At 70.6% G+C, this 57,149-nt stretch carries 51 protein-coding genes (1 of these 51 only partly in view); 28 read left to right on the top strand and 23 right to left on the bottom strand.

All coding sequences use genetic code 11. The features are described from left to right. The 8 genes from DNL27_RS01800 to DNL27_RS12325 all read left to right on the top strand — a co-directional run. A protein-coding gene (locus tag DNL27_RS01800) for a cobalamin-independent methionine synthase II family protein (protein ID WP_112234531.1) crosses the window boundary here: on the top strand, positions 1-210 show its 3' portion. The gene continues 1,002 nt to the left of window position 1, outside the view; the window shows 210 of its 1,212 coding nt (coding positions 1,003-1,212); its start codon lies off the left edge, out of view; its stop codon occupies positions 208-210. Positions 211-468: 258 nt separating this feature from the next. Next, positions 469-1,893 carry an MFS transporter gene (locus tag DNL27_RS01795; protein ID WP_112234530.1) on the top strand — a complete coding sequence of 475 codons (1,425 nt, stop codon included), beginning with the start codon at positions 469-471 and terminating at the stop codon, positions 1,891-1,893. A gap of 181 nt (positions 1,894-2,074) precedes the next feature. Continuing rightward, the gene (locus DNL27_RS01790) at positions 2,075-3,298 is read left to right on the top strand and encodes a thiolase family protein (protein WP_058955156.1); all 1,224 of its coding nucleotides are present in this window, start codon (positions 2,075-2,077) and stop codon (positions 3,296-3,298) included. Positions 3,299-3,305: 7 nt separating this feature from the next. Further along, on the top strand, positions 3,306-4,238 hold the full coding sequence (locus tag DNL27_RS01785; protein WP_239494412.1) for an enoyl-CoA hydratase/isomerase family protein: 933 nt from the start codon (positions 3,306-3,308) through the stop codon (positions 4,236-4,238). Beyond that, on the top strand, positions 4,235-5,101 hold the full coding sequence (locus DNL27_RS01780) for a 3-hydroxyacyl-CoA dehydrogenase family protein (protein ID WP_012397302.1): 867 nt from the start codon (positions 4,235-4,237) through the stop codon (positions 5,099-5,101). Before DNL27_RS01785 ends, DNL27_RS01780 begins: the two co-directional genes overlap by 4 nt. A gap of 433 nt (positions 5,102-5,534) precedes the next feature. Then, positions 5,535-6,335, top strand: coding sequence for a hypothetical protein (locus DNL27_RS01775; protein WP_112234529.1), 801 nt, complete (start codon positions 5,535-5,537; stop codon positions 6,333-6,335). Positions 6,336-6,560: 225 nt separating this feature from the next. Further along, positions 6,561-7,061 carry a hypothetical protein gene (locus tag DNL27_RS12330; RefSeq protein ID WP_162627087.1) on the top strand — a complete coding sequence of 167 codons (501 nt, stop codon included), beginning with the start codon at positions 6,561-6,563 and terminating at the stop codon, positions 7,059-7,061. Next, positions 7,058-7,360, top strand: coding sequence for a hypothetical protein (locus tag DNL27_RS12325; RefSeq protein ID WP_162627086.1), 303 nt, complete (start codon positions 7,058-7,060; stop codon positions 7,358-7,360). The genes DNL27_RS12330 and DNL27_RS12325 overlap by 4 nt, the downstream gene beginning before the upstream one ends. A gap of 235 nt (positions 7,361-7,595) precedes the next feature. On the opposite strand, the gene rraA is transcribed toward DNL27_RS12325, so the two are convergent. After that, positions 7,596-8,063, bottom strand: coding sequence for a ribonuclease E activity regulator RraA (gene rraA / locus DNL27_RS01760; RefSeq protein ID WP_012397298.1), 468 nt, complete (start codon positions 8,061-8,063; stop codon positions 7,596-7,598). A 148-nt stretch (positions 8,064-8,211) separates the two neighbouring features. Next, positions 8,212-9,996, bottom strand: coding sequence for a helix-turn-helix domain-containing protein (locus DNL27_RS01755; protein ID WP_239494411.1), 1,785 nt, complete (start codon positions 9,994-9,996; stop codon positions 8,212-8,214). Positions 9,997-10,159: 163 nt separating this feature from the next. Between DNL27_RS01755 and aceA the strand changes: the two genes are divergently transcribed. Further along, positions 10,160-11,446 (top strand): isocitrate lyase, encoded by a 1,287-nt coding sequence (gene aceA / locus DNL27_RS01750; RefSeq protein WP_012397296.1) that lies wholly within the window; start codon positions 10,160-10,162, stop codon positions 11,444-11,446. 190 nt (positions 11,447-11,636) lie between these two features. On the opposite strand, the gene DNL27_RS01745 is transcribed toward aceA, so the two are convergent. Further along, positions 11,637-12,122, bottom strand: coding sequence for a hotdog fold thioesterase (locus DNL27_RS01745; protein ID WP_204360317.1), 486 nt, complete (start codon positions 12,120-12,122; stop codon positions 11,637-11,639). Between the two features lie 261 nt (positions 12,123-12,383). On the opposite strand from DNL27_RS01745, the gene paaZ reads away from it, so the two are divergent. After that, positions 12,384-14,498: a phenylacetic acid degradation bifunctional protein PaaZ gene (paaZ, locus tag DNL27_RS01740; RefSeq protein ID WP_112234526.1), complete on the top strand. Its 2,115-nt coding sequence runs from the start codon at positions 12,384-12,386 to the stop codon at positions 14,496-14,498. A gap of 139 nt (positions 14,499-14,637) precedes the next feature. Here paaZ and DNL27_RS01735 read toward each other — a convergent pair whose 3' ends face one another. The 4 genes from DNL27_RS01735 to DNL27_RS01720 all read right to left on the bottom strand — a co-directional run bounded on the left by DNL27_RS01735 (position 14,638) and on the right by DNL27_RS01720 (position 17,573). Continuing rightward, positions 14,638-15,051 (bottom strand): GNAT family N-acetyltransferase, encoded by a 414-nt coding sequence (locus DNL27_RS01735; RefSeq protein ID WP_012397293.1) that lies wholly within the window; start codon positions 15,049-15,051, stop codon positions 14,638-14,640. A gap of 49 nt (positions 15,052-15,100) precedes the next feature. After that, positions 15,101-15,724 carry a TetR/AcrR family transcriptional regulator gene (locus DNL27_RS01730; RefSeq protein WP_012397292.1) on the bottom strand — a complete coding sequence of 208 codons (624 nt, stop codon included), beginning with the start codon at positions 15,722-15,724 and terminating at the stop codon, positions 15,101-15,103. 95 nt (positions 15,725-15,819) lie between these two features. Beyond that, entirely contained in the window at positions 15,820-17,157 is a 1,338-nt protein-coding gene (locus DNL27_RS01725) for a phenylacetate--CoA ligase family protein (protein ID WP_204360316.1), read from the bottom strand. A 5-nt stretch (positions 17,158-17,162) separates the two neighbouring features. Further along, on the bottom strand, positions 17,163-17,573 hold the full coding sequence (locus DNL27_RS01720; RefSeq protein WP_012397290.1) for a hotdog fold thioesterase: 411 nt from the start codon (positions 17,571-17,573) through the stop codon (positions 17,163-17,165). Positions 17,574-17,817: 244 nt separating this feature from the next. Here DNL27_RS01720 and paaA point away from each other — a divergent pair, with 244 nt between their 5' ends. The 7 genes from paaA (at position 17,818) to DNL27_RS01685 (ending at position 23,821) form a co-directional block, all read left to right on the top strand. Further along, positions 17,818-18,867 (top strand): 1,2-phenylacetyl-CoA epoxidase subunit PaaA, encoded by a 1,050-nt coding sequence (gene paaA / locus DNL27_RS01715; RefSeq protein ID WP_112234524.1) that lies wholly within the window; start codon positions 17,818-17,820, stop codon positions 18,865-18,867. Positions 18,868-18,869: 2 nt separating this feature from the next. After that, positions 18,870-19,166: a 1,2-phenylacetyl-CoA epoxidase subunit PaaB gene (paaB, locus tag DNL27_RS01710; protein ID WP_012397288.1), complete on the top strand. Its 297-nt coding sequence runs from the start codon at positions 18,870-18,872 to the stop codon at positions 19,164-19,166. Further along, complete coding sequence (paaC, locus tag DNL27_RS01705; RefSeq protein WP_012397287.1) at positions 19,163-19,999, top strand: 1,2-phenylacetyl-CoA epoxidase subunit PaaC; 837 nt, start codon at positions 19,163-19,165, stop codon at positions 19,997-19,999. The genes paaB and paaC overlap by 4 nt, the downstream gene beginning before the upstream one ends. A 50-nt stretch (positions 20,000-20,049) precedes the next feature. Beyond that, complete coding sequence (paaD, locus tag DNL27_RS01700; RefSeq protein ID WP_012397286.1) at positions 20,050-20,586, top strand: 1,2-phenylacetyl-CoA epoxidase subunit PaaD; 537 nt, start codon at positions 20,050-20,052, stop codon at positions 20,584-20,586. A 2-nt stretch (positions 20,587-20,588) separates the two neighbouring features. Next, the gene (gene paaE / locus DNL27_RS01695) at positions 20,589-21,788 is read left to right on the top strand and encodes a 1,2-phenylacetyl-CoA epoxidase subunit PaaE (protein WP_112234523.1); all 1,200 of its coding nucleotides are present in this window, start codon (positions 20,589-20,591) and stop codon (positions 21,786-21,788) included. Between the two features lie 209 nt (positions 21,789-21,997). Beyond that, a complete protein-coding gene (locus DNL27_RS01690) occupies positions 21,998-22,771 on the top strand; it encodes an enoyl-CoA hydratase/isomerase family protein (protein WP_012397284.1) in 774 nt (257 codons plus the stop codon). Between the two features lie 198 nt (positions 22,772-22,969). Continuing rightward, positions 22,970-23,821, top strand: a complete 852-nt coding sequence (locus DNL27_RS01685) for a formate/nitrite transporter family protein (protein WP_041297256.1) — start codon at positions 22,970-22,972, stop codon at positions 23,819-23,821. A gap of 115 nt (positions 23,822-23,936) precedes the next feature. On the opposite strand, the gene DNL27_RS01680 is transcribed toward DNL27_RS01685, so the two are convergent. Continuing rightward, a complete protein-coding gene (locus DNL27_RS01680; RefSeq protein ID WP_012397282.1) occupies positions 23,937-24,620 on the bottom strand; it encodes a GAP family protein in 684 nt (227 codons plus the stop codon). Between the two features lie 168 nt (positions 24,621-24,788). On the opposite strand from DNL27_RS01680, the gene DNL27_RS01675 reads away from it, so the two are divergent. Further along, positions 24,789-26,783, top strand: a complete 1,995-nt coding sequence (locus DNL27_RS01675) for a M13 family metallopeptidase (RefSeq protein ID WP_112234522.1) — start codon at positions 24,789-24,791, stop codon at positions 26,781-26,783. A 198-nt stretch (positions 26,784-26,981) separates the two neighbouring features. Here DNL27_RS01675 and DNL27_RS01670 read toward each other — a convergent pair whose 3' ends face one another. Then, complete coding sequence (locus tag DNL27_RS01670) at positions 26,982-27,434, bottom strand: DUF4190 domain-containing protein (RefSeq protein ID WP_112234521.1); 453 nt, start codon at positions 27,432-27,434, stop codon at positions 26,982-26,984. Positions 27,435-27,575: 141 nt separating this feature from the next. Here DNL27_RS01670 and DNL27_RS01665 point away from each other — a divergent pair, with 141 nt between their 5' ends. The 3 genes from DNL27_RS01665 to DNL27_RS01655 all read left to right on the top strand — a co-directional run bounded on the left by DNL27_RS01665 (position 27,576) and on the right by DNL27_RS01655 (position 29,974). Beyond that, positions 27,576-27,968 carry a YidH family protein gene (locus DNL27_RS01665; RefSeq protein ID WP_112234520.1) on the top strand — a complete coding sequence of 131 codons (393 nt, stop codon included), beginning with the start codon at positions 27,576-27,578 and terminating at the stop codon, positions 27,966-27,968. Continuing rightward, positions 27,965-28,300, top strand: a complete 336-nt coding sequence (locus DNL27_RS01660) for a DUF202 domain-containing protein (RefSeq protein WP_012397278.1) — start codon at positions 27,965-27,967, stop codon at positions 28,298-28,300. Before DNL27_RS01665 ends, DNL27_RS01660 begins: the two co-directional genes overlap by 4 nt. Positions 28,301-28,579: 279 nt before the next feature. Beyond that, on the top strand, positions 28,580-29,974 hold the full coding sequence (locus tag DNL27_RS01655) for an amino acid permease (RefSeq protein WP_226905961.1): 1,395 nt from the start codon (positions 28,580-28,582) through the stop codon (positions 29,972-29,974). Between the two features lie 72 nt (positions 29,975-30,046). On the opposite strand, the gene DNL27_RS01650 is transcribed toward DNL27_RS01655, so the two are convergent. Next, positions 30,047-31,336, bottom strand: coding sequence for an adenylosuccinate synthase (locus DNL27_RS01650; RefSeq protein WP_112234519.1), 1,290 nt, complete (start codon positions 31,334-31,336; stop codon positions 30,047-30,049). A 263-nt stretch (positions 31,337-31,599) separates the two neighbouring features. Between DNL27_RS01650 and DNL27_RS01645 the strand changes: the two genes are divergently transcribed. Further along, entirely contained in the window at positions 31,600-35,460 is a 3,861-nt protein-coding gene (locus tag DNL27_RS01645) for a S8 family serine peptidase (protein WP_112234518.1), read from the top strand. Positions 35,461-35,737: 277 nt separating this feature from the next. Here the strand turns inward: DNL27_RS01645 and DNL27_RS01640 are convergent, their stop codons facing one another. Beyond that, positions 35,738-36,910 carry a polysaccharide pyruvyl transferase family protein gene (locus DNL27_RS01640; RefSeq protein ID WP_012397274.1) on the bottom strand — a complete coding sequence of 391 codons (1,173 nt, stop codon included), beginning with the start codon at positions 36,908-36,910 and terminating at the stop codon, positions 35,738-35,740. A gap of 242 nt (positions 36,911-37,152) precedes the next feature. Between DNL27_RS01640 and DNL27_RS01635 the strand changes: the two genes are divergently transcribed. Continuing rightward, positions 37,153-38,643 (top strand): amino acid permease, encoded by a 1,491-nt coding sequence (locus DNL27_RS01635; protein WP_012397273.1) that lies wholly within the window; start codon positions 37,153-37,155, stop codon positions 38,641-38,643. 204 nt (positions 38,644-38,847) lie between these two features. On the opposite strand, the gene ald is transcribed toward DNL27_RS01635, so the two are convergent. From ald to DNL27_RS01605, 6 genes are all read right to left on the bottom strand, one after another. Further along, positions 38,848-39,936: an alanine dehydrogenase gene (gene ald, locus DNL27_RS01630; protein ID WP_012397272.1), complete on the bottom strand. Its 1,089-nt coding sequence runs from the start codon at positions 39,934-39,936 to the stop codon at positions 38,848-38,850. A gap of 194 nt (positions 39,937-40,130) precedes the next feature. Continuing rightward, entirely contained in the window at positions 40,131-40,592 is a 462-nt protein-coding gene (locus DNL27_RS01625) for a DUF3151 domain-containing protein (RefSeq protein WP_012397271.1), read from the bottom strand. A gap of 51 nt (positions 40,593-40,643) precedes the next feature. Further along, positions 40,644-42,278, bottom strand: a complete 1,635-nt coding sequence (locus tag DNL27_RS01620; protein WP_012397270.1) for an AbgT family transporter — start codon at positions 42,276-42,278, stop codon at positions 40,644-40,646. 108 nt (positions 42,279-42,386) lie between these two features. Further along, entirely contained in the window at positions 42,387-43,781 is a 1,395-nt protein-coding gene (locus tag DNL27_RS01615) for a M20 family metallopeptidase (RefSeq protein ID WP_112234517.1), read from the bottom strand. Positions 43,782-43,867: 86 nt separating this feature from the next. Beyond that, positions 43,868-44,890 carry a class II fructose-bisphosphate aldolase gene (gene fbaA, locus DNL27_RS01610; RefSeq protein ID WP_012397268.1) on the bottom strand — a complete coding sequence of 341 codons (1,023 nt, stop codon included), beginning with the start codon at positions 44,888-44,890 and terminating at the stop codon, positions 43,868-43,870. Positions 44,891-45,113: 223 nt separating this feature from the next. Then, positions 45,114-46,484, bottom strand: a complete 1,371-nt coding sequence (locus DNL27_RS01605) for a lipase family protein (RefSeq protein ID WP_112234516.1) — start codon at positions 46,482-46,484, stop codon at positions 45,114-45,116. A 175-nt stretch (positions 46,485-46,659) separates the two neighbouring features. On the opposite strand from DNL27_RS01605, the gene DNL27_RS01600 reads away from it, so the two are divergent. Both DNL27_RS01600 and DNL27_RS01595 read left to right on the top strand, forming a co-directional pair. Next, entirely contained in the window at positions 46,660-47,769 is a 1,110-nt protein-coding gene (locus DNL27_RS01600) for a diaminopropionate ammonia-lyase (protein ID WP_112234515.1), read from the top strand. A gap of 133 nt (positions 47,770-47,902) precedes the next feature. After that, entirely contained in the window at positions 47,903-48,343 is a 441-nt protein-coding gene (locus tag DNL27_RS01595) for a LysR substrate-binding domain-containing protein (RefSeq protein ID WP_239494409.1), read from the top strand. Between the two features lie 102 nt (positions 48,344-48,445). On the opposite strand, the gene DNL27_RS01590 is transcribed toward DNL27_RS01595, so the two are convergent. The 5 genes from DNL27_RS01590 to DNL27_RS01570 form a co-directional block, all read right to left on the bottom strand. After that, positions 48,446-49,057: a TrmH family RNA methyltransferase gene (locus DNL27_RS01590; RefSeq protein WP_112235723.1), complete on the bottom strand. Its 612-nt coding sequence runs from the start codon at positions 49,055-49,057 to the stop codon at positions 48,446-48,448. A 145-nt stretch (positions 49,058-49,202) separates the two neighbouring features. Next, entirely contained in the window at positions 49,203-49,784 is a 582-nt protein-coding gene (pyrE, locus tag DNL27_RS01585) for an orotate phosphoribosyltransferase (protein WP_112234513.1), read from the bottom strand. A gap of 52 nt (positions 49,785-49,836) precedes the next feature. Then, positions 49,837-50,460 (bottom strand): thymidine kinase, encoded by a 624-nt coding sequence (locus tag DNL27_RS01580; protein WP_112234512.1) that lies wholly within the window; start codon positions 50,458-50,460, stop codon positions 49,837-49,839. A 6-nt stretch (positions 50,461-50,466) separates the two neighbouring features. Then, the gene (locus DNL27_RS01575; RefSeq protein WP_112234511.1) at positions 50,467-51,837 is read right to left on the bottom strand and encodes an agmatine deiminase family protein; all 1,371 of its coding nucleotides are present in this window, start codon (positions 51,835-51,837) and stop codon (positions 50,467-50,469) included. 189 nt (positions 51,838-52,026) lie between these two features. Further along, positions 52,027-53,259, bottom strand: a complete 1,233-nt coding sequence (locus tag DNL27_RS01570) for a multidrug effflux MFS transporter (protein WP_112234510.1) — start codon at positions 53,257-53,259, stop codon at positions 52,027-52,029. 96 nt (positions 53,260-53,355) lie between these two features. On the opposite strand from DNL27_RS01570, the gene DNL27_RS01565 reads away from it, so the two are divergent. The 3 genes from DNL27_RS01565 to DNL27_RS01555 all read left to right on the top strand — a co-directional run bounded on the left by DNL27_RS01565 (position 53,356) and on the right by DNL27_RS01555 (position 56,138). Beyond that, positions 53,356-53,949 carry a TetR/AcrR family transcriptional regulator gene (locus tag DNL27_RS01565; RefSeq protein ID WP_112235722.1) on the top strand — a complete coding sequence of 198 codons (594 nt, stop codon included), beginning with the start codon at positions 53,356-53,358 and terminating at the stop codon, positions 53,947-53,949. 100 nt (positions 53,950-54,049) lie between these two features. Then, positions 54,050-55,072 (top strand): DMT family transporter, encoded by a 1,023-nt coding sequence (locus tag DNL27_RS01560; RefSeq protein WP_112234509.1) that lies wholly within the window; start codon positions 54,050-54,052, stop codon positions 55,070-55,072. A 145-nt stretch (positions 55,073-55,217) separates the two neighbouring features. Then, a complete protein-coding gene (locus tag DNL27_RS01555; protein WP_172599369.1) occupies positions 55,218-56,138 on the top strand; it encodes an NADP-dependent oxidoreductase in 921 nt (306 codons plus the stop codon). A 209-nt stretch (positions 56,139-56,347) separates the two neighbouring features. Here DNL27_RS01555 and DNL27_RS01550 read toward each other — a convergent pair whose 3' ends face one another. Beyond that, positions 56,348-57,106, bottom strand: a complete 759-nt coding sequence (locus tag DNL27_RS01550; RefSeq protein ID WP_112234508.1) for an SDR family NAD(P)-dependent oxidoreductase — start codon at positions 57,104-57,106, stop codon at positions 56,348-56,350. Between the last annotated feature and the right edge of the window lie 43 nt (positions 57,107-57,149).

Genomic DNA, 57,149 nt, shown 5'->3' with positions numbered 1-57,149 from the left:
CCCGGTTTCGTCTCCCACTCGACCAACGTGGTGGAGCACCCCGAGCTCGTGGCGGACCGGATCGAGCAGTACGCGTCCGTGGTGGGCAAGGAGAACGTGATCGCCTCCACGGACTGCGGTCTGGGCGGGCGGCTGCACCCGCAGATCGCGCTGGCCAAGCTCGAGTCCCTCGTGGAGGGTGCGCGGATCGCCTCGCAGCGCCTCTTCTGAGCCCCGCCCCCGGCTCCACCCCGGGCACGACGACGCCGCACGCGCACTCCGCGGGCCCGGCACCCACCGCGGGGGCCGGGCCCGCGGCATCGAGGGGCTTCCCCGTGACCCGCGTAACATATACGATTTGATACACGACGCGGGTGACGCGCTTCACATGCACCCCTACACTCACGTCAAGACCAATCGGTCGGTAAATGCGCCGGCCCCGCCACTGGCACCCCACGGACTCCGGTCCGACGATCCTGGAGACCCCACATGGCATCCACCACCGCAGCGCCCGCGCAGGGCCACACCATGTCACGAGAAGAGCGCAAGGTCCTTGCGGGCACCCTCGTGGGCACCACCATCGAGTGGTACGACTTCTTCATCTATGCCCAGGCCGCCGCGTTCATCCTGGCCGCGCACTTCTTCAACCCGCTCGGGGCGGAGAACGCGCAGCTCGCGCAGGTTGTCTCGTGGGCCTCCCTGGGCATCAGCTTCCTGTTCCGCCCACTGGGTGCGATCGTGGCGGGGCACATCGGCGACCGCTTCGGCCGCAAGGTCACGCTTGTGATGACCCTGTTCGGCATGGGCGCGGCCACCACGTTGATCGGCCTGCTGCCCACCTACGAGAAGATCGGCATTGCCGCTCCGATCCTGCTGGTGCTGCTGCGCATCCTGCAGGGCTTCTCCGCCGGCGGTGAGTGGGGCGGCGCGGCCCTGATGTCCGTGGAGCACGCCCCCGTGAACAAGCGCGGACTCTTCGGCGCGTACCCGCAGATCGGCGTGCCGATCGGCATGCTCATGGCCACCCTGTTCATGTTCGGCCTGAGCACGGGGCTGACGCCCCAGCAGTTCGAGTCCTGGGGCTGGCGCGTGCCGTTCCTGTTCTCCATCGTGCTGATCTTCGTGGGCTGGCTCATCCGCCGCTCGGTGGACGAGTCCCCGGTGTTCCTGGAGATGCAGCAGCGCGCCAAGGAGTCCTCCGCGCCCCTCGGCCAGCTCTTCCGCAAGAACCCCCGCGAGGTCCTGCTCGCCGCGCTGATCTTCGCCGGCAACAACGCCGCGGGCTACCTGGTGATCGCGTTCTTCGCCTCCTACGGCACGAAGGTCCTGCACATGTCCCGGCCGGAGACCCTGGTCGCCTCCCTGGTGGGCGGCATCGGCTGGCTCATCTTCACCATGCTGGGCGGCTGGATGTCGGACAAGGTGGGACGCAGGCGCACGTTCATGATCGGCTACGGCATCATCATTGTGTGGGCCATCCCCATGTGGTGGCTGCTCAACACGGCCTCCCTGCCGCTGTTCGCCCTGGCCATCTTCATCCTCACCATCGGACTGGGCCCCTCCTACGGCCCCCAGTCCGCCATGTACGCGGAGATGTTCCCGGCCCGCGTGCGCTACTCGGGCGTCTCCATCGGCTACGCCCTCGGCTCCATCATCGGCGGCGCCTTCGCCCCCATGATCGCCGAGCTGCTGCTGGGGCGCACCGGGCAGGCCTGGACCATCGGCCTGTACATCGCCGCCCTGTCCCTGGTCTCCTTCATCGCCGTGTGCTTCGTGCGCAGCTCGGACCAGGGCAAGGACCTCCACGTGGCCGAGGTGCATGAGGAGTACGTCAAGTCCCACCCGGACGAGGTCGTCCCGCCGGTGGCCGGAGAGCCCGAGGGCGGCGCGGTGGCCGGCACCACCCGCCACTGACCCGCCCTCCCGCACCGACCGGTCGGCGGGACTCGGGGGCCGACCGGTCGGGGCACGGGCCCGGCATCCCCTCGGATGCCGGGCCGTGCGCGTGCCGACGGCAGCGTCGTCCATTGACGCAGCTCACACGATCGGCAAAAATTGCAGAGTACAAATCCAGGAACCACGCCAAGGAGACACCATGTCCGAGATGCCGCAAGCCTTCCTCGTCGGGGGAGCCCGCACCCCTGTGGGCCGTTACGGCGGGGCGCTGTCCTCCGTGCGTCCGGACGATCTCGCCGCCCTGTGCATCCGCTCCGTGGTGGAGGACTCCGGGATCGACCCCTCCCTCGTGGACGAGGTGATCCTGGGCAACGCCAACGGCGCGGGTGAGGAGAACCGCAACGTGGCCCGCATGGCGTGGCTGCTCAACGGCTACCCGGACACCGTTCCCGGGATCACGGTCAACCGGCTGTGCGCCTCGGGCATGTCCGCGATCACGATCGCCTCGCAGATGGTCAAGTCGGGTGCCGCGGACATCGTGGTGGCCGGCGGCGTGGAGTCCATGTCCCGCGCTCCGTGGGTCATGGAGAAGCCCGCCACCGCGTTCGCCAAGCCCGGCGAGGTCTACGACACCTCGATCGGCTGGCGCTTCCCCAACCCCGCGTTCCTGGACGGCCCGCTCTCCCGGGACGGCAAGATGACCTACTCCATGCCGGAGACCGCGGAGGAGGTCGCCCGCGTGGACGGCATCTCCCGCGAGGACGCGGACGAGTTCGCCGCGCAGTCCCACGAGAAGGCGCTCGCGGCCATCGCGGCGGGGCACTTCACGGACGAGATCGTCCCCGTGGAGGTCAGGGGCCGCAAGGGTGCGGTCACCGTGGTGGACACGGACGAGGGCCCCCGCGAGGGCTCCACCATCGAGGTGCTCGCCAAGCTGCGCCCGGTGGTCAAGGGCGGTTCCGTGGTCACCGCCGGCAACTCGTCCTCCCTCAACGACGGCGCCTCGGCCGTGATCGTGGCCAGCGAGCGCGCCGTGACCAAGTACGGTCTCACCGCCCGGGCCCGCGTGGTGGACGGCGCCTCCGCCGGTCTCGCCCCCGAGATCATGGGCCTGGGCCCGGTGCCCGCGTCCGAGAAGGTGCTCGAGCGCGCCGGCTGGTCCGTGGGGGACCTCGGCTCCGTGGAGATCAACGAGGCCTTCGCCACGCAGTCCCTCGGCTCCATCCGCCGCCTCGGCCTGGATCCCGAGATCGTCAACCGGGACGGCGGCGCCATCGCCCTCGGCCACCCGCTGGGCTCCTCCGGCTCGCGCATCGCGATCACGCTGATGGGCCGCATGGAGCGCGAGCGCACCGCCAAGGGCCTGGCCACCATGTGCATCGGCGTGGGTCAGGGCGCCGCCCTGCTGATCGAGCGGGTGTGATCCGGCCGTGACGGACACGAACCCCACGCACGACGACGCCGCACGCGAGCACCGCGCGGACGGCACCGCCGCGGCGTCGTCCTCCGCGAACGGGAGCGCGGCGGGCACCGCCACCGGCGGCTCCCCCTCGGCAGCCACCCCGGAGGGCCGGACCCCGGCCGGAACCCCCGCGTGGGCCGCGGACTTCGAGGCGCTGCGCGTGAGCCAGCGCCCGGACCGCCTGCACGTGGCCCTGGACCGCCCGGACGTGCGCAACGCGATCGACCAGGTCATGGTGGACGAGCTGCACACGGTGTGCGCGCACCTGGAGCGTGAGCCGAAGATCATGGTGCTCAGCGGCACCCGCGTGAACGGGAAAGGGATCTTCGCCTCCGGTGCGGACATCGCCCAGCTGCGCGAGCGGCGTCGTGAGGACGCCCTGCGCGGGGTGAACTCGCAGATCTTTGACCGGATCGCCAAGCTGCCCATGCCCGTGGTCGCGGCCCTGGACGGGTACGCCCTGGGCGGCGGCGCGGAGCTCGCGTGGGCCGCGGACTTCCGGATCGGCACGCCGCGTCTGAAGGTGGGCCAGCCGGAGACCGGGCTCGGCATCATCGCCGCGGCGGGAGCCCTGTGGCGGCTCAAGGAGCTCGCCGGGGAGGCCCTGGCCAAGGACATCCTGATGGCCGGGCGGATCCTCTCCGCGGACGAGGCCCTGCAGGCGCGCCTGATCACCGAGATCCACGAGCCGGACGAGCTGCTGGCCGCCGCGGACGCCCTCGCGGACCGGATCGCCGCGCAGGACCCCCTGGCCGTGCGGATCTCCAAGCGGGTCTTCGCCATGCCGCGCGAGGCACACCCCCACGTGGACGAGCTCGCGCAGGCCGTCCTGTTCGAGTCGCAGGCCAAGTTCGACCGCATGCAAGCGTTCCTGGACCGCAAGAAGGAGCCCACGAAATGACCGAGAAGACCACAGCTGCCGTGCCCGCCACCGTGGGTGTGCTCGGTGGTGGCCGCATGGGTGCGGGCATCGCCCACGCGTTCCTGATCGCGGGATCCCGCGTGACCGTGGTGGAGGTGGACGCCCCCGCCGCGGAGGCGGCGAAGGAGCGGGTGGAGTCCGACCTCGCCAAGTCCCTGGAGCGCGGGAAGATCGACGGCAACCTGGACGTGTGGACCGAGAACTTCGCGGTCAGCGTGGACTACGCGGACTTCGCCCAGTGCGAGCTGGTGGTCGAGGCCGTTCCCGAGATCTGGGACCTCAAGGTCTCCTCCCTGCAGAACGTGGAGGCCAACCTGCGTGAGGACGCGTGGCTCGCCTCCAACACATCGTCCCTGTCGATCGATGGGCTCGCCGCCGAGCTGCAGCGCCCCGAGCGCTTCTGCGGCATGCACTTCTTCAACCCGGTCCCGGCCTCCAAGCTCGTGGAGATCGTGGTGGGCGAGCGCACCGGTCAGGACATGCAGGATCTCACCGCGCAGTGGGTCGCAGGTCTCGGCAAGACCCCCGTGACCGTCAAGGACGCCCCCGGTTTCGCGTCCTCCCGCCTGGGAGTGGCACTGGGCCTGGAGGCCATTCGCATGGTCGAGGAGGGCGTGGCCTCCCCCGAGGACATCGACAACGCCATGGTGCTCGGCTACAAGCACCCGGTGGGTCCGCTCGCGCTCACGGACATCGTGGGCCTGGACGTCCGCCTGGGCATCGCGGAGTACCTGGAGAAGGAGCTCGGACCCCGTTTCGCTCCTCCGCAGCTCATGCGGGAGATGGTGGAGCGCGGTGAGCTGGGCAAGAAGTCCGGCAAGGGTTTCTACGACTACTCCTGACCCCGTGACCAGCGTCTGACCAGGTCAGAGGCATGTTGTGCGTTGCAGCCCGCCACCCGGGGACCCCGGGTGGCGGGCTTCTTCCGGTCACGATTCGATCACGAACGGTTGCACACGCAAATCGGATCCCGCAGGGTGGGTCATGTCCCACCTGGAGGATCCGGGCCCCCACCCGGAGGGGAGAAATGGGCCGGCGCCGGGGTTGGGACCCGGCGCGGGGAGAAGGGGAGAGAACCGGGGTTGGGACCCGGAGGGGGCGAAGACGAGCGGTCCGCGCAGCACTGCGTGGGCCGCTCGTTCTCGTGGCGCCGCTCTCGCCGCCAGGCGCTCCCCCGCTCGCCCCTCCCGTCTGCCGGTCGAGGTCACGATCCGATCACAGGGGGTTGCTATCGCAAACACGAGTCGGAATGGTGGTGCGTGCTCGACATGTCAGATGACTCCCGTTCGAGAGGTGATCGAGATGAAGTCCACCAAGACCCTGACACTGACGGCCGTGGTCGTGGCGGTCCCGATGCTCGTGGGATGCGGGCAGGGCGGGCAGTCCGCCGAGGCGAGCAGCCCGGCCGCGTCGCAGACGGAAGCCGCAGCGGCGTCGTCCGCACCGGCCAGTTCCGCCGCCACGACCCCCGGGGGCGACGCCGCCAGCTCGCCCGCCGCGACCACCGCGCCGTCCGCGAGCGGGGCGCCCGGTTCCGGCTCCACGCTGCCCACTGTGAAAGACCCGTGCGCCGGTGTGTGCGATGAGGCCGCCCGCGTGAAGGTGGAGCACCCCGCGTTCGGCCCCATGGAGATCGTGGCCTACACGCTGACCACCGTGCCGGACACCGCCCCGCAGGGCAAGCGCCCCAGCTACGCCGTGTACCAGGACGGCCACGCGGTGGGGTACGCGTCGCCCCCGGAGAAGACCACCGTGGTGTCGTTCGGCCCCGAGCCCGTGATCGGGGACCAGATGTGGGGAGTGAACCCCAAGCATCCGGTGGACAAGTACGGCAACGTCTACTTCTCGGACAGCATGGGCGTCACGGTGATCAGCCCCACCGAGAGGGGCTACGACTCCCACGGCACGCTGCCCGGGTCGGTGAAGCCGGGGTTCCCGTTCCAGAGCGCGGGCGCGAGCATCGACCCCGCCGGGGAACCCACCGTGACCCAGAAGGTTCTGGGCAAGGACCACGTGTACACCGGCGAGACGGTGAAGTGGACGTGGAACGGCTCCCAGTTCGTGGTCAAGAAGTAGCCCGCAATCCGGCCGCCGGCGCCCGACCCGGATGACGAGAGGAGCGGTCCCGCTGCGGCGGGGCCGCTTCCCGTGTGCGCGAGGGCCAGGGTGCTCGGCGGTCATCCCGCCCCTCGAGAAGAACCGGTCACGATCCGGTCACGGCCGGTTGCAATAGCAAATCATCTGGCGGAGGGTGGAGGCACTGGCGATCACAGAGATCTCCGCAGCCGAGAGGTGATTGAGATGCGCTCCACGAAGACCAAGACGCTGACCGCCGCCGTCCTGGCCACCCCGCTGCTCCTGGGGTGCGCCCAGGGAAGCGACCCCTCGCAGGCCGCCGACACCGCGTCGTCGCCCGCCGCGAGCACCGCCGCCTCGGCGAGCAGCACCCCGAGCGCCGTGCCGAGCACCCAGGCGGCGAACCAGAGCGAGGGGACCCAGAGCGCGGTGCACACGGCACCGGCGCAGTCGGCGCAACCGTCCTCGAGCACCGCCCCCATCCGCTCCACACTTCCCGCCGTTGAGGACCCCTGCGCCGGGGTGTGCACCGCGACGGGGCGGTTCCAGATGAACCACCCCGCGTACGGGTCCATGGAGGTCGTGTCCTACGAACGTGTGACCCACGCCGACACCGCACCCCAGGGCAAGCAGCCCAGCTTTGCGGTCTACCAGGGCAACACCCCCGTGAATACGAGGTCAACCGGGATGCAACCACCCTGGTGTCGTTCGGACCGGCCCCCGTGATCGGGGACCAGGTGTGGGACGTGGCAGGAGGCACCCCGGTGGACAAGTACGGCAACCTGTACCTCAGTTCCGGCGAGGGTGTCACGGTGATCTCACCCACTGACGAGGGCTACTCGTCCAACGGCACCATCCCCGAGGCGAACGTCATCACGCCGTACCCGACCAACCCGGCGGGGCTGACGATCGATGCCTCCGGCGAGCCCACCATCCTCATCAAGGACGTGGCCCCTGGTGGGGCACCGAACGGGAAGACCCTGGAGTACATCTGGAACGGTTCCACGTTCGTGCTGAAGAAGTAGGCACGGTTGGCTTCCTACGTACAGCACGGGCGCGCCCCCTCGGGGGCGCGCCCGTGCTGCGTGCTCGGCAACGGAACTGCGCCCGCGGCGCGAGTGCTCCCGGCTCCGGCCCGGGGGCCGGATCCACCTCGTCGACGCCGCGGCAGGCCGCGCGCGAGGCAGCGTCCCCGAGCACCCAGCCGCAGAGAACGACGACGCCGCGCTGAGGGATCTGCGCCCGCACCGGGCTCGGGGGTCAGCGCTCCACGAGGATCCCGTCCTCGTCCGCCCACAGGGTCTTGCCGGGGCGGAAGGTCACGCCGCCGAAGTTGAGGATCACGTCCGTCTCCCCGAAGTCGTTGGGGGAGGACTTGCGGGGGTTGGTGCCCAGCGCCTTGACGCCGATCTCCAGGGTGCCGAGCTCCACCCGGTCCCGCACGGGGGCGTTGATCACCAGACCGGCCCAGCCGTTCTGCATGGCGGTGCGGGCCACGTTGTCGCCCAGCAGCGCGCAGTTCATGGAGCCCTGCCCGTCCACCACGAGCACCGCGCCCTCACCAGGGGTGGCCACCAGCTTCTTGACGTCCACGTTGGACTCGAAGCAGCGCACCGTGCGGATGGGGCCGGTGAACCGGTGGACACCGCCCACCGAGATGAACTGGGTGGTCACGGACTGCAGCTCGTCGCCGCGCTCGTCGTAGAGGTCGCACGTGGAGATGCTCATGGGACTGGCCTTTCGTCTCGAACGGGGCCGCGCGGCGTCGTCGTCCCCCGGGGGCGGTCCGGTGGTGGCGGGCCCCACGGCGCCCCGGGACGGGGCATCCACGGGCACGCGGACGGCAGGCTACGCGGCAGTAGGAACGTGATGGACGTTACGCGAGGTCCGCATCCAGTTCAACGGTGGGCGCGTGGCGCTGCAGGAAGCGGAACACCTCGGTCTCGTCCACACCGGGGAACGCGCCCGCGGGCATGGCCGCGAGCATGTGGGTGGCCGGGCGCGCCGAGGGCCAGGCCTGTCCCTCCCACTGGTCCGCGAGAGCCGGGGAGGGCTGCTGGCAGCACGCGGGGTCCGGGCACGTGGAGGTGCGGCGGTAGTCGGCGGCGCGGCCGCGGAACCACTTGACGTGCTCGTAGGGGACCCCGAAGGAGATGGAGAACTCGCCGTGCTCGGAGCCCTCCACACGCGCCGAGCACCAGTACGTGCCGTGCGGGGTGTCCGTGTACTGGAAGTGGGACAGCAGCCGGTTGGTGCCCGAGAACGCCTGGCGCGCGGAGAAGAACCGGCACGCGCGCTGGCCCTCCACGGCACCGCTGTGGTCGGTGGGGAACTGCAGGCCGTCGTTCTGCCACGCCTTGTGGATGATCCCGGAGGAGTGCACCTTCTCGAAGTGCGTGGGGATGTCGAAGTGGTGGGTCATCAGGTTGGTCATCCGGTGCGCGGCGGTCTCGTGGGACACCGCGAACGCGTCACGGAGGTCATCCACGGACAGCTCCCGCTGGGACTTGGCGCGGGCGAGCAGGTCCACGGCAGAGGCCTCCGGGATCATCAGCGCCGCGGCGAAATAGTTGGTCTCCACGCGCTGCTCCAGGAACTCGCCGTAGTCCGCCGGCCGGCGGTGCTCCAGCAGGTGGTGCCCCACGGCCTGCAGCAGCACGGACCACGGGGAGCCCGCCCCGGCGGAGGTGGGCAGGTAGAACCGCCGGTTGCGCAGGTCCGTGACGGAGCGCGTGGAGTGCGGCAGGTCCGGGACCTGGTGGATCTCGAAGCCCACGTGCTCCACGAGCCGGGAGATGTGGTGCTCGGACAGCGGCCCGCCCGTGTGCTTGATCGCGGCCAGCAGCTCCGCGGCCATGGTCTCGATGCGCTCGAAGTAGTTGTTCACGCCCTGCATCCGCGCGCGCAGCTGGGTGTTGGCGCGCCGGGCCTCCTCCGGGGTGGCGGCCTGCTCCTCCAATCGCTGGCCGAGCTGCTGCTGCAGGGCCGCGAGCGCCTCGAGCGTCTCGGTGCTCATGCCCGGGCCCACGCGCACGGTGGGCAGCCCGAGGGCCGCGTACATGGGTCCGCGCTGCACCCGCTCCACCTGGATCTCCAGCTCCATGCGGCGGGACGGCGCCTTGGACCCGAGCAGCTGCTCCACACCCATGTCTAGCGCGCCGGCCAGGGCCGAGAGGGTGCTGAGCTTGGGCTCGCGCTTGCCGTTCTCGATCAGGGACAGCGCACTGGGCGCGATGCCCACCGTGCGCGCGAGCTCCTCCAGGGTGATGCGCAGCCGCTTGCGGCGGTACCGGATGCGGCGCCCCAGCACGATCGGGTCCGTGGGGTCCCCCGCCTCCTCCGGCGGCACCGGGGCCTGCGTGCGCCCGCCCGCACCGGTTCCCGCTCCGGCGCGTGCGCCCCGCAGGCCGTCGCGGGCCCCGGAGGACGACGCCGCGGCGCCGACTGTCCCGCGCTCGGCACCCCTGCCGTCCCGGCCGATGGAGGCCGCCGAGGAGGTCCGCGCGCCCGCGGTGCCGCGCACGGCGGGGGTTGTCCGCCCGGAGGTGTCCGCGGGGGTGCGCCCGGCGGTGGCCGCGGAGCTCGTGGGTCCGGCTGCGGAGGGGGAGGGAGCGGCATCGGCGGTGCGACGCCGTCTGCGGGGGCCTGTGGTCGGGGTCATACCCCGAGTTTAAAACCAATTTTCTCAGACGTGAAGAAACACGATTCTTCACCTGGAAAACCCCTTTGCAGGGGTGCAGATCGCGGCAAAAGTAGAACACATCAAGTTACCCGTGCGGAGCTTCCATTCAGGCCGCCGGCTCGAACGATCAAAGGAGACCGAGATGAGCAACGAGAACAGCAACCTCCGCAGCGCCGCCGAACTGGCCCGTGACTGGGAGGAGAACCCGCGCTGGGCGGGTGTGACCCGTGACTACGCGCCCGAGGAGGTCCTGCGTCTGCAGGGCTCCTTTCGAGAAGAGCACACCAACGCCCGCCGCGGGGCGGAGCGCCTCTGGTACCTGCTCAACTCGGAGGATTACATCAATGCTCTGGGCGCTCTGACCGGCAACCAGGCGGTCCAGCAGGTCAAGGCGGGCCTGAAGGCCATCTACCTCTCCGGCTGGCAGGTGGCCGGTGACGCCAACCTGGCGGGCCAGACCTACCCGGACCAGTCCCTCTACCCGGCGAACTCGGTTCCCCAGGTGGTGCGCCGGATCAACAACGCGCTCAAGCGTGCGGACCAGATCGAGCACGCCGAGGACGTCCACACCGTGGAGAACTGGATGGCGCCGATCGTCGCGGACGCGGAGGCCGGCTTCGGCGGACCGCTCAACGCGTTCGAGCTCATGAAGTCCATGATTGACGCCGGTGCGGCGGGTGTGCACTGGGAGGACCAGCTGGCCTCCGAGAAGAAGTGCGGCCACCTGGGCGGCAAGGTGCTGATCCCCACCCAGCAGCACATCCGCACCCTCAACGCGGCCCGCCTCGCGGCGGACGTGGAGGACGTGCCCAGCATCATCATTGCCCGCACGGATGCCGAGGCGGCCACCCTGATCACCTCGGACATCGACGAGCAGGACGCCGAGTTCATCACCGGCGAGCGCACCGCGGAGGGCTTCTACAAGGTCCGCAACGGCATCGAGCCCTGCATCGCCCGAGCCAAGGCGTACGCGCCGTACTCCGACCTCATCTGGATGGAGACCGGCACCCCGGACCTCGAACTCGCCAAGCAGTTCGCGGAGGCCGTCCACGAGGAGTTCCCGGACCAGATGCTGGCGTACAACTGCTCGCCGTCCTTCAACTGGAAGAAGCACCTGGACGACGACACCATCGCCAAGTTCCAGCGCGAGCTGGCCGCCATGGGCTTCCGCTTCCAGTTCATCACCCTGGCGGGCTTCCACGCCCTGAACTACTCGATGTTCGACCTGGCACACGGCTACGCCCGCAACCAGATGAGCGCGTACGTGGAGCTGCAGGAGCGGGAGTTCGCCGCCGAGGAGCGCGGCTACACCGCCACCAAGCACCAGCGCGAGGTGGGCACCGGCTACTTCGACCTGGTCTCCCAGGTGGTCAACCCGAACTCCTCCACCATCGCGCTCAAGGGCTCCACCGAGAGCGCTCAGTTCTGAGCCGCCCGGCGGCCACGGACTGATCCGGACCCGCGGGGGTCGCAGCACGGTCATTGGGGCCTTTGACTTCGCACCCCGACCCCCGCGTTCACCTCGTCCGCTCCGAGGGGCTCCTCAGCCCTCCCGCGGACGACCAAGCGCCCCGGCACCGCAACCCTGCGGCGCCGGGGCGCTTGACGTGTGCCCGGTTTCAGGAGCTCGGCGCGTCCTTGAGGAAGTTGGTGATCCGCACCGTGCACAGCCGGCGGCCGGTGTCGATGTGCGTGATGACCACCTCGTGGCTGGTCATGGTGCGGCCCAGCCGGATGGCGGTGGCCACGCCGCGCACCCGTCCGCTCGTGGCGGAGGCGTGGTGGGTGGCGTTGATGTCCACACCCACGGCCACCTTGCCCATGGTGGAGCCGTGGATCACCGCGGCCCACGAGCCCAGCATCTCCCCGAGCGCCACGGACGCCCCGCCGTGCAGCAGCCCCAGGGACTGCCGGTTTCCCGCCACGGGCATGGTGGCCACGATCCGCTCGGCGGACTGCTCCTCCACCTCCACACCCATCTTTCGGTCCAGCTCGCCCAGCTCGATGTTCCAGGGGTCGAACGCCCTGCCCTTCTGCTCGTCCGACGACGCCGCGCGCCGCTCGTTCTCCACGCGTGCGTCCGCGGGGGTGGGGTCCTCGTGCATATCTGCTCCTTCGTTCCGCGTCTCTCGTCGTTGTCGAGTCGCTGTCGTCATCGGCCTCTGCCGTTGCTGGCCTCCGCGTCGTCACGGGCCCACCGGGCCCACGACGCCGCCCGGGTGCGTTGCGCAGGAAAGGCCGCCGAGCGGCGTCGTGAGCGGTCAACCCGGGTGACGGCCATGGTGTGCCTGTGTGACCTAGGTTATCCTGGGGGCAATACTGACCGATCGTTCGGCTAACGGCCGCGACAGTCCGGAGGACCCCGCGTGAGCACCCAGAACCAGGCAATCGACACCCCGCAGCCGCAGATCCTGCCCAGCTTCGTGAAGGGTGCCTGGTGGCGCCCGGAGAACCCGCAGAGGGTCGCAGACGTGTGCAATGCCACCACCGGCGAGCTCGTGGCGCGCGTGAGCACGGACGGGATCGACACCGCCGGGGCCGTGGAGTACGCGCGCACCGTGGGGCAGGCCTCGCTCGGGCAGCTGCGCATCCACGACCGCGCGCTGATCCTCAAGCAGCTGGCCCAGTACCTCGGGGAGCACAAGGAGGAGCTGTACGAGATCTCCTACGCCACGGGTGCCACGGCCAAGGACCACCTGATCGACATCGACGGCGGCATCGGCACGCTGTTCACGTTCTCCTCCAAGGGGCGCCGCGAGCTGCCCAACGCGAACGTGATCGTGGACGGCGCCGTGGAGCAGCTCTCCCGGGACGGCTCGTTCCTGGGCGAGCACATCTACACCCGGCTGCCCGGCGCGGCCGTGCAGATCAACGCGTTCAACTTTCCCGCGTGGGGCATGCTCGAGAAGTTCGCGCCCGCGTTCATCGCCGGGGTGCCCACCATTGTGAAGCCCGCGACCCCCACCGGGTACGTGACCGAGGCGTGCGTGCGGCTCATGCTGGACTCCGGGCTGCTGCCGGAGGGTTCCCTGCAGCTCATTTCCGGCTCCGCCCGGGACCTGCTGGACCACCTGGACGCCCGGGACCACGTGGCGTTCACCGGTTCCGCCGCCACCGCCCGGTCCCTGCGCGCGCACAGCCACGTGCAGGAGAAGGGCGTGCGCTTCACCGCGGAGACCGACTCCCTCAACGCCGCCATCATGGCCCCGGACGTCACCGAGGACTCCCCCGAGTTCGAGGCGTTCGTGAAGTCCGTGGTCCTGGAGATCACCGCCAAGGCCGGTCAGAAGTGCACGGCCGTCCGCCGCGTGATCGTCCCGCAGGAGATCAAGCCGGCCGTGGTCGCGGCCCTGAAGGAGCGCGTCGCGCAGCGCGGCGTGGTGGGCGATCCCCGGGACCCCGCCACCACCGTGGGCCCGCTCGCGTCCGAGGACCAGGCCTCCGAGGTGCTGCGCTCCGTGCGCACCCTGATTGACGCCGGAGCCACGGTGGAGCTGGGCGGGCCCGAGGAGCTGTCCTCCGTGCCCCAGGACGGCGCGTTCTTCCCCGTCACCCTGCTCTCGTTCGACGACGCCCGCACCCCCGCCGTGCACGAGGTCGAGGCGTTCGGCCCGGTCACCTCCGTGCTCGGCTACTCGGGTGACGTGGCGGACGCCGTGGAGATCGCCGCCCTGGGCGGCGGTTCCCTGGTGGCCACCGTGTGCACCCACTCCCCCGAGCTCGCCGCGCAGTTCGCGTCCGGGATCGGCGCCCACCACGGGCGCGTGCTGTTCCTGGACCGCGACGACGCCAGGACCTCCACCGGTCACGGCTCGCCCGTGCCCCACCTGGTGCACGGCGGACCCGGCCGTGCCGGCGGCGGCGAGGAGCTGGGCGGCGTGCGCGCCGTGAAGCACTACATGCAGCGCACCGCCGTGCAGGGCTCCCCGGACCTGCTCACCGGCATCACCGGTCAGTGGCACTGGGGTGCCACCGCCAACACCGTGACCCGCGAGGACGTGGAGAACGGCACGGGCGAGCACCCCTTCCGCAAGTCCCTGGAGACCCTGCGGATCGGGGACCAGTTCATCTCGGACCTGCGCACCGTGAAGCTCGACGACATCCTGGAGTTCGCGGACAAGACCGGGGACACCTTCTACGCGCACACGGACGAGGAGGCCGCCACGGCCAACCCGTTCTTCCCGCGCCGCGTGGCCCACGGCTACCTGCTGGTCTCCTGGGCCGCGGGGCTCTTCGTGGAGCCCGCCCCGGGGCCCGTGCTCGCCAACTACGGGCTGGAGAACCTGCGCTTCATCACCCCGGTGACCTACGACGACGCCATCCGCGTGACCCTGACCGCCAAGAAGATCACCCCGCGTGTCACGGACGAGTACGGCGAAGTGGCGTGGGACGCCCGCCTGACCAACCAGAAGGACGAGATCGTGGCCACCTACGACGTCCTCACCCTGGTGGCCAAGCAGTGGCCCGTGCGGGAGGCCTGAGCCCCAGCGCGGGTTCCGCTGACACACCGGACCGCACCTGAACGCTGAGGCCCCGCGACGACGCGTCGCGGGGCCTCAGCGTGTGCCGACGGCCGCCGCGCGTGCACTGCCGGGCAGCCTTCCTGGCGGGCGGGCCCGCTCAGCGCATGATCGCGAGCGTGGTGCAGCCCAGGTCCGGGGTGGGGCGGAAGCCCAGGGAGCGGTAGAGCGCAACCACGTGGCTGTTCCCAGCGGCGTCGTCCGTGGTGATGTAGACCTGGCGGATGTGGGGCGTCTCGGCCAGCACCTCGGTGAGCAGCGCGCGTCCGATGCCCTGGCGCTGGTGGGTCGGGTGCACCAGAAGGTCCTGGATGTAGGCAACCGTCACTCCATCGCCGACGACCCGGACCAGGCCCACCAGCTCCCCCGCGTCCCAGGCGGAGATGACCAGCCACGCGTTGCGGATCATGGGCCCGAAGTCCTCGGGGCGCCGCGTGTAGGAGCTCCACCCCACGGCGTCGTACAGCCGGATCAGTGCCGCGGAGTCGATATCTCGAAAACGGGAGATGTCCATGAGCTCACCCTAGGCGGGTGCGGGCACCTGCCCTCGGTGGGAGCGCGGACTACGCCCGCAGACCCGCGAAGACCATGGTCACCACGGTTGCGGCCAGCTGGTCCACCGTGCCGGAGCGCCCGGGCTGGTACCAGTCCACGATCGAGTTGACCATCCCCAGCATCAGCCGCGGCGCGGACTTCCCGGAGATGTCCGAGCGCAGCTCGCCCAGTTCCTGGGCCTCACGCACCAGGTCCTCCAGGTTGCGGGTCAGGGTACGACGCCGCTGCAGCGCCGCCTCCTCGACCTCCGAGTTCCCCCGCAGCCGCAGCAGCAGCGTCACGTAGGGCATCTGCGCCACGAGCACCCGCACGGAACCGTCCAGGATCCGTTCGAGCTTGACCACGGGACCGCTGTCGCTCGCCAGGACCTCCGCGAACACCGCCTCGAGGGCGTCCAGGGCACGGTCCAGGGCCTGCCCCAGGATCTCCTCCTTGGACTCCACGTGGTGGTAGATCGCGGACTTGGAGATCCCCAGGTGCTTGGACAGCATCCCCATGGACGTGGCGTCGTAGCCGTAGCGGTTGAACACGTCCACGCACACGGACAGCAGGGTCTCGCGGTCGTAGCCGGGACGGCCGCGCCGGGGTGCGGCAGCGGCGTCGTCGGCGGTGGCGGTGCGCTCGGGGGACATGGGAGTGGGCCTCGATCTTCCGGGGGACGGGATGTTCAGATTACCGGCTCGTCACCCGGCACCCGCCCCGCGGACGACCGGCGGCACCACGCGGGCTACTTGTCGCGGCGGTCGTACACGCGGCGCAGCTTGCCCGAGGAACGCTCCAGGGTGCCGGGCTCCGCGATGTCGATGGCCGCGCTGGAACCGATCTTGGTCTTGATCTCGTGCTGCAGCGCGCGCCCGGCCTCCTGGGCCTCCTCCACCGTGGCGTCCTCGCGGCGCTCGATGTGGATGGTCATCTGGTCCATGCGGTTCGGCCGGGTGATCTCCAGCGTGAAGTGCGGGGACAGCGCCGGGATCTTCAGCGCGAGCTCCTCGATCTGGGACGGGAAGAGGTTCACGCCGCGCAGGATGATCATGTCGTCCGAGCGGCCCGTGATGCGGCCCATGCGGCGGTGCCCGGGACGCGCGGTGCCCGGGAGCAGACGGGTGAGGTCGTGGGTGCGGTAGCGGATGATCGGCAGCGCCTGCTTGGTCAGGGCCGTGAACACCAGCTCTCCGGGGCGGCCCGTGGGCAGCACGGTGTCGTCGAACGGGTCGATGATCTCCGGGCGGAAGTGGTCCTCCCAGATGTGCGAGCCGTCCTTGGTCTCGGAGGACTCGCCGGCCACGCCGGGGCCCATGACCTCGGACAGCCCGTAGATGTCGCACGCGGTGATGTCGAAGGTCTTCTCGATCTCGTGGCGCATCTCCTCGGTCCACGGCTCCGCACCCAGAACAGCGTGCTTGAGGGACGTCTCCCGCGGGTCGAAGCCCAGCTTGCGGAACCCGTCCGCAATGGTGAGCAGGTAGGTGGGCGTGGAGAGAATGGCCTCGGGCTCGAAGTCCCGGATCAGCTGCACCTGCTTCTCGGTCTGTCCGCCGGACATCGGGATCACGGCGCAGCCCAAGCGCTCCGCGCCGTAGTGGGCGCCCAGGCCACCGGTGAACAGGCCGTAGCCGTACGCGTTGTGCACCTTGTCCCCCGGCTTGATCCCGGACATCCGGAAGCAGCGGGCCACCAGGGAGCCCCAGGTGAGCAGGTCGTCCTCGGTGTAGGCCACCACGGTGGGCTGGCCTGTGGTGCCCGACGACGCGTGGATCCGGCGGATCTCGGACATCGGCGTGGCGAAGGACTTGAACGGGTAGGCCTTCCGCAGGAACTCCTTGTCCGTGTACGGGAACTTGGCCAGGTCCTCCAGCTCGCGGAAGTCGTCCGGGTGCACGCCGTGCTCGTCGAAGAGCTCCTTGTACGCGGGGACGTTCTCGTACGCGTAGTGCAGGGTCCAGTTCAGCCGCTCGGTCTGCAGGGCCTCGATCTGGTCCCGGCTCATCAGCTCCTCGGGATCCGGCTGGGTCGGATCCTGCGAGGCCTCGGGCCGGTACGGGTTGGGGGCGGAGCACGACGTCATGGGATTCACGCTTTCTGGCGAAGGGGCACGGTGCGGCTGCGACCGCGGAACTGGGCGATCACGTCCCCTTCCTGGGTGGTGACGGTGATGTCGCACAGGCCGCTGCGTCCGGTGGTGGCGATCTGGCGGCCCTCCGCCACCAGGGTCTGACCGGGCTGTGCAGAGCTGAGGAAGTTGATGTCCACGCCCTGCGCCACCGTCATGGAGGTGCCGTCGGGGTCGGGGTCGTTGCAGGTCATGGCGAAGCAGGAGTCGGCCAGGGCGAAGATCATGCCGCCGTGGGCGATCCCGAAGCCGTTGAGCATCTCGTCGCGCACGAGCATGGAGATCACGCAGTGCCCGGGGTCAGCACGCTGCACGGTGATGCCCAGCCACTCGGAGGCTCGATCCCCCGTGAGCACCGGATGATGTGGCACCGGGGAGCTCCTTCCGATTTTCAGAACGATCGGTCAGTAGACAACCGCGAATTGTGACGTGTGTCAACCAGTCCCCGCTCCGTTGCAGCGCCGTCACCGTTGACGCACCCCCTGACCGGGGGCGGAAGATGTGTTGACGGCCACGCTGGGGGTCTATATTCTGAACGAGCGGTCGGTTATTATCGTCGGCAGCGTACAGAGTTCATCCTCCGCTCCCATCTCACCCGTGAACCGAGGACACACCATGACTGAGCAGACCACCACTGCGGACCAGGCGACCACCGCCGAGCAGCAGCACTTCGACCACCTCCTCAGCGAGGACTCCCGCGTGGAGCCCCGCGACTGGATGCCCGAGGCCTACCGGAAGAGCCTGACCCGCCAGGTCTCCCAGCACGCGCACTCCGAGATCATCGGCATGCAGCCGGAGGCCAACTGGATCACCCGCGCCCCGAGCCTCAAGCGCAAGGCCGTGCTGATGGCCAAGGTCCAGGACGAGGCCGGCCACGGGCTGTACCTCTACTCCGCCGCGGAGACCCTGGGCACTCCCCGCTCCGTGCTCAACGAGCAGCTGCTCAGCGGCAAGGCCAAGTACTCCTCGATCTTCAACTACCCGGCCCGCACGTGGGCCGACATGGGTGCGATCGGCTGGCTCGTGGACGGCGCCGCGATCTGCAACCAGGTCCCGCTGTGCCGTGCCTCCTACGGCCCCTACGGCCGCGCGATGGTGCGCATCTGCAAGGAGGAGTCCTTCCACCAGCGCCAGGGCTGGGAGATCCTCTACGAGCTCTCCCACGGCACCGAGGCCCAGAAGCAGATGGCGCAGGACGCCGTGAACCGCTTCTACGGCCCCGCCCTGCAGATGTTCGGCCCCCCGGACGCCGACTCCCCCAACTCCCAGCAGTCCATGGAGTGGAACATCAAGCGCTTCTCCAACGACGAGCTGCGCCAGCGCTTCGTGGACATGATCGTCCCGCAGGCCGAGGCCCTGGGCCTGACCCTGCCGGACCCGGACCTGAAGTGGAACGAGGAGCGCGGGCACTACGACTACGGCCAGCTGGACTGGAACGAGTTCATGTCCGTGATCAAGGGCTCCGGGCCCTGCAACGTCCAGCGCATGAAGCGCCGCCGTGAGGCGCACGCCAACGGCGCGTGGGTGCGCGAGGCCGCCGAGGCCTACGCCCAGCGACAGGCGCGCGAGGCCGCGGAGGCTGCGGCGTCGTCGTCCCAGGAGGACGCGAACGAGGACTTCACCGTCATGGCGGGCCGCGGCTCCGCCGAGCTGATCGGAGCGTGAGCATGAGCGAGAACCAGAACGGCAACTGGCCCCTGTGGGAGGTCTTCGTGCGCTCCTCGCGCGGGCTGTCCCACGTGCACGCGGGCTCGCTGCACGCCCCGGACGCCACCATGGCCGTGCGCAACGCGCGTGACCTCTACACCCGGCGCAACGAGGGCACGAGCGTGTGGGTGGTCCCCGCGGACGCCATCACCGCCTCGGACCCGGATTCCAAGGGCGGCTACTTCGAGTCCGCGCAGGGCAAGAGCTACCGCCACGCCACGTACTACACCAAGAGCGAAGGGGTGAAGCACCTGTGAGCGCGTTCGCCTCCCACGACTCCGCCACCAAGCAGTCCGCGGGCGTCGCCATCACCGCCGAGGACATCGCGGAGACCGGCGGAAGGGCCCCCGAGGCCGTGGCCCAGTACGCGCTGCGGCTCGGCGACGACGCCCTGATGCTGTCCCAGCGTCTGGGCTGGTGGATCTCGCGGGCACCCGAGCTCGAGGAGGACATCGCGCTGGGCAACATCGCGCTGGACCTCATCGGCCACGCCCGGTTCCTGCTGACCTACGCGGGCTCCGCGTGGGGCAAGACCGAGGACGAGCTCGCGTACTTCCGCAACGAGGAGGAGTTCCGCTCCGTGCGCCTCGTGGAGCAGGAGAACGGGGACTTCGGCCAGACCATCGCGCGTCAGCTGCTGTTCTCCTTCTACCAGTACGAGCTCTACTCCGCGCTGCAGTCCTCCACGGACCAGACCCTTGCAGCGATCGCCGACAAGGCCCTCAAGGAGGTGGAGTACCACCAGGACCACGCGGCCCAGTGGATCCTGCGCCTGGGCCTCGGCACCGAGGAGTCCAAGCGGCGCATCCAGGACGGGCTCTACTACATGTGGCCCTACCTGGACGAGCTGTTCGCGGACGAGCCGCTGCACGACGAGCTCGAGGGCGTGGCCGTGCGCCCCTCCACGCTGCGCGAGCGGACCATGGACCGCGTGACCGCGCTGCTGGCCGAGGCCGAGCTCGAGGTCCCCAACGTGGCCCAGGCCCGGCTCTCCGCGGAGCCCCGTGACGGCGCGTATTCCGAGTACCGCGGGTACATCCTCGCCGAGATGCAGTGGCTCGCCCGCCAGCATCCCGGCGCCACGTGGTGAGTTCCGTGTTCTCCCGCGTTCCGCCCCGTTCCCTGCCGCCCACCGGTGGCGTGGCACCCCGTGAGGTCCCCCTGGGGCCCTCGCAGCGCCCGGACGACCCGGCCGACGCCGCCCTGTGGGACGTCGCCGCCACCGTGTGCGACCCCGAGATCCCCGTGCTCACCCTCGAGGACCTCGGGGTGCTGCGGGACGCCGTGGCCGGGCAGGACGAGACGGTGGTGGTGATCACCCCCACCTACTCCGGGTGCCCCGCCATGGACACCATGGCCGCGGACCTCGAGGCGGCCGTGACCGCCGCCGGCTACGAGAACGTGCGCGTGGTGCAGGTGCTGCGCCCGGCGTGGACCACGGACTGGATGTCCGCCGAGGGCCGCGCCAAGCTCAACGAGTACGGCATCGCGCCTCCCACCGGGCGCACCGCCGCCGGTCACAACTCCGGGCCCGTGCGGCTGAGCCTGGCCGTGAAGTGCCCGCGCTGCGAGTCCCTGCGCACCCACGAGATGACCCGCTTCGGGTCCACGTCCTGCAAGGCCCTGTGGGTCTGCGACGACTGCAAAGAACCCTTCGACTACTTCAAGGTGCACTGATCATGAGCGAAACCGCGGACACCTCCACGCTGGAGGACGCCACCGAGGCCAGCGCGGGCGGCGGCAGGCGCCGTGCCGTGTTCAACACCCTCACGGTCTCCGAGGTGCGCAAGCTGACCTCCGACTCCGTGGAGGTCACGTTCGACGTGCCCGAGGACCTCGTGGCGGGCTACGACTACCTCCCGGGTCAGTACGTGGCCATCCGCGCGCAGATCAACGGCCACGAGGTGCGCCGGTCCTACTCCATCTGCGCCGATCCCACCCCCGGTGAGATCCGCGTGGCCATCAAGAAGGACATGGGCGGCGTGTTCTCCACGTGGGCCAACGAGCAGCTGGCCGCCGGGGACACCCTGGACGTGATGAACCCGCAGGGCGCGTTCACCTCCAAGGTCAACATCACCTCCATGAACGACCCCGAGAAGCTCGCGGAGAAGGAGGTGGCCAAGAAGCGCAACGTGCACCTGGTCGCCTTCGCCGCCGGTTCCGGGATCACCCCCATCATGGCGATCGCCCGCGCCCTGCTGCGCGCATCGGACACCGCCCAGATGGACGTGATCTACGCGAACCGCTCCTCCATGGACGTGATGTTCGCCGAGGAGCTGGGCGACCTCAAGGACAAGTACCCCGCGCGCCTGGCCGTGCACCACGTGCTGTCCCGCGAGCAGCGGATCTCGCCGCTGATGTCCGGGCGGATCGACCACGACAAGCTCGAGGAGCTGCTGGACCGCGTGATCCAGGTGGACTCCGCGGACGAGTGGTTCCTGTGCGGCCCGTTCGAGCTCGTGCAGCTGTGCCGGGACGTGCTCAAGGAGCGCGGCGTGGACGAGTCCCGCGTGCGCTTCGAGCTGTTCACCACGGGCAAGCCCACCGCACCCCAGGGCCAGCAGGGCCGCCCCGTCGTGGCCGACCCCAAGGGCGAGAACTACACGATCGTCTTCAACCTGGACGGCACCTCAGCCCAGGTGGAGTCCCCCAAGTCCGCCGCGGAGACCGTGCTCAACGCCGCACTGCGCGTGCGCCCGGACGTCCCCTTCGCATGCGCCGGCGGCGTCTGCGGCACGTGCCGCGCCAAGGTCACCAGGGGCGAGTTCGAGATGGAGGAGAACTTCGCGCTCGAGAAGGACGAGGTGGACGCCGGCTACGTGCTCACGTGCCAGACCCGCCCCACCTCGGACGAGCTCGCCGTGGACTTCGACGCCTGACCCACCCCTCTGACGACGACGCCGCACCGGCACCCGGGCGGCGTCGTCGCCGTACCTGCCCGCTCGCGTGGTGCGCGCACCGTGCGGACGCGGCGCGTATGCGGCTGCCATGCGGTGTCGGTGCGCGGGCCTGCTGAGCCGGAACGACGCCGCCCTGTCAGCCAGCGCCCACCGCACCCCGCCGAGACCCCAACCCCGAGGAGAACACCGTGATCGACCTGACCATCGAGGACGAGATTGCCCACGTGGTGCTCAACGCACCCCAGAAGATGAACTCGCTGGACGTCTCCGCGCTGCGCGGGCTGACGGATGCCTACACCGAGGCGGAGGCGGCCGGTGTGCGGGCGCTGCTGCTCACGGGTGAGGGCCGGGGCTTCTGCGCGGGCCGGGACATCTCCGGGGTGGATCCGGCCACGGACGACACCGAGGGCTACCTCACCGGCACCCTGCAACCCCTGCTGCAGCGGATGTCCGCGTTCCCCGCGCCCACGTTCGCGGCGGTGCAGGGGGCGTGCCTGGGTGTGGGGCTGGGCCTGGCGATCGCCACGGACGTGGTCTACGTGGCGGAGAACGCCAAGATCGGGTCCCCCTTCGCGAATCTCGGGGCCACGCTGGACTCCGGCGGGCACGCGCTGTTCACCGAGCGACTGGGGGCCCACCGCACGCTGGACCTCATCTACACCGCCGAGCTCATGAGCGGCGCGGAGGCCGTGGCGTCCGGTCTGTTCTCCCGCGCGGTGCCCGCGGAGGAGCTCATGGACTTCACGCTCACGCGGGTGCGCCGTGCCGCCGACGGGGCCACGCAGGCGTTCGTGGCGTCCAAGGAGCTCGTGGCACAGATCCGGGACCAGCGGATCGGGCTGTGGGAGTCCATGGCCGCGGAGAACGCCGCGCAGACCGCCCTGTGCGCCACTGCCGACTACCGCGAGGGCTTCAAGGCTTTCCAGGAGAAGCGCAAGCCGGAGTTCACCGGCAAGGGCTGAGTGCGGGCCACCCCCGAAACGTCCCCGGAGCAGGCCCGGGCACCTCTGGAGCAGGCCCGGGCATCCCTGGACGCCCGGTGCATGTGCTCCGTTAGTGCAGAAATCCGGCGCCCATACTGCGTTTGCTCCGCCAATGCACACCGTGTGCGGCGGTGCGGGCACGCCCCGGGGTGGCTGCCGTGTCCTACGCTGAACTCCATGGCCGCCACCCGAGACAGTGAGACCGCACGGCGTTCCTCGGGGCGCACGGACCAGCCCCTCGAGGACGAGCTGGTCGAGGGGTTCAAGAACACCGTCCAGGAGGGCACGGACCGGTTGCACCGCACGTGGCGGGCACTGGTGGTCACCGGGCTGTTCGGCGGGATCGACGTGGGTCTCGGCATCATGGCCATGCTCGCCGTCATGGATGCCACCGGCTCCAAACTGCTGGCGGGAACGGCGTTCGGCATCGGGCTGCTGGCCCTGCGCCTGGCCCACTCCGAGCTGTTCACGGAGGACTTCCTGCTGCCCATCAACGCGGTGGTGGCCGGGCACGGCACCTGGTGGACACTGCTGCGGCTGTGGGTCGTGATCCTGGTGACCAACCTGGTGGGCGGGTGGGCGTTCATGTGGGTGGTGGTTGCCGCGTTCCCGGACTTCTCCGCCACGCTCGTGGAGGTGGCCACCGGGTACGTCTCGGACGGCTTCGGCACGGAGACCGTGTGCCTCGCACTGCTGGCCGGGTCCACCATCACCCTGATGACCCGCATGCAGCAGGGCACGAACAGCGACATGATGACCGCCGTGATCTCCCTGATCGGCGGTTTCCTGGTGGTGGGCCTCGGCATGCTCCACGGAGCGCTGAACTCGATCGTGATCTTCGGAGCCATGCACGCCGGGTGGGACTACTCCTACCTGGACTGGCTCGGCTGGTTCGCGTGGGTCATCCCGTTCAACATGCTGGGCGGGCTCGCGATCATCTCGCTCCCCCGCCTGGTCCGCACGTGGGAGCTGCTCATGGCCGAGCGCCGCGGGGAGAAGATCTCGGACGCGGAGCCCGCGGAGGCCTGACCAGCCCCGTCCCGGCCGGCGCGGTGAGGCCCTCCACAGCAACCGTCCCCAGGAAAAAGTGCAGTTTTTGCCACATCTCACCCCCTGAGCGGCAATACCTGCACTTCATCCTGGTTCAGCCGGTGACCCCCAGCACGAGGAACACCGCACCGGCTGCCGTGAGTCCCCATGCCAGCACGGGGCGGGGGTCCTGCGCGGCCACCCACCGGGTGAGGCGCTCCACGTGACCGGCGAGCGCGGGGACCCGTTCCCACACCCACGTGAGGAGCCAGTACGGCCCCACCACCGCCGCGAGGAACAGGGCGTAGTACGCCGCCTGGACCGCCAGGTGGTGGCTGAGCCCGGTGATGAGGCGACCCGCGATGTACATGGTGGCCGGCCCGCTCACGCCCACCACCGTGTTGACGAAGCCCAGGGTGGTCATGTGCCGCACGGAGTCCGTCTTGGGCCTGCGCGGCCGACGCCGCTGCGGTCGCGCCCGCGTGCACCAGCGGCGGAACTCCACACCCGCGAGGACCAGCAGGAGGATGCCCGCGGTGAGGTCCACCCCGCGCCGCACCAGCAGCTCCTTGGTGCGGTCCTCGACCAGGGCGGTGATGGTCTGCGGGTCCACGGAGCGGAAGACGATCAGCAGCAGCGTGGTCCCCAGCACCATGCCCAGGGTCAGCCGGTGCACGGAGCGCGACGGGTGGGGGCGGCGCGTGAGGATCCGCAGCACCAGGGCGTAGATGGTGGGTGAGAACCCCATGACCAGCCCGAGGCCCACCACGGACACCACACCCGCGAGCACCGCGCCCATCCCGTGTCCTTCCCCTGTTCCGTGTCCGTCCCTGCTGGCATCTTGGCATGCAGCGGCCCGGACTCCCCGGTTCCGGACACGCTGCGGGCCTGCCGGACGGGTTTAGCCGTCCGCAGATTCGACCCGCCACCCGTGGAGCCGCACCGCGCGGGTGGTTAGCGTGTGGGCATGACGACTTCCGTGTTCGACCTCGACGCCTTCGACCGCTCGGTCCGTCCCCAGGACGATCTCTTCCGCCACGTCAACGGCACGTGGTTGCGCACCGCGCAGATCCCCGATGACAAGGCCAGCACCGGTGCCTTCGTGGAGCTGCGGGACCAGGCCGAGCAGGCGGTGCGCGAGATCATCACGGGCGCGAGCGCGGACGGTGAGCAGGCGGCGTCGGCGGTGGAGCAGAGCGCGGAGACCAAGATCGCGCTGCTGTACCGCTCGTTCATGGACACCGAGCGCATCGAGGAGCTCGGCGCCGAGCCGCTGCGCGAGGACCTGGACGCCGTGGCCGCGATCGACTCGCCGCAGGCGCTGTCCCGCTGGTTCGGCACGGCCATGCGGCGGGGCATCGGCGCGGCACTGGACATCGACCTCGACTCGGACCCCGGGGACCCGCAGCGCAACCTCGTGTTCGTGGGCCAGTCCGGGCTGGGTCTGCCGGACGAGGAGTACTACCGCGAGGAGCAGTACGCGCAGATCCGCGAGCAGTACGCGGCGCACGTCCAGACGATGCTCGAGCTCGCCGGGTTCGACGACGCCGCACGGCAGGCACGCGCGGTCGTGGACCTGGAGACGCGCATCGCCTCCCACCACTGGGACAAGGTCACGGTGCGGGACCTCACCAAGATGTACAACCCCATGAGCTTCGAGGAACTCGCCGGCCAGACGCAGGACCTCGACTGGAACGCCATGCTCGAGGGCATGGGTCTCACGCCGGAGCACCTGGCCACCGTGGTCAACGCGCAGCCGAGCTTCTTCGCGGGCCTGGACGAGCTCCTCACGCCGGACGAGCTGGGGGCCTGGAAGTCCTGGGCCCGCTGGCACGTGGTCTCCTCGCGCGCCGCGTACCTCTCGGAGGCGTTCGTCGCCGAGAACTTCGCGTTCTACGGCACGGTGCTCTCCGGGACCCCGCAGCTGCGCGAGCGGTGGAAGCGCGGCGTGGGGCTGGTGAACGGAGCACTGGGCGAGGCCGTGGGCAAGCTGTACGTGGCGGAGCACTTCTCTCCCACGGCCAAGGCCCGCATGGACGAGCTGGTGGCCAACCTGCTGGACGCGTACCGGGACTCCATCGAGCAGCTGGACTGGATGACCGAGGGCACGCGCGCCGAAGCCCTCAAGAAGCTCTCCGGCTTCACGCCCAAGATCGGCTTCCCGGAGAAGTGGAAGGACTACTCCGCCCTCGAGATCCGCGGTGACGACCTCGTGGGCAACGTGGTGCGCACCACCCAGTTCGCGGTGGACGAGCTCGCGCGCAAGGCCGGGCAGCCCGTGGAGAAGCACGAGTGGCTCATGACCCCGCAGACGGTCAACGCCTACTACCACCCGCTGCGCAACGAGATCGTGTTCCCCGCGGCCATCCTGCAGCCCCCGTTCTTCGACGAGACCGCGGACGACGCCGTGAACTACGGCGGCATCGGCTCCGTGATCGGCCACGAGATCGGCCACGGCTTCGACGACAAGGGCTCCACGTGCGACGGCGAGGGCAGGCTGCGCAACTGGTGGACGGACGAGGACCGCGCCGCCTTCGAGGAGCGCACGTCCCGTCTGGTGGGCCAGTACGCGGCGCTCGTGCCCGCCCAGTTCGGGGACGACGACGCCGCACCGCACGTCAACGGCGAGCTCACCCTGGGCGAGAACATCGGTGACCTGGGCGGGCTGTCCATCGCCTACAAGGCATGGAAGCGCGCGCAGGAGAAGATGCCCACGCCGGACACGGAGAGCATCGACGGCTACACCCCCGCGCAGCGGCTGTTCATCTCGTGGGGCTACGTGTGGCAGGAGAAGTCCCGGGACGAGGCGCTGCGCACGCGCATCGCCACGGACCCGCACTCCCCCGCGGAGTTCCGCGCCGGGCAGACCCCGCGCAACGTGGACCCCTTCTACGAGGCGTTCGACGTCTCGGAGGGTGACGGCATGTGGCTGCCGCAGGAGGAGCGGGTCACCATCTGGTGACCCGCTCCCCGGGTACGACGACGGCCGGTTCCCTCGCGCTCGAGGGGACCGGCCGTCGTCGTCACGGGCCCGTGGAGCCTGCCCGCGGTGCCCCACCGAACCGTCTGGGCGAGAGGCGGGGCACCTCACGGGTGGGCGCCACGTGACAGGGTGTGCGCAGCGGTGCTGCGAGCCCGCCCAGTGCTCCGCCCTGGAACGTCAGACCGAGGAGTCCGCCACGCCCGGCACCTGGGTGACGAGCGCCCCCCACATCACCAGGATGAACACGAGCCAGAGGATCCCGAGCACCAGTACGACCAGGCCCACCCAGCCCAGGACCTTGCCTGCGGTGGCGCGGCCGCCGAGCTTCTCGGCCTTGCTCGCCTGCCACAGCGCGAACGGCGCGAGCAGGGGCAGGACGGTCACGGAGAGGATGCCGAGGACCAGGGACGTGTCGGTGCTGCTCGTGGCCTGCGCATAGCGCTGCGCGTCCTCGGGGCTGCCGGGAACGTACTCCCAGCGCCCGGCGGGCTGGGCATAGGGCTGGTACTGGTTGGGGGCCACGGGCACCCCGTGGGAGTCACGGAACGGGCCGGACCCGGAGTCCGGGCCGAAGTGGTACGCACCCTGGGCTGCTCGATCGTTCCCGGTGGGCTGCTGGTTCGAGCTCAAGGTGTGTCCTCCGTGCGGTCGCGGTGTGCGGGTGCAACCATCCTCTCCCAGGCCCGGCCCGGGAACAAGGAACCCCCGCCCGTGGTCCTCACCCGTGCTCCGCGCGGCATACCATCGAGGGACCAGCACCCGAGGAGGACCGTGAGCCACCCCGAAGAGCCGGACGAGCGGCGTCGTGAACCGTGGGGACGGCGCCTGCTGCGCGGCGGCGGCGAACCCGATCCGCGCTTCACCCTGGCCAACGAGAGAACCTTCCTCGCCTGGATCCGCACGTCCCTGGCGTTCCTGGCCGGGGGGATCGCGGTGGAGGCCTTCGCCGGAGACCTCTTCGACCCGGCCGTGCGCAAGGTGCTGGCCATCGTCCTGCTGCTGCTGGGCATGCTCCTGAGCGCGGGCGCGGCCGTGCGGTGGCTCAACGTGGAGCGCGCCATGCGCCACGGAACTCCCCTGCCCCTGCCGCTCATCGCCCCGCTCGTGGCACTCGGCGGTGCCGTTGCATCCGGCGTGCTCGTGACGGTCGTGCTCACGCGATGACCTCCCCCGCCCCGGCGTGCCCCCACCCGGATCCCGGGCTGCAGCCCGAGCGGACCGTGCTCTCCTGGGGACGCACCATGCTGGCGCTGTGCACCGCGGCGGCACTGCACCTGCGGTGGCTGCCGAGCCACGGCGGCTTCGTGCTGAGCCTGGTGACCGTGGCACTCGGGCTGGCCACCGGGATCTATGTCACCCAGCGCATACGCTACCGGCGCTCCGCGGCGGGCATCAGCGGGGAACGCATCACCCCGGACACGCCGGCCGTGCTCGTGACCGCGGGATCGTGCGTACTGTTGGGGGCGCTGGGGATCACCGCCATCCTGCGTTTCTGAGCAGTTGTCACCATTTCGGCGGACCCTGGCGTGGGAACGACCCGTTCACCCGGCACGCACCGCATAATGGCGTTCAGCCGCAGCACTTCTGCTCGGCACCGGACCAACAATCCCTGGGAGGACCCAGTGTCTTCAACAACGTCCGGTGGAGGCCACGCCGGGGCGGCCGCCACGCCGCCCGCTCAGGGCGCCGCCCACCACTCCGATCCCCGGCCACCCGGTCAGGAGGAACCCGGCGAGGGGACGCTGCAGCGCTCGCTGAAGTCCCGCCACCTGACGATGATCGCCATGGGCGGTGCGATCGGCACCGGGCTGTTCGTGGCCTCGGGCAACTCCATCAACACCGCCGGACCCGGTGGCGCCCTCATGGCGTACGCCGCGATCGGCCTGATGGTGTTCCTGCTCATGCAGTCCCTGGGCGAGATGGCCACCCACCTGCCGGTGGCAGGCTCCTTCGAGGAGTACTCCACCCGGTACATCAGCCGCTCCTTCGGCTTCGCGATCGGCTGGAACTACTGGTACAACTGGGCGATCACCGTGGCCGCGGAGCTCGTGGCCGCCGCCCTGGTGATGAGGTACTGGTTCCCGGACGTTCCCGCCTGGATCTGGTCCGCGGCCTTCCTGGCCATCCTGTTCACGCTCAACGCACTCAGCGCCCGGGCGTACGGCGAGGGCGAGTTCTGGTTCTCCCTGATCAAGGTGATCACCGTGCTGATCTTCCTGGTCCTGGGTGTGCTCATGATCCTGGGGATCCTGGGCGGACCCTCCCCCGGCTTCCACAACTGGACCGCGGGCGAGGCGCCGTTCGTCAACGGCTTCACCGGCATCATGGCCATCTTCATGGTCGCCGGCTTCTCCTTCCAGGGCACCGAGCTGGTGGGTGTGGCCGCGGGCGAGGCGGAGAACCCGGGCGAGACGGTCCCCAAGGCCATCCGCACCGTGTTCCTGCGCATCCTGCTGTTCTACATCGGCGCCATCACCGTGATCGGTTTCCTGATCCCCTACACGGACCCGCACCTGCTCGCGAGCGACGTCTCGGACGTGTCCATCTCCCCGTTCACCCTGGTGTTCGAGCACGCGGGCGTGCTGGCCGCCGCTTCCGTGATGAACGCCGTGATCCTCACGGCCATCCTCTCTGCGGGCAACTCCGGCCTGTATGCTTCCACGCGCATGCTCTACGCGCTGGCCCGCAGCGGCAAGGCACCCCGGTTCCTCGCCAAGGTCGACCGCCGCGGCGTGCCCATGTACGCCCTGCTGGCCACCACGCTGATCGGCATGTTCTGCTTCCTCACCACGCTGATCGGCGAGGGCGAGGCGTACGTGTGGCTCATCAACGCCTCCGGTCTGGCCGGCTTCATCGTGTGGATGGGCATCGCGTGGAGCCACTACCGCTTCCGCCGGGCCTACGTGCTGCAGGGCGGGGACCCCAAGGACCTCACCTACCGGGCGCGGTTCTTCCCCATCGGGCCCATCGTGGCGCTGATCATGTGCGCGATCGTGATCGTGGGCCAGGGGTACAGCATCTTCACCTCCGGGGACGTCAACCCCCTGAGCCTGCTGTCCTCCTACCTGGGCCTGCCCGTGTTCCTGGCCCTGTGGCTCGGCCACAAGCTGGTGACCAAGGACAAGCCCGCGGACCTGCGCACCGCGGACGTGGCACCGGCTCACCACTGAGTCCCAGCACCAACGGCGCCGCCCCGCTCTCCCTGGGAGAGCGGGGCGGCGCCGTTGGTGTCCTGGGGGGAGTCAGTCGGCGATGAGGTCCCGCACCACGATGGTGTCGTCCCGGTCCGGGCCCACGCCGACCGCGGAGATCCGGCAGCCGGACATGGCCTCGAGCGCGTGGACGTAGTCCTGGGCGTTCTTCGGCAGGTCCTCGAGCGACCGCGCGCCGGTGATGTCCTCGGTCCACCCGGGGAAGTTCTCGTAGACCGGCACCGCGTGGTGGAAGTCGGACTGGGTCATGGGCATCTCGTCGAAGCGCTGCCCGTCCACCTCGTAGGCCACGCACACGGGGATCTCGGACAGCCCGGTGAGCACGTCCAGCTTGGTGATGAACAGGTCCGTGAAGCCGTTGATCCGCGCCGCCTGGCGGGCCATGACGGCGTCGTACCAGCCGGTGCGGCGCGGACGGCCCGTGTTCACGCCGAACTCGCCGCCCTTGGTGCGCAGCCGCTCCCCCATCTCGTCGAAGAGCTCCGTGGGGAACGGCCCGGCACCCACGCGGGTGGTGTACGCCTTCTGGATGCCGATCACCCGGGTGATGCGCGTGGGGCCCACGCCGGAGCCCACGGAGGCACCGCCGGCGGTGGGGTTGGAGGAGGTCACGAACGGGTAGGTGCCGTGGTCCACGTCCAGGTAGGTGGCCTGGCCGCCCTCCATGAGCACCACCTCGTCGCGGTCCAGGGCCTCGTTCAGCAGTCGGGTGGAGTCCACGATCATGGGCGCGAGGCGGTCCGCGAAGCCCATGAAGTACTCCACGATCTCGTCCACCTCGAAGGCGCGGCGGTTGTAGAGCTTGACCAGCAGCTCGTTCTTCTGCCGCAGGGCGCCCTCGATCTTCTGCCGCAGGATGGACTCGTCCAGGACGTCCTGCACCCGGATGCCCAGGCGCCCCACCTTGTCCATGTACGTGGGGCCGATGCCGCGGCCGGTGGTGCCGATGGCGCGCTTGCCCAGGAACCGCTCGCTGACCTGGTCCAGGGTCTGGTGGTACGGGGCCACCAGGTGCGCGTTCGCCGAGATCCGCAGGTGCGAGGTGTCCGCCCCGCGGGCCTCGAGACCGTCGATCTCCTCGAAGAGCGCCTGCGGGTTGATGACCACGCCGTTGCCGATCACGGAGGTGGCGTTGGGGCTCAGGATGCCCGCGGGAAGGAGCTTGAGCTCGAACTTCTCGCCGCCCACCACCACGGTGTGCCCGGCGTTGTTGCCGCCGTTCGGCTTGACCACGTAGTCCACGCGCCCGCCGAGCAGATCCGTGGCCTTGCCCTTGCCTTCATCGCCCCACTGGGCGCCGACGATCACGATTGCTGGCATGGAAGCACTCTCTATCCGGGTGTGGCCAGACGGCCGGAGGAACCAGCCCCCAAGTCTACCCGGCGCGGCCGACGGCGCTCGGCGGCACCCGGGGCACACCCCCTCCGGACCCCGCCGGACGCGCCCGAGATCGGGGTACCCAGGTCTTCTTCAGGTGTAACACAGGGGATTTTTACGAAATTTTTGCTTTTCACTGCACCAGGACGCACTCTTGGGTCACTGTGATGCACCTCACGGCATCCCCCAATGTCAAAGGACACGACATGAACCATGAGACACGAGCTGGTCGTGGCAGAGCCGCCAAGACCTGCCTGGCAACAGCCCTCGGCCTGACACTGGCCCTGGGGACGACGCTGCCCGCCAGCGCCGTCGACGTCCCCTCCGCTCCCAAGGCGGACGACGTCAACCCGCAGAACCCCGACGCCCTGATCAGCTCCGAGCTCAAGGGCGCCGAGGGCCAGGTGGCTGTGTTCGTGCAGCTGCAGGGCCCGAGCGCCTTCGAGGCCACCCAGCCGAAGGGCGTGCGCTCCGGCTCCCAGGCCCCCGTGCAGGCAGCGGCGCAGGTCCAGGCCATCCGCCAGTCCGTCAAGACGGCCAGCTCCTCCATGGCCTCCGAGTCCAACTCCAAGGTGCTCTACTCCACCGCCAACGCGATGCGCGGCGTGGCCCTCCAGGGCGATGCTGAGCAGCTGCGGCAGCTGGCCAAGCGCTCGGACGTCGTGAAGATCTCCAAGATCGTCCCCAAGTACCGCAACAACGCGGGCTCCGTGGTGGACACCGGCACGCTCGACTCCTGGACCCAGACCAAGGAGACCGGCAAGGGTGTCAAGGTTGCCGTGATCGACTCCGGCGTGGACTACACCCACGCCGACTTCGGCGGTCCGGGCACCACGGACGGCTACAAGAAGGCCAAGGCCTCCACCGACATGCCGGCCAAGGACTCCGGGCTGTACGACCCCGAGAAGTTCCTGGGCGGCTACGACCTCGCCGGTGACGCCTACGACGCCCGCGTGGCTTCCAGCGTTCCCAAGCCGGACACCAACCCGCTGGACTGCGAGGCCGGTGGGCACGGTACCCACGTGGCCGGCACCATCGGCGGCTACGGCGTGGGCGAGGACGGCAAGACCTTCAAGGGCGACCACACCAAGCTGACCAAGGACCAGGTCCTCAAGATGAAGATCGGCCCGGGCACCGCGCCCGGCGCCCAGCTGATCGGCCTGCGCGTCTTCGGCTGCGAGGGTTCCACCAACCTGGTGCTCGAGGCCCTGGACCGGGCCCTCGACCCCAACATGGACGGGGACTTCTCGGACAAGGCGGACATCATCAACATGTCCCTCGGCTCCGACTTCGGCCCCGCGGACGACCCCCAGAACGACGTGATCGACGCCCTGTCCCGCCAGGGCATCCTCTCCGTGATCGCCGCCGGCAACGCCGGGGACGCCCACGAGATCTCCGGCTCCCCGGGCAGCGCACGCTCCGCGCTCACCGTGGCCAACTCCCAGGGCAGCACCGCCGTCCAGGACAAGGCCGAGGGGCTCTCCCCGGACAGCGCCAAGGGTGAGCTGACCGGCTCCTACAGCGGCAGCTACGACTACCAGGGTGCCAAGCCCGAGGACCTCCAGGGCGACGTGGTGGCGGCACCCGCCGACAACAAGTTCGGCTGCTCCCCCTTCTCCCAGAACTTCGCGGGCAAGTGGGTCATGCTCGACTGGGAGGACAACGGACCGTTCCCGTGCGGCTCCAAGGTCCGCTTCGACAACGTGGCCGCCGCCGGTGGCAAGGGTGTGGTCCTCGAGTCCGACTACACGGTCGACCCCTCGGCCATCGCGGGCAACGCGAAGATCCCGGGTCTGCTCATGGGCAAGAAGTCCGTGGACAAGATCAAGCCCGCGGTTCAGGCCGGCGGCGCGAAGATCAAGCTGGCTCCGGAGTGGGTCGGTGCCGCACGCGCGGAGACCGGCAACAAGGACCAGGTCAACGACTCCACCTCCCGCGGCCAGCACGGCAGCAACGGCGTGATCAAGCCGGACGTCGCCGCTCCCGGCACGAACATCGGCTCCGCCGGTGTGGCCCAGGGCAACGGCGTGTCGATCAAGACCGGCACCTCGATGGCCACCCCGCACGTGGCCGGCATCGCCGCCCTGGTGCAGCAGAAGCACCAGAACTACGATCCGCAGCACGTGAAGGCCGCCATCATGAACTCGGCCGTGCACGACGTGCACGCCGCGAACGGCGCCACCTCCGCGGTGGACCGTGTGGGCTCCGGTCGTGTGGACGCCCGCCGCGCCGTGGACCAGGACGTGACGGTCTACGACAAGGCGGATCCCACGCTGGTCTCCTCGACCTTCGGTGTCACCGAGATCAAGGACGGCAAGCAGACCTTCTCGCGTGAGCTGGTGCTGGACAACGCCGGTGGCGCTGCGCACACCTACAAGGTGCGCTTCGACGCCTCCACCGACGTCCCTGGTGTGAGCATCTCCGCCCCGAGCTCGGTCACCGTGGCCAAGGGCGGCAAGGCAACCGTGAAGGTGACCGCCACCGTGGACCGCGCGCAGCTCGAGAAGACCCACGACCCCTCGGAGGCCGTGACCCAGCTGGGCCGCGCCCGCCAGTTCCTGGCCAGCGAGTCCGGACGCCTGGTGCTCACCGAGGCCGGCCAGGACATGCGCCTTCCGATGTCGATCGCCCCGAAGCCAGCGGCCGACATGCGCGTGGACAACGCCAAGCTGGACCAGTGGGACAAGGACGGCAACTCCACCGTCTCGCTGACCGGCACCGGCCTGGACAAGGGCGGCTGGAAGTCGGCCGTGGGTGCCTTCGAGCTCGGTGCGAAGTCCGATCGTCTGGACTCCACCAAGCTGGCCGGCGGCAACTCCCAGTTCGCCGACCTGCAGTACGTGGGCACGTCCTCCAACATCCCCCAGCTCAAGGCTGACAAGGGGGACGTGGCCAAGGACGGCATGATCAACTTCGGCATCTCCAGCTGGGGCACCGCGTCCACCATCAAGCCCGACGTGGAGATGGAGATCCCGATCGACACCTCCGGTGACGGCCGCCCCGACTTCTTCGCGGCCCTCGGCCGCACGGACGGGCTGGACTACCCGCTGGCGAACCTCTACGGCTACGTCAACGGAGAGCTCAAGGTCATCGACAGCCAGCCGGTCAACGGCTCCTGGGGTGACACCGACACCAACACCTTCGACACCAACGCGGTGGTGCTGCCCGTGAGCGCCGCCAAGCTGGGCATCGACCCCGCCAAGGCGGACACCAAGCTCACCTACCAGGTGAACACCTACTCCGCGAACGTCAGCGGTGCGGTGGACCGCTCCGATGCGGTGCAGTTCAACCCGGTGTCCCCCAAGGTCTCCTTCACCGGCGAGAAGTTCAACGCGTCGCTGTTCACGGACCTGCCCGGCAAGAAGCTGACCGCGCACCGCAGCTCGGACAAGGTCAAGGGTGACGCGCTGTTCCTGCACATGCACAACGGCACCGGGGACCTCTCCGGCATCCGCAAGGGCGAGGACGGCTCCAAGGCCGAGGTGAAGACCATCCAGTCCGCCGCCGTGCCGCCCGAGACGCAAAACCCGATGTTCAAGGACGTCCCCAAGGACCACGTGTTCTACAACGAGATCTCGTGGCTCGCCAACAAGGGCGTGACCAAGGGCTGGGCGGACGGCACCTTCCGTCCGAACCAGGCCGTGCAGCGCGACCAGATGGCCGCCTTCCTCTACCGGATGGCCGGCTCGCCCCAGTACACCCCTCCCACGAAGTCTCCCTTCAAGGACGTGCCCACCAGCCACGTCTTCTACAAGGAGATCGCCTGGATGAGTGAGCAGGGCATCACCAAGGGCTGGTCCGACGGCACCTTCCGCCCCACCCAGCAGATCAACCGTGACCAGATGGCCGCGTTCTTCTACCGGATGGCGGGATCCCCGGCGTACACCGCTCCCAAGGCTTCTCCCTTCAAGGACGTGCCCACCAACCACGTCTTCTACAAGGAGATCGCCTGGATGAGCAGCCAGGGCATCGCCAAGGGCTGGTCCGACGGCACCTTCCGTCCGTACCAGCCGGTGAAGCGCGACCAGATGGCCGCCTTCCTCTACCGCTACGACCAGCAGAAGTAGCACCTGAGAGCGGGATCGGGCAGGACCGCTGATCCCCTCGACCGCCAGGGCCCCTCGGCATCCACGGTGTGGATGCCGAGGGGCCCTGGTCGTGTGCGGCGGCGCGGGGGCGGACACACGCCCTCCCGCGACGTCGTGCGCTGCGGGCACCGGCTCCCCGGACCCGCACGAGTCGTGCGAGCCGTGGGAGCCGTGCGAGCCGTGCGAGCCGTGGGCACGGCGCCACGGCGACGTCGTCCACCGCGGCGGGCACCCGCCCGGTGCCGCCGCCCCGCGGCTACCGCCCGTAGAGCTGTGCCGCCTCGTCCCGCTTGGCGCGCACGGCCTCGGCGAAGCCGGTGGGCCGGGCCAGCTCCTCGAGCCCCACGGGCTCGGACTGCCGGGCGGCGTGGACCACGGGCCAGCCGGAGCCGGCCTCCACCACGGACTGGTGCTTGACGTCGTAGTAGCCGGGTTTGCCGTTGAGGGCCACGCCCCTGGCCCCGTGCAGGGCAGCCACGAGGTGGTGGTGGAAACGGGTGGTGAGCCAGAGCTGGTGGGGCCCGAAAGTGAAGTCCCCGTCCCACGCGGCCTGGAACGGGATGAACCCGTCCGGGGCGATCACGTCCCGCAGCCGGTCGTACCCCTCGTGGTCGTCACCCGGGATGGCCTCCAGGTACCGCACGGCGTCGCGAGGCAGGTCCCACCGCTGCAGCTGGGCCCTGGCGAAGTCCAGCATCATCTCGAAGGAGCCCTCGGCGAGGGTGTCCGACTGCACGCACACCACCACCTCGCGCGGCGGATCGTCCTGCTGCGCGCCGGGTCTGTCCCCCTTCTGCCCGGCGAGCAGCCCGAGGGCGCGGGCGTGGCGCGGGTCCTCGGCCAGGAGGAAGGCGTCGTCGTAGCCCAGGGGCACCCCGGCGGCCTCGGCGCTGGGACGGTCCCGCACGCTGAGGTGGTCGAGGTCCGAGAGCGGGTCCCCGGCGTAGGGCATCAGCCCCTGCCCCGTGGCGAACAGCCGCGCCCCGGTGAGCTCACGCACGGTGCGCATCGCCTCCACGACTCTCAGGTTCTCGGACCAGTCGCTGTGCAGCACCCCTCCGCCCAGCAGGTGCACGGTGCCCGCCTCGCGCAGGGCGAGCAGGCCGGCGTCGTACTTCGGGGAACCGAGATCCGCAACCAGGCTGCGCATGGAGCGTTCCAGCCCGTGGTGGATCTCGTGCATGGCCCGGAACACGGTGTTGACCACGTGCAGGCGGGGGTGGATGCCGCGCAGCAGGCTGGTGACGGTCCCCGGCTCGCGCACGTCCAGCCACACGTCCGTGGTGGGGGCGACCTTCGCGAGGTGGTTGACCCAGGTGGCGGCGATCAGCTCATCCCCGAAGTTCGGGTAGCCCGCCCACGAGATCAGGTAGATGGGCGGCTTGCGGGACGGCGGCACCCGGCGGTGGTCCTTCAGGAGGTTGCGCATGGGGGCACAGTACCCGGGGGCCGTCCCCGGCGCGGGTGGATGACATCGACCCCCGGCCCCGCGCGGGACGCACCGAAGACCTGCCCGGACGCAGACTGACGGGCGCGGTCGAGCGGACGCGGGCGGAGCGGGCCCCCGTGGCCGGCGGAGAAGGGCCCCGGGGCGCGGTGGCGCGCCGGGCGGCGTCGTCGCCCCGGGGACGGGCGCCACCCACCCCCGGGCAGCCGGTACTCTGTTCTCCCATGACCCCGCCCCACGCCGCCCAGGAACCGCCCGCCCAGCAGCCACCCGCCGAGCCCGCCCGCAGCGGCTCGGCCAGTGTGATCGACGGGGGGCAGCGCGAGCACACCCCGCACGTGCCGTCACAGCCCGCGCAGGGCACGTACCTCAAGCCCCGCCACCTGGTGATGATGGCGCTCGGCTCGGCCATCGGTACGGGACTGTTCGTGGGCACGGGTGCGGCGATCCAGACGGCCGGGCCTGCCGTGCTGATCTCCTACCTGGTGGCGTGCACGCTGCTGGTGCTCGTGATGCGGGCCCTCGGTGAAATGGCCGCGGCGGACCCCTCCTCCGGCGCGTTCTCCACCTACGCCGGCAAGGCCCTGGGGCCCACGATGGGCCGTGCGCTCGGCTGGCTGTGGTGGGCGCAGATCGTGGTGGTCGTGGCGGCGGAGGCCACCGCCGCGGCGCAGCTGGTCACGGAGATGTGGCCCTCCCTGCCGCAGTGGGCGTGGGCGCTGGTCTTCATGGCCGCGTTCACCGTGATCAACCTGGTGCGCGTGGGGACCCTGGGCGAGGCGGAGTTCTGGTTCGCGCTGCTCAAGGTGGCGGCGGTGGTCGGGTTCCTGGTGGTGGGTGTGCTGCTGCTGATCGGCGCGCTGGAGGTCCCGAGCCCGGGGCTCTCCAACCTCACGGAGCACGGCGGCTTCATGCCCACCGGGCTCACGGGCGTGGCCTCCGCTCTGCTGGTGGTGGTCTTCGCGTTCGGTGGCACCGAGCTGGTCACGATCGCCGCGGCCGAGACCGAGGACCCCCAGAAGAACGTGGCCCACGCCATCCGCACCATCCTGGTGCGCATCCTCATCTTCTACGTGGGCTCCGTGTCCGTGATGGTCGTGGTGCTGCCGTGGAACAACGAGGGGCTCTCTTCCAGCCCGTTCGTGGCCGTGCTCACCGAGGCTGGGATCCCCGGGGCGGACGTGCTCATGAACGTGGTGATCGTCCTGGCGCTGCTCTCCGCGCTGAACGCCAACATCTACGGCAGCTCGCGCATGCTGTTCTCCCTGGCCCGCCGCGGCTCGGCCCCCCGCGCACTCGCGGCCACCACGGCGCGCGGTGTGCCCCGCGCCGCCGTCGTTGCGTCGGTGGTCTTCGGCTTCATCGCCGTGGTGCTGAACTACCTCTGGCCGGAGACCGTGCTGAACGTGATGCTCAACCTGCTGGGCTCCACGTGCCTGGTGGTGTGGGGCATCGCGCTGGTCTCGCAGATCATCCTGCGCCGCCGCATGGACCGCGCCGGGGAGTCCTCGCCGCTGAGGATGTGGGCCTTCCCGTGGCTCTCCTACTTCGCGCTGGCCCTGCTCGCGGCCATCGTGGTCATCGGGCTGCTGGACCCGACCGTGCGCATCCAGTTCATCGCCACGTTCGTGCTGGTCTGCCTGATCGCCCTCGCGTGCAAACTCCTCCTCCGGGACGACGACGCCGCCCGGGCCACCCCCGCGCGCACCTCCTGACCGCGGCGCGGACCCGGTCCAGGGTGCAAGCCCTCCGGCCACGGCACCGGCCTGCACCACAGACGGGGTCGGTGGACGCGGCCGGGGGTCATCCACGGCAACGGCACCGGCCGTCGCAGGGACCGTTCCCCGCGACGGCCGGTGCCGGTACGTCGTCGTGCGCGGTGCCGCACCGCACGCGTGGTGCAGCCCGAGCCGCGGACCTCAGACCGCCGAGGGCAGGTCCGGGAAGGTCTCGGCCACGCCCGGCGTGTGGAGCTTGCCGTGACGCGTGGAGAGCCCGGTGGCCAGGGCGGCGTCGGACTCCAGGGCGGCGTCGATGCCCGCGGCGAGACGCATGACGTACGGCGTGGTGGCGTGCGTGAGGCCCTGGGTGGCCGTGACGGGCACCGCGCCCGGGAGGTTGGCCACGCAGTAGTGGCGGATGCCGTCCACCTCGTACACGGGGTCGTGGTAGGAGGTGGGGTGGGTGGTCTCGAAGCAGCCGCCCTGGTCCACGGCCACGTCCACCATGAGGGCGTGCGGCTTGAGCAGGGACAGGTGCTCGTGGCGCACGAGCTTGGGGGCGGCGGCACCCGGGATCAGCACGGAGCCGACCACCACGTCCGCGCGGGGCAGCTCCTCCTCGATCCGGTGGGCGTCGCTCATCAGGACACGGGCGTGGGGGAACAGGGCGTCCAGCTGGCGGATGCGGTCCCCGTTGGCCTCCAGGATGGTCACGTCCGCGCCGGCACCCACGGCCGCACGCGCGGCGTGCTCGCCCACGGTGCCGCCGCCGATCACCAGCACGGTGGAGGGCACCACACCGGGCACGCGGCCCAGCAGGATGCCCGAGCCGCCGGCGTGGAACTGCAGATGGTGCGCGGCGTTGGCGATCGCCAGGCGCCCCGCGATCTCGGACATCGGGCGCAGCAGCGGGAGGGTCCGGCCCACGCGCACGGTCTCGTAGGCGATGCCGGTGACGCCGCTGTCCAGCATGGCCTCCGTCAGCTCACGGCTGGCTGCGAGGTGCAGGTACGTGAACACGGTGAGGTCGGAGCGCAGGAAACCGTACTCCGCGGGGATCGGCTCCTTGACCTTCACGAGCAGCTCGGCCTGCGCCCAGGCATCCTCCTGGGAGGTGAGCTGCGCGCCCGCCTGGCGGTAGTCGTCGTCGGAGAAACCGGCACCCAGACCGGCACCCTCCTCCACGAACACCTCGTGGCCCTGCGCGGTCAGCGCGGTGACCATGGTGGGGGTGAGGCCCACACGGGCTTCTTCGGGCTTGATCTCGCGGGGGACGGAGATTCTCATGACGGCACGCTCCTCGTGGGAAGTCCATGGGCGGCGCGGGGCACGAGGGGATGCGCCCGGGCTCCGCGCTGAGCCCCTGATGAGTCCCCATTGTGTCCCACAGGGCCCACGGGCAGCAGGGGCCTCCCGAATGTGACCGAGCGCCCGCCCCCACACGGGAACGGGCGCTCGGCTCCGCGCGGCGGAGCGGGAGGTCAGCGGGCCTGGATCTGCGCGGCCGCCTCGGGGTCCGAGTCGTTGAGGAACTTCTCGATCCGCGTGGCCTCGTCCGACTCTCCGATCTGCGCGGCGGCCTGGCCGAGCGCGGCGAGCGCCCGCAGGAACCCACGGTTGGCCTCGTGCGCGTACGGCACGGCGCCGTGGCCCTTCCAGCCGTGGGCGCGCAGCGAGTCCAGGCCGCGGTGGTAGCCCACGCGCGCGTACGCGTAGCCCTCCAGGGTGCGCCCGTCCGCGAGCGCCTCCTCCGCCAGGACCGCCCACGGCAGCTGCTCCTTGGGGAACGCGGCGGCGAGGTCCTCGGCCTCGTCACCGGCCTCGAAGCGCGCGCTCATCGCCTCGTTCTCCTCCAGGTACGTGGGCTCCGGTTCGTCCAGCAGATTCTTGCCGAGCAGTGCCACGGTGGTTCCTTTCCACGGTCGTGCGGGGTTCGCTGCCACTGTACGCACGATTCACGACGCCGCTCCACGCCGTTCGCCGCGGGGGTGCGCTCAGTCGCCGATCATGATCCCCACGCCGGGACCCAGCGGCAGCCCGCCCACGTAGAAGACCACCAGGATGGCCACCCACACGAGCCAGAAGGGCACGACGAACGGCAGCATCCGGGCCATGAGCGTACCGAGCCCCGCCGAGGGCTCGTACTTCCGGAGCATCGTCAGCAGCACCACCATGTAGGGGTTCAGGGGAGTCATCACCTGGGTCGCGGAGTCGCCCACGCGGAACGCGGCCTGGATGAAGGCGGGCTCGAAGCCGAGGAGACCGAACATGGGCACGAACACCGCGGCCATGAGGGTCCACATGGAGGACCCGGAGATGATGAACAGGTTGAGCAGCGAGCACAGCAGGATGAAGCCGATGATCACGGGGAATCCGGTCACCCCCGCGTCCTCGAGGGCGGTGGCGCCGGTGACCGCGATCCATGAGCCGATCCCGGACCAGTTGAACAGCGCGATGAACTGCCCCAGGACGAACGCGAGCACCAGGAACGAGATCATGTCCCGCAGCGCGGCTCCCATCATCACGGGCACGTCCTTGAAGCCCCGCACGGTGCCCGCCACCCGGCCGTAGACGTAGCCGCTCACCGAGAAGAACGTGAAGATGATGAACACGATCGAGGCCAGCAGCGGTGACTTGGGGAGGAAGTGCCCTGCCTCGTTGCGCCACGGGGAGTCCGGCAGCAGGGCGAAGACCGTGAGGGCCACGCCGATCAGCACGAAGGTGATCCCGGCCCACAGCAGGGCCTTCTTCTCGCGCGGGGACAGCGCCGCCTCCACATCGGGTTCCTGGGACTCGGCCACCGTCTGCTCGTCGCCCACGATGCGGATGGCGCGGGTGTCCGTCATGAGCTGCTGGGTCTGCGGGTTGACCTCCTCGCGGGAGACGCCCACCCGTTCCACGCGCGGTTCCAGGACCTTGTCGATCACCCACCCGGCCACGAGGGACAGGATGATCGCTGAGACGATGTTGAACCAGTAGTTGGACAGCGGGTTGACCTCGGTGGCGTTCTCCGCCAGCGCCGGAACGGTGGGGATCACGGCGTTGGTGATGCCCGCGAACAGCGCGTCCAGGGACGTGGGAAAGATGTTGGTGGAGTACCCCGCGCCTGCCGCGGCGAACCCGCCCAGCAGGCCCGCCACCGGGTGGCGCCCCGCCGCCTTGAACGCGAGGGCCGCCAGCGGAGGAATCACCACGAACGCGGAGTCCGCCATGATCGAGCCCACCACGCCCACGAACCCCACGGTGTAGGGCAGCATCCACCGCGGTGCGCTGCCGATCGTGAAGCGGATGGCCGCGGCCAGGAATCCGGACTTCTCCGCGATGCCGATGGCCAGCAGAATCGTGGCCACCGTGACGAGCGGCGGGAAGCCGATGTAGTTCTCACCCAGGGTGGTGGTGAACCATGCGATCCCGTCCCCCGTGAACAGGCCCTGGATGGCCACGGGTTCGTCTTTGCCCGGAACCTGCACCACCACTCCGGCCCACGCCATGGCCGTGGAGACCGCCGCGGTGATCAGGAACAGGATGGTGAACAGCGCAAAGGGCTCGGGCAGCCTGTTGCCCACCCGTTCGATTCCGGAGAGAAGACGATCCCCCCGGCTGGGCCTGGTGGTGGCGGTGGCGTTCATGGGTGCTCCGTGGTGGTCGGTGGTGTGGAAGGTGTGGTCCGGGGCGGAGCCGGGGCGGCGGCGTCGAGCCGGTGCCGGAGAAACGGTGGAACGCCCCGTCCCGGGCGCTCAGTCGAAGTAGTCGGGTACGGAGATCCCGCCACCGCTCGCCCGGAAGTCCTCCGCGACGTCGGCGGCCAGCTCGTCGTCCGTCAGGTAGTCGAGGGCCACAGCGGCCAGTCCGTACGCGCCGTCGAGACCGGCGCGCTCCGCGCGCGGGGAGCCCGCCGCCTGCGCGAACTCGCGGGAGTGCAGCCCCGTGTCCTCCGTGGCGATGCCGATGAGCGGGTGGATCCCGGGGACGCGGTAGCTGACGTTGCCGAAGTCCGTGGAAGCGGCCAGCACCTCGGACAGTGTGCCCGCGGGGTAGGGGTCCCGCCCGCGCCGCTGCTGCGCGAGGACCCAGCGGTCGGACAGCGGGCCGTTGCTGAGCACGGGCAGCGTGGCCGGGGAGGTGTCCCACGCGACGCTCACGCCCACCCCGGCCATGAGCGCTGCGCCCTCCATGACCTCGCCCACCCGCTGGGACAGGGCGCTGAGCGTCTCGGGGCGCTGGGACCGCACGTAGAGCCGCAGGGTGGCGGACTCGGTGATGATGTTCGGCCGCTCGCCGCCCTCGGGCAGCACCGCGTGGATGCGGTCCGTGGGCGGGGTCTGCTGACGCAGCAGCCCGAGGCCCTGGTAGGCGAGCACGGCGCCGTCGAGCGCGTTGCGGCCCATGAAGGGGTGCGACGACGCGTGGGAGGCCCGGCCGTGGAAGGTCACCTCGCACTGGCGCCGTCCGAGCCACACCTGGTCCGTCAGGTCGGTCATGTAGGGGTGGACCATGGCGGCGGCGTCAACGCCCTCGAGCGCACCGTTGCGGGCCATGATCTCCTTGCCGCCCTCCCCCTCCTCGGCGGGGGTGCCCAGGTAGACCACGCGCCCGGAGAACGCGCCGGGCTCCTCCCGCAGCAGTTCGGCGAGCGCGACGAACGCCCCGAGGCCCGTCACCGCGATCACGTTGTGCCCGCAGCCGTGGCCGATCCCCGGCAGGGCGTCGTACTCGGACATCACGGCGATGGTGCGGTGGGATCGGGGGTCGAAGTCCTCGGAGGAGACCTCCGCGTGAACGGCGGTGTCCAGCCCGAACGCGGGGCTCTGCGCCTCGACCCCGTGCCGCGTGAGGTGCTCCGTGATGCGCCGCGCGGCGCGGTGCTCCTGGAACGCCGTCTCCGGGTCCCGGTGGAGTTCGTGCAGGATGCGCACGAGGTCCTCGGACTGCGCGTCCACGAGGGCCTCCAGCCGCTCCTGCGCCGTGGGCCCCGCACCGTGGTGGTCCCGCAGGTGGTGCGCCAGCTCCCTCTTGCGGCGCTCCGTGTCCCGCTGCAGCTGGCCCAGGTAGGCGCGCGAGGGCTCAGGCGGTTCGTGCTCCGGGGCGGACCGTGGTGCGGGCGGCGTGGACTGCTCGTGCGGGGATGCCATGCCCAGGACAGTAGCAAGGGGCATGACCCACAGCACAGCGGTGCCCCGCACGCGGACGTGCGGGGCACCGGGGAAGGACGTGCGGGCTACTTGATGGACGTGCCCGCGGAACCGAGGTTCTGGCAGGCCTCCACCACGCGGGCGGCCATGCCGGTCTCGGCCTCGGCGCCCCACACGCGGGGGTCGTACTTCTTCTTGTTGCCGACCTCGCCGTCAATCTTCAGGACACCGTCGTAGTTGCTCAGCATGAAGCCGGCCACGGGGCGGGTGAACGCGTACTGGGTGTCGGTGTCCACGTTCATCTTGATCACGCCGTAGGACACCGCGTCCGCAATCTCCTGGGCGGTGGAGCCGGAGCCGCCGTGGAACACGAGGTCGAACGGGCGGTCCTTGCCGATCTTCTTCCCGACCTCGTCCTGGATCTCCTTGAGCAGCTCGGGGCGCAAGCGCACGTTGCCGGGCTTGTAGACGCCGTGAACGTTGCCGAAGGTCAGGGCGGTGATGTAGCGGCCCTTCTCGCCGGCGCCGAGCGCCTCGATGGTCTTCATGCCGTCCGCCACGGTGGTGTAGAGGGAGTCGTTGATCTCGCCGACCACGCCGTCCTCCTCGCCGCCCACGGCGCCGATCTCGACCTCCAGGATGATGTGTGCCTTGCTGGTGCGCTCCAGCAGCTCTTGAGCGATCTTCAGGTTCTCGTCCAGGGCGATCGCGGAGCCGTCCCACATGTGCGACTGGAAGATGGGGTCCTCACCGCGGGCCACGGCCTTCTCGGACTCGGCCAGCAGCGGGAGGACGAAGCCCTCGAGCTTGTCCTGCGGGCAGTGGTCGGTGTGCAGGGCGATGTTGACGTCGTACTTCTTGGCCACCTCGCGGGCGAACGCGGCCATGGCCAGCGACCCCGTGACCATGTCCTTCACGGAGGAGCCGGACCAGTACGCCGCACCGCCGGTGGAGGCCTGGATGATGCCGTCCGAACCGGCCTCGGCGAACCCGCGGATCGCGGCGTTCAGCGTCTGCGAGGAGGTCACGTTGATGGCCGGGTACGCGAAGCCCTTCTCCTTGGCCCGGTCGATCATCTCGGAGTAAACGTCAGGGGTTGCGATGGGCATGGAGTGCTCCTTCTTCTGGGTTCCCGATGCACGGCTGGACCGTGGCCTGAGGCCTGTTTCCAGTCTAGGCGACCGGGGGGCGCGCACCTGTGGCGCGGGTCATGATTCCGGGCGGACCCGCCCGTCCGTCACCGTTCGGGACACCGGTGTACGACGCCGCCCGCTCGCCACCGCGCCCCGGGACCCGTGCGGGGTCCGGGGCGCGGCAGCCCACCTCACGGCGTCACAGCCGCCAGCACGAGCTGGTCTGCGGGATGCCGTTGAAGCGGGCGTCCAGGTAGGCGAGCATCGAGGGGATCCCCTCCACGTAGCCGCCCAGGTGCGTGGGGGTCACCAGCGTCTGCAGGGACACGTTCGCTCCGGAGGTGCACCAGCTCTTGGCAAGGTTCCGCCCGGCCTGGTAGGGCACGACGTCGTCCGCGAGCCCGTGCGCGACCCGCACCGGCACGGCGGGGTGGCGGCCCGCGGCGCCGTTGTCCTGAGCCTTGAGGTGCGCCTTCAGCTCGGGGTCCTCGAGCAGCTGCGAGAACGAGCGTCCGTCCGCGGTGAGCTTCTTGGAGGACACGAGCGCCTCACCCAGCACGGTGCCCACCACGCAGCTGCCCTGCGCCTTGTCGTAGCGCTTCTGGCCGTCCGCGTTGAGCTTGCCCCGAACATCCACACCGGAGTCCTGGGCGGCACCCATCACGTAGAACGAGAGCCCGGTGAACAGGCTGGAGTCGATCTTCTTGCCCGTGGCCACGAGGTCCGCGGGAGGAGCACCCACCCACGCGCTCTTGATCTGCAGCTCCGGGGCGTACCGGGGTGCCATCTCCACCGCGGAGGCCGTGGCCCCACCACCCTGCGAGTAGCCGACGGCGGCCACGGCGGTCTTCGGGCCCACACCCTTGACCCCGAGCCGCTGGGCGGCGCGCACCGCGTCCAGCACGGCATGGCCCTGGTCCACGCGGTTCATGTAGGTGTGGGCGCCCTGGGTGCCCAGCCCGATGTAGTCGGGGACCACCACGTTGTACCCGGCGTTGACCAGCCCGGAGAGGCTGATGCCCTCGTAGTTCAACCCCATGGCCAGCTGCCGCGAGGGGGCGCACGAGTCGCCCATGCCCTGCGTTCCCGGGGAGAGCACCACCAGGGGCCGCGGGGTGGACTTCTTCCACGCCGCCTTGGACTCCAGGACCGTGCCCGTGGCGGGCACGGCCTGACCCTTGCTGCTGGTGGTCCTGTACATGATGCGCGTGGAGGACGCGTTGGGCTTGATGAGCTTGACCGGGTCCAGGTAGAACGTGGAGGCCTCCGAGCGCACCACGTCCCCGTCCGTGGCGGGCAGCTGGGCCGGGGTCTCGTAGAACTGTCCGCCCGTGGTGGCGGAGAGCTTCTGCAGGGCCTGGCCCCGCGCGACGTCCTCCCGGGTGACGCCCTGCTCCTGGAGCGCCTGGTCCTGAGCGGAGCGCGGCAGCTGCGAGAATCCCCCGTCCGGTGCGGTGTCCGGTGCGGTCTGTGCGGTGGCCGGCTGCAGCCCCCCGAGCAGCAGTCCCACGCCGAGCGCCAGGGCTCCCGCGGAGCGTCGAAGGGGCAGTGGCCTGGTCGATCGTGACATGGTCCTGTGACCCTTTCGGAATGTGATGCGACTCACATGACCCTAAGGTAACCACCGGGCCCTGGCCATAGCCGATCGACCAGACCTCGGACCGCTGCACTATGAAGCAGAGCTGGAAAGAACCATCCGTACATTCCCGCTTTTCTGATGGGCCAGGTGGCGGAGGCATGGAGTCATGACCACACAGACCGTCTCCCCGTACCTCAACTCTCGCGCCGCCCAGTGGCGCACCACCCCCGGGCGGGCCTCCGCCCACGAGCTGCACCGCAGCATGACCGGCTACGCCCCCACCACCCTGCGCGAGCTGCCCGCCCTGGCCGCGGAGCTCGGCGTGGGCCGGGTGTTCGTCAAGGATGAGTCGGACCGCCTGAGCCTGCCGGCCTTCAAGATTCTCGGCGCCTCGTGGGCGGTGTGCCGCGCCGTGGCGCAGCGGATCGGACTGCCCGCCGAGAACATCACCGTGGAGAGCCTGCGGGAAGGTCTGCGCGCCGCAGGCTCCCCCCCCCAGCTCACGGTCGTTACCGCCACGGACGGCAACCACGGCCGCGCCGTCGCCCGCATGGCCGCCCTGCTGGGCCTCTGCGCCCGCGTCTACATCCCGAGCGGCGTGGCTGACACCGCCGTGCGGGCCATCGAGGCGGAGGGCGCCCCCGTCATCTTCGGCGGGCCCTCCTACGACGACGCCGTGGCCACCGCCGCGCGCTCGGCCGCCGGCCCGGACGACCTCCTGGTCCAGGACACCTCCTGGCCGGGCTACGAGGAGGTGCCGCGCTGGATCGTGGAGGGCTACATGACCCTGTTCGCCGAGGCCGACGAGCAGCTTGCCGCCGCGGGCACCCACGGCCCGGACCTCGTGGCCTGCCCCGTGGGAGTCGGGGCCCTGGCCCACGCCATGGTGGACCACTACCGGGGCGTGGCCCGCAGCACGGAGGCCCTGCTCACGGTGGAACCGCGCACCGCGGACTGCACCGCGCAGTCGCTGCGGGCCGGTGAGCCCGTCACTGTGGACACCTCCGCCCCCACGATGATGGCCGGACTCAACTGCGGCACCCCGTCCGGGATCGGGTGGCCCACCATCCGGGACGGGGTGAGCGCGGCGATGTCCGTGACCGAGGACGAGTGCCGCCGGGCCGTGGGCGACCTGCAGGGACTGGGGCAGGACTCGGGGCCGCGCGGAGCGGCGTCGTTGGCCGGGGTGCGCGAGCTGCTGGGGCTGGACGAGGACTTCGTGGTGCTGCTCATCAGCACCGTGGGGCTCGGCGCCAACCCCCTGCCCGCCGCGTGACACACTGAGCCACGACACAGGGGCCGTGACCCAGCAGCGCCGCTGACGGGGGCGTGGCGTGGGCCTCCGGCGACGCCCCGCCATCGTCGGACCGCGCCCAACCGTCGCACCGCCCACGCCCGGAGTGGTGCCGGTGCCGCTGCTCGAGGATCCGCTGCGGCTGGCCGTGAGCGCGGAGCGGGCCGCGCTGCTGGACCCGAGCCAGGACGTCCTGGCCCAGCTGGCCGACGCCGCGTGGGCTGGCGAACCGCAGCACACCCCGCCACGCGCGTGGCTGGGTGAGCAGTGCCGACGCCGCGGCTTCGAACCGCGCGTCGCGTGCGTCTCCGAGGACCTCTCGGTGCAGGCGGCGTTCGTGGCGGGCGGACACGCGGTGGCCGTGCCGCCGGAGCTGGCACTGGGCTCCGCTTCCGAGGGGATCGTGACCCTGCCCCTGGGTGATCCCGCCCCGTGCCGCACGATCACCGCCGCGTGGCGGAAGAGTGCACGGAACCACCGGGCGGCGCAGGCGGTGCTGGAGGCGCTGCGGCGGGCCGCCGACGAGGTGGGCGCGGACGCGCCGCGCCCTTCCTGAGCGCCCCCGACGCCGGCGCTCGCTTCGGTCCACTGTGCCCGCGCCGTTCCACGCCGCGACCAGCAGTGGTGTGCGGCGCCCTGCCGCGCGGGGGCGGGCCGCTCAGCCCGCCGCGACCCGCTGACCGAACACGTGCCGCCGGATCCAGGCATGCATGGTCACCGCTGCTGCGGCCCCCGCGTTGATCGAGCGGGTGGAGCCGAACTGCTCGATGGCCAGCGCCGCGTCCGCCTGGTCGACGAGCTCCTCGGAGACGCCCGGGCCCTCCTGGCCGAAGACCAGGACGCAGCGCTCGGGCAGGTCGAACGTCTCGATCAGCTGCGAACCGGGGACGTTGTCGATGGCCAGCACCGCGAGCTCCTCGCCGCGAGCCCACTCCACGAACTCCGCGACGCTCGCGTGGTGGCGCACGTGCTGGTAGCGGTCGGTGACCATGGCCCCGCGGCGGTTCCAGCGGCGTCGCCCGATGATGTGGACCTCGCGCGCCAGGAACGCGTTGGCGGTGCGCACCACGGAACCGATGTTGAAGTCGTGCTCCCAGTTCTCCACCGCCACGTGGAAGGCGTGGCGGCGCGAGTCCAGGTCCGCGATGATCGCGTCCATGCGCCAGTAGCGGTACGGGTCCGCCACGTTGCGACGGTCGCCGTCGCGCAGCAGCTCGGGGTCCCAGTGCTCCCCGGTGGGCCACTCACCCTGCCAGGGACCCACACCCACCGCGCGCTCCTCCGGCGCCGGTGGGGCGGGCGCGTCGAAACCCTGCGCCTCCTCCCCGGCGCCCGCCGGGACAGCCACAGTCGCGGTCACGGTGCGGGCGGGCACGTGCCGCGCGCGGGCAGCGTCGTCGGCGGACGTGCCCGGATCAGTCAAGCCCCAGCTCGTCCTTGGAGTAGGCGTACAGGCACGGGACGCCCGCGGTCTCCTCGATGCGCTCCTTGGCGCCGGTGCGGCGGTCCACGATCACGGCCACGGCCACCACGTTCGCGCCCGCGTTCTGCAGGGCCTCCACCGCGGTCAGCGCGGAGCCACCGGTGGTGGAGGTGTCCTCCACGACCACCACGTTGCGGCCCTTCACGCTGGGGCCCTCCACCTGGCGGCCCATGCCGTAGGACTTCTGGGCCTTGCGCACCACGAACGTGTCGATCGCGCGGTCCTGGTCCCCGGCGGTGCGCATGATCGCGTGACCCACCGGGTCAGCGCCCATGGTGAGGCCGCCGGCGGCGTCGAACGCGATGCCCGCCTCGTCCAGCAGACCCAGCATCACCTGGCCCACGTAGCGGGAGGCCTCGTGGTGCAGCGTCACCCGCCGCAGGTCCACGTAGTAGTCCGTCTCGATGCCGCTGGCCAGCGTGACCTTGCCCCGCACCACGGCGAGGCCCTTGATGAGGTCGCGCAGGCGCTCGCGGGCGGTGTCCAGGTCCACGGGAGAGAAGTTGGTGCTCATGCGCCCAGCTTACGTGGCCAGGTGGCACGGCAGCGGGGACGACGGCGCCCGCTCACCCCAGCCGGCCGCCGGACTCGCGCAGGTAGCACGCCGCGCACAGGGACTCGTAGGTCACGGCCACGCCGTCGATGGCCACCTGGTCCCCCTCGAACACGAAGTCGTCCCCCACCTTGCGGGTGTTGAACACCGCCTTGCGGCCGCAGCGGCAGATGGTCTTGAGCTCCTCGAGCGAGTGGGCGAGCTCCATGAGCCGCTCGGAGCCGGGGAAGGAACGCGTGCGGAAGTCGGTGCGGATGCCGTAGGCCATCACGGGAACCTCGGAGAGCACCGCGATGCGCAGCAGGTCGTCCACCTGCTCGGCTTGGAGGAACTGGGCCTCGTCCACCAGCAGGCACGCCACAGGCTGGGCCTCCACGTGCTCGAGCAGGGCGTCCGGGTCGTCGCCCAGGGCGTGGCGATTGAACAGCCCCATGACACTCTCCCCCGGCGGGATGAGGAAGTCCACGGACCGGGTGACGCCCAGGCGGGAGAGGATCTGGTCCTCACCCTTGGTGTCCACGCGGGGCTTGGCGAGCAGCACACGCTGCCCGCGCTCCTCGTAGTTGTAGGCGGCCTGGAGCAGCGCCGTGGATTTCCCGGAGTTCATCGCGCCGTAGCGAAAGTAGAGCTTGGCCACGGTCGGTCAGTCTATCGACGCGCGCAGCCACGCGGCCGACGGGCGGGGCCAGCGTTGCACCCGGCCGTCCTCGGAGGTGGCCTCCACCGCGTACTCAAGTTCCCGGGAGTCCGGCCCCTGCGGCAGGTGGGCCGTGTACTCGCCGTTCAGCGCGGTCTCCCGCATGGGGGTGCGGGTGGTCTCCGCACCGTCCGCCCGGCGACTCAGCAGGGTCACCGCCTTCACCCGGGTGCCGCCGCAGCCCTCCGCGCGCACGCGCACCAGGGAGGGGTTCTCGGGGCCGGGGCGTCGCACGGACACGTGCATCATCCTGGGGTCGAACACCCCGCGCACGCGGCAGTGCAGCACGTCCCCGTCCCGCCAGCCGGTGGGGCCCGTGTTGCGGGGGTTGCGCACCGCGTGGGGCTCCTTGTCGAAGGAGAACGTGTACCCGCGGACCTCGTAGCCCGGCATGGCCGCGCGCCACTGCTCCAGGGCCGTCTCGTCCTCCGGGATGCCGTAGCGCGGCACGTAGACCACCTTGTTGAGCACCACCGAGTTCACGTACGGCGCCAGCCCGCCGTGGGGGCTGATTCCGGTGTCCATGCGCAGGATCTCGAAGGGCCGCCCCCAGCGGGTGAGCAGCGGCTCCAGGTGCTCGGTCACGATCACGTCGTAGCGCTCCCGCAGCGGGTGGTCCGCGGGCGGGCGCAGCACCAGCAGCCGCTCCTCGTCCAGGACCTTGAGCAGGCAGTCCGCGTGCTGGATGCCCCAGTTCTCGTAGTCGGGCAGCACCACGTGCTCACTCATGCCCGTGGCCGCGGAGGCGTCCTGGCGCACCTCGTCCCACGTGGCGCCGTCGAACGCGTTCTCGGCCACGAGCACCTCGGTGCTGATGAGCAGGTCGTGGCCGTCCGAGAGCACGTTGCCCCCGGTGAAGGCGTGCGGGAGCTTCTCGAACGGCAGCCCCAGCGCCCGTGCGAGCGCGGGCTGGGCCCGCTGGTCCACGGGCTCGTACTCGAGCGCGGCGAGCGGTTCACGGTCCGCGGTCTCGAGGGGCGCGCCCGGTTCGTGGGCCGTGAACGGGGTGGCGTAGACGTACCGCGGGCCCACGCACCACAGCTGACCGTGCTCGTCCATCACGGGGTGCGGGCCCCAGTCGCGCACCCACACGGCGTCGTCGCCCTGGGGCGCGCGCACGAACGTGACCCGGTCCGGGGAGACGCCCTGGGACGCGAACCACGCGGCGGCGTCGGTCTCCGAGGCGGTGCCCGTGACGAGGACCCACAGGTGCGCGTCCAGCGCGAGGTCCCGCAGCAGGGCACCCGGAAGCGCCGCGGGCCAGGTGACGAAGGCCCCGAGCGCGGGCTCCCATTCGGCGACAAGTCGTTTCTTCACGGGAGAACGCCTTTCCATGCCGGCAGAGGTTGGGAGGTCACGGCCCCTGCCCCGGCCGTATGCTGCACACAGTTCACACTAGCCGTCGCCGGCAGGGGCGGCCTGGATGCCCCGGCGCTCCCGGGGACGCATGCGGCCGCGCGGCGCGGGCACGGCACCGCCCGGCGGGCCTCCACGCGGCCCGGGCCCTCAAACCTGACGGACCGGAACGGACCACCGTGACGCCAGGAGCGCGAGCCCCAGGGACACCACCGCGACCCCGAGCATCGTGGCCGCCCACGCCCACGGGGCGAACGTGGCGGGAAAGGCGATCAGCGCCGTCGTCAGCGCGCCGGAGAGGAACTGGGTGGCGCCGAGCAGCGCGGAGGCCGCCCCCACGTTGCTGGTGGCCGAGGACATGCACAGGGACATGAACGCGGGTTCGCACGCGCCCAGGCCCAGCAGCCCGAAGCCCACGCTCAGGGCCAGCAGGAACAGGGAGTCGGTGCACAGCGCGGCCGCGGTGGCCATGACGCCGCCCGCCACCATGATGAGCATCCCCAGCACGCCCAGCTGGCCCGTGGTCAGCCGGTGCGCCAGGCGGTGGCCGATCACCGCGCCGCCCACCGAGGCGAAGCCCGTGACCCCGAAGATCATCCCGAAGTCCGCCTGACCCACCCCGTAGTGGCCCTGGTAGACGTAGGACGCCCCGCCCAGGTAGCAGAAGAGGTACACGAACGTGCCCGCGAGCGCCCCCAGGGGCACGAGCATCCGGCGGGAGCGCAGGTGCCCGGCGTAGGCGCGCAGCACGGGGGCGAAGGCCAGCGGGACCCGCCGCTGGGCGGGCAGTGACTCGGGCAGCCACCGGAACACGATGCCGAGGGACACGGCCCCGATCAGCGCGAGCACCAGGAACACCGGGCGCCACCCGAAGAGCTCCCCCACCCAGCCGCCGACGGCCGGGGAGATCATGGGGATCACCGAGGTCACGGTGACGAGCACGGCGAAGGCGCGGGTGGCGGCGTCGCCGGAGACGCGGTCCCGCACGGCGCTGTTGACCACCACGAACGCCATGGCGGCCCCCGCGCCCTGGAGCATGCGGGCCACCACGAGCACGGCCATGGAGGGCGCCGCGGCCGCGAGCAGGCAGGCCGCGATGAAGATGCTCAGGCCCAGCAGCAGCGGGCGGCGCCGTCCGAAAGCATCCGTCACGGGCCCCGCAACCAGTTGCCCCGCGCCGAGCATGATGAGGTAGCCCGTGAGGGTGAGCTGCACCGTCCAGGACGGTGCGGCGAAGTTAGCGCCGATCTCGGGCAGGGACGCGAGGTACATGTCGATCGCGAAGGGACCCACGCCCAGCACGGCGGCCAGGGAGAGGAGGAAGGAACGGGGCGGGGCCGCGGGGGCCGGAATCACCTCGGGGGTGTCAAGGGTTGCTGTCATGGCTGAGCTTGCCTTCTTGCTGTCTCTGCCCGCACGGCGGGTGGCACTCGACGAGGATATAGCATAGTTGTACGCCCGTACTAGTTTTGAGGAGTGGTGGTCATCGCAGGCACACAGGCCCGCGCCGTGGAGCGCCGGGCGGACATCCTCGCCGCCGCGTGCGAGCTGCTCGCGCACGGGGGCACGGCCGCCGTGACCCACCGCCAGGTGGCCGAGAGGGCGGGGGTCCCCAACGGCTCCATCCGCTACTACTTCGCCACCCGGGACGCCCTGCTCACGGCGTGCGTGGAGGACATCGAGTCCCGCCGGGACGCCGAGGCCCGGCGGGTTCTGGCCGAGGCGGCCGCGGACGCCGCCCGCCCGGACCCGGAGGTCACCGCGCAGCGCATGCTCCGGGTCATCACAGGCCGGGGGCTGGAGGACGCGGAGCTGCGCGGGACCCTGTGCTGGCTCGTGGACACCACCCGGGAGAACGCGCAGCTGGCCACCGTGCTCGCGGAGGAGCGCGTGCGGCTCGAGGGGCAGGCGCGCGAGCTGCTGCGGCTCAGCGGGTGCACCAGCATTCCCGCGGAGCTGGTGATCTCCCTGGGGGAGGGCGTCATGTTCAAGCTGCACGTGGAGAACCGCACGGGGATCGCCCGGGAGACCGTGGCGGCCATGGCGGAGCTGCTGAAGTACCGGCGGGACTGAGCCGTCCCGGACGCTGCCCGCCGCCCGGCGGGCGGGCGCGGCGACGCAATCCGCGCTCCGATTCGGCCGCGCGTCCCCGCGTGCGCTCCAATGGACGGTGATGTCCACTCTCAGCGTGTCCCTGATCCTCCTGGCCGCCGTGGTGCACGCGGTCTGGAACATCCTCGCCAAGGGCATCCGCGGCAACGGGACCCTGTTCGTGTGGTGGTACGGGCTCGTCTCCTCGGTGGTGCTGATCCCCGTGAGCCTGTTGGAACCCGGGGCGTGGCAGTCCTGGGGGTGGCCGCTCGTGGGCGCCGCCGTGGTCTCCGGGCTGCTGCACACCGTCTACGGCACCGCCCTGCAGACCGGCTACGACCGCGCACCCCTGGGCGTGGTCTACGCGGTGGCCCGCGGCACCGGGCCCATGATCACCATGATCGTGGCGGTCCTGTTCCTGGGTGAGCAGCTCTCCCTCACGGCCGCCGCCGGGGCGATCGCCGTGCTCGTGGGCGTGGCCGTGGTCGCCACGTTCGGCACGCCCACTTCCACCCGGGACGACGACGCCGCCCCGCCGAGTTCGTCCGACGCGTCGGATCCCGGCGCGGTCATCGCGCGCGACGCCGCCCCGCTGGACTCCTCCGCGTCCGGAACGTCGACCCCGGAAGGAGCGGACGGGCACTCACCGGGGGGCGACTCCGCTGCCACACCCACCCGCGGGTCCGCCCTGACCGGCGTGCTGTGGGGTGCCGCGGTGGGCGCGTGCATCGCCGGGTACACCCTGTGGGACGACCACTCCATGGCCACCCTGGACCTGCCGCCCGTGCTGTACTTCGCGCTGACCTCGGTGGTCCTGGTGCTCACCCTGACGCCCAAGGCGTGGCGGCAGCGCCAGGACATGGTGCGCTCGTGGGCCGTGGACCGGAACCGGATCGTCGCGGTGGGCCTGCTGTCCCCGCTCGCGTACATCCTGGTGCTCTTCGCCATGCAGTCCACCCCGGTGGCGCTCGTGGCTCCCCTGCGGGAGTCGAGCATCGTAGTGGGCTCGCTGCTCGCGTGGTGGATCTACAAGGAGAACCGCCTGGTGCCGCGGCTCATCGGCTGCGCCGCCGTGCTCACGGGCATTGCGCTGATCTCCGCCTGACGCTGCTCCCCCACTCGCCCGGGCACCCCCGGGGAGACTGGAAGACCAAGGCCACCGGGCGGCGTCGTCCGGCAGCGCGCACGAGAAACTTGCCGCGGCATGGAATAAGGCCCCGCCCGGGGCCGTTGAGACAGACATGACCACAATGAAGGCGCAGACATATCAGCAGTACGGTGACACCTCCGTGCTGGAGCTCACCGACCAGCCCATGCCCAAGGTGGGCCCCGGCGAGGTTCTGGTGAAGGTGAAGGCCGCGGGCATCAACCCGGTGGACTGGAAGGTCATGTCCGGCGGGCTGGATCCCATGATGACCGTCCAGTTCCCGGCGGCCCCCGGCTGGGACGTCGCGGGCGTCGTCGTGGGCAAGGGCTTCGACACCCCCAGCGTCTCCGAGGGCGATGAAGTGATCGCCTACGCCCGCAAGGACTGGATCCACGGCGGTACGTTTGCCCAGTACGTCTCGGTCCCGGTGCGCGCACTTGCCCCCAAACCGAAGAGTCTTTCCTGGGAACAGGCCGGAGGGCTGCCGCTCGCCGGACTCACCGCGTACCAGGTGCTCACCCGACTGGGTCTCGCGGAGGACAAGACCGTGCTGATCCACGCGGCCTCCGGTGGTGTGGGGAGCATGGGCGTGCAGATCGCCAAGGCGTTCGGCGCGCGGGTGATCGGCACCGCATCGACCAAGAACCACGACTACGTGCGTGAGCTCGGCGCGGAGCCCGTGGAGTACGGGGACGGCCTCGTGGAGCGCGTCAAGGAGCTCGCCCCGAACGGTGTGGACATCGTCGTGGACTTCGTGGGCGGCGTGGTGGAGGACTCCGTCGCGGTGCTCGCGGACGGCGGCCAGCACGCCTCCATCGCGGACCCCGAGGTGGAGGAGCACGGCGGGCACTACATGTGGGTCTCTCCGGACGCAGAGCAGCTCACCGAGCTTGCCCGCCTGGCCGATGACGGCAAGCTCACCGTCCGCGTGGACCGCACCTTCCCGCTCGCGCAGTTGCCGGACGCATTCACCGCGAGCCAGGAGGGCCACACCGTGGGCAAGGTCGTGCTCACGGTCGACTGATCCGCGGAACGCCCCGGGGGGACGCCTCGACCTCAGCGAGGCGACTCCCGGGGGCCTTTTGCGCAGGCCGGAGCCATGGAGCTCTGACCACATCACGACGATGCCTCGTCACGGGTGGACCGTGACGAGGCATCGTCATGTGCGGGGCCGTGCGGTGTCGTCGCCCGTGGCCGCGTGGCCGGGACGGGACGGGCGCGCGGCAGCGAGGATCAGCGCGGCGCCATGCGCAGGGCACCGTCCATGCGGATGGTCTCGCCGTTGAGGTAGTCGTGCTCCACGATCATCCCGGCGAGCTGCGCGAACTCCCTGGGCTGGGCCAGGCGGTGCGGGAACGGAACGGACTCCGCGAGCGCTGCGCGGTAGTCCTCGCCCACGCTGCCGAGCATGGGGGTGTCCACGATGCCGGGGGCGATGGTCATGACGCGCACGCCCTTGGAGGAGAGGTCGCGCGCGGCCGTGATGGTCAGCGAGTGCACGCCGCCCTTGGAGGCCGCGTACGCCGCCTGCCCGATCTGACCCTCGAACGCGGCCACGGACGCGGTGTTGATCACGACGCCGCGCTGGCCGGCCTCGTCCACCGGCTCCTGCGCGGTCATCACCTCGGCCGCGAGCGCGAGCACGGTGAACGTGCCCACCAGGTTGATGCGCACCACGCGGTCGAACAGGGCGAGGTCGTGCACGCCGTTGCGGCCCACCACGCGCGCGGACGGGCCGATCCCGGCGCAGTTCACCACGGTGCGCAGCGGGGCGATCTCCGCAGCACGGGCGACGGCGGCGCGCACCTGCTCCTCGTTGGTCACGTCCGCAGCCACGTACGTGAGCCCCTCGACCTGGGGCGCCTTCTCGATGCCGCCCGGCAGGTCGATGCCCACGACCTTCGCTCCACCCTCGATGAGCTGCGCGGCGGTGGCCGCCCCCAGCCCCGAGGCCGCCCCCGTGACGATCGCCGAAGTACCCGTGATGTCCATGTCCGCTCCTGCCGTTGTGGTGCGCGGCGCACGACGCCGCCCG

The sequence above is a fragment of the Kocuria sp. BT304 genome, assembly GCF_003290245.1.
GTDB lineage: Bacteria > Actinomycetota > Actinomycetes > Actinomycetales > Micrococcaceae > Kocuria > Kocuria rhizophila_A.
Note: the sequence above shows the minus strand (reverse complement) of the source record. Positions and strands in the feature narration are given on the sequence as shown.

Excerpts from the sequence above, each read along its gene's own strand:
- DNL27_RS01735 (WP_012397293.1), bottom strand. The coding sequence starts at position 15,051 with ATGGACATCTCCCGTTTTCGAGATATCGACTCCGCGGCACTGATCCGG.
- DNL27_RS01550 (WP_112234508.1), bottom strand. The coding sequence starts at position 57,106 with ATGGACATCACGGGTACTTCGGCGATCGTCACGGGGGCGGCCTCGGGG.
- fbaA (WP_012397268.1), bottom strand. The coding sequence starts at position 44,890 with ATGCCCATCGCAACCCCTGACGTTTACTCCGAGATGATCGACCGGGCC.
- aceA (WP_012397296.1), top strand. The coding sequence starts at position 10,160 with ATGAGCAACGAGAACAGCAACCTCCGCAGCGCCGCCGAACTGGCCCGT.
- DNL27_RS01780 (WP_012397302.1), top strand. The coding sequence starts at position 4,235 with ATGACCGAGAAGACCACAGCTGCCGTGCCCGCCACCGTGGGTGTGCTC.
- ald (WP_012397272.1), bottom strand. The coding sequence starts at position 39,936 with ATGAGAATCTCCGTCCCCCGCGAGATCAAGCCCGAAGAAGCCCGTGTG.
- DNL27_RS01640 (WP_012397274.1), bottom strand. The coding sequence starts at position 36,910 with ATGCGCAACCTCCTGAAGGACCACCGCCGGGTGCCGCCGTCCCGCAAG.
- pyrE (WP_112234513.1), bottom strand. The coding sequence starts at position 49,784 with ATGAGCACCAACTTCTCTCCCGTGGACCTGGACACCGCCCGCGAGCGC.
- DNL27_RS01775 (WP_112234529.1), top strand. The coding sequence starts at position 5,535 with ATGACTCCCGTTCGAGAGGTGATCGAGATGAAGTCCACCAAGACCCTG.
- DNL27_RS01600 (WP_112234515.1), top strand. The coding sequence starts at position 46,660 with ATGACCACACAGACCGTCTCCCCGTACCTCAACTCTCGCGCCGCCCAG.
- DNL27_RS01685 (WP_041297256.1), top strand. The coding sequence starts at position 22,970 with ATGGCCGCCACCCGAGACAGTGAGACCGCACGGCGTTCCTCGGGGCGC.
- DNL27_RS01650 (WP_112234519.1), bottom strand. The coding sequence starts at position 31,336 with ATGCCAGCAATCGTGATCGTCGGCGCCCAGTGGGGCGATGAAGGCAAG.
- DNL27_RS01745 (WP_204360317.1), bottom strand. The coding sequence starts at position 12,122 with ATGCACGAGGACCCCACCCCCGCGGACGCACGCGTGGAGAACGAGCGG.
- paaB (WP_012397288.1), top strand. The coding sequence starts at position 18,870 with ATGAGCGAGAACCAGAACGGCAACTGGCCCCTGTGGGAGGTCTTCGTG.
- DNL27_RS01570 (WP_112234510.1), bottom strand. The coding sequence starts at position 53,259 with ATGACAGCAACCCTTGACACCCCCGAGGTGATTCCGGCCCCCGCGGCC.
- DNL27_RS01620 (WP_012397270.1), bottom strand. The coding sequence starts at position 42,278 with ATGAACGCCACCGCCACCACCAGGCCCAGCCGGGGGGATCGTCTTCTC.
- DNL27_RS01755 (WP_239494411.1), bottom strand. The coding sequence starts at position 9,996 with ATGACCCCGACCACAGGCCCCCGCAGACGGCGTCGCACCGCCGATGCC.
- DNL27_RS01795 (WP_112234530.1), top strand. The coding sequence starts at position 469 with ATGGCATCCACCACCGCAGCGCCCGCGCAGGGCCACACCATGTCACGA.
- paaE (WP_112234523.1), top strand. The coding sequence starts at position 20,589 with ATGAGCGAAACCGCGGACACCTCCACGCTGGAGGACGCCACCGAGGCC.
- rraA (WP_012397298.1), bottom strand. The coding sequence starts at position 8,063 with ATGAGCATCTCCACGTGCGACCTCTACGACGAGCGCGGCGACGAGCTG.
- DNL27_RS01560 (WP_112234509.1), top strand. The coding sequence starts at position 54,050 with ATGTCCACTCTCAGCGTGTCCCTGATCCTCCTGGCCGCCGTGGTGCAC.
- DNL27_RS01645 (WP_112234518.1), top strand. The coding sequence starts at position 31,600 with ATGAACCATGAGACACGAGCTGGTCGTGGCAGAGCCGCCAAGACCTGC.
- DNL27_RS01675 (WP_112234522.1), top strand. The coding sequence starts at position 24,789 with ATGACGACTTCCGTGTTCGACCTCGACGCCTTCGACCGCTCGGTCCGT.
- DNL27_RS01555 (WP_172599369.1), top strand. The coding sequence starts at position 55,218 with ATGAAGGCGCAGACATATCAGCAGTACGGTGACACCTCCGTGCTGGAG.
- DNL27_RS01605 (WP_112234516.1), bottom strand. The coding sequence starts at position 46,484 with ATGTCACGATCGACCAGGCCACTGCCCCTTCGACGCTCCGCGGGAGCC.
- DNL27_RS01660 (WP_012397278.1), top strand. The coding sequence starts at position 27,965 with ATGACCTCCCCCGCCCCGGCGTGCCCCCACCCGGATCCCGGGCTGCAG.
- paaA (WP_112234524.1), top strand. The coding sequence starts at position 17,818 with ATGACTGAGCAGACCACCACTGCGGACCAGGCGACCACCGCCGAGCAG.
- DNL27_RS01680 (WP_012397282.1), bottom strand. The coding sequence starts at position 24,620 with ATGGGCGCGGTGCTCGCGGGTGTGGTGTCCGTGGTGGGCCTCGGGCTG.
- DNL27_RS01615 (WP_112234517.1), bottom strand. The coding sequence starts at position 43,781 with ATGGCATCCCCGCACGAGCAGTCCACGCCGCCCGCACCACGGTCCGCC.
- DNL27_RS01725 (WP_204360316.1), bottom strand. The coding sequence starts at position 17,157 with ATGACGTCGTGCTCCGCCCCCAACCCGTACCGGCCCGAGGCCTCGCAG.
- DNL27_RS01655 (WP_226905961.1), top strand. The coding sequence starts at position 28,580 with ATGATCGCCATGGGCGGTGCGATCGGCACCGGGCTGTTCGTGGCCTCG.
- DNL27_RS12330 (WP_162627087.1), top strand. The coding sequence starts at position 6,561 with ATGCGCTCCACGAAGACCAAGACGCTGACCGCCGCCGTCCTGGCCACC.
- DNL27_RS01730 (WP_012397292.1), bottom strand. The coding sequence starts at position 15,724 with ATGTCCCCCGAGCGCACCGCCACCGCCGACGACGCCGCTGCCGCACCC.
- DNL27_RS01790 (WP_058955156.1), top strand. The coding sequence starts at position 2,075 with ATGTCCGAGATGCCGCAAGCCTTCCTCGTCGGGGGAGCCCGCACCCCT.
- DNL27_RS01635 (WP_012397273.1), top strand. The coding sequence starts at position 37,153 with ATGACCCCGCCCCACGCCGCCCAGGAACCGCCCGCCCAGCAGCCACCC.